This is a genomic window from Flavobacterium sp. FG68 (assembly GCF_057808895.1).
The window spans coordinates 1-56,506 of record NZ_JBMDIY010000001.1 but is presented as its reverse complement, the minus strand read 5'-3'; the positions used below and the strand labels follow the sequence as shown (position 1 = coordinate 56,506).

The window sequence follows — 56,506 nt, the reverse complement described above, 5'->3', positions numbered from 1 at the left end:
AATAACGAGAATTACCAGCCGGGACTTTCCATTGATTGCGTTATTTTTGGGTTTCATGATAATCAATTAAAAGTCTTACTGATAAAAGTTCCGCACAGTGAAAAGTGGTCTTTACCAGGCGGGTTTATTCCGGTAGATCAGGATATTGATACAGCAGCAGTTACTGTTTTAAATGAAAGGACTGGAGTAGAAGGTGTTTTTTTAAGACAGTTTGCAGCATTTGGAAAAATTAAACGAAATGATGACCATTTTGGAAAAGAGGTTCTAAAATATTTAGATATTGATCCCGAAAAAGGTAAATGGCTGACACGTCGTTTCGTAACAATTGGTTATTATGCTTTGGTCGATTTTTTAAAAATTGTCCCAAACCGAATAAATTCTAATGAAATAATTGAATGGATTGATCATAAAGAAGTTCCTGAACTCATTTTAGATCACAAAGAAATCCTTGATAAAGCTCTTGATACATTAAGAACAGAATTAAATTTAATGCCTGTTGGATATAATTTATTGCCGGAAAAATTCACAATGCCGGAACTGCAAAAATTGTATGAAACAATTCTGGACAAAAAACTCGACAGAAGAAATTTTATGCGAAAAATAACCAACATCGGAATTCTGAATAAATTGGATGAAAAGAAAAATAATGTAGCGCACAAAGCTCCAAACTTATATTCTTTTGATAAAGAAAAATACGATGTAGTTTTGAAAAATGGTTTGAATCAAGGTTGGTAAACCAAGGTTTAACTTTAAAATTTACGATTATGGTTTCTTTTGAAGATTTTAGAAAAGCGGCTTTATCCTTTGAAAATGCAGTTGAAGAACCACATTTTGAGAAAACGTCTTTTAGGGTAAACAAGAAAATATTCGCCACTTTTGATGAAAAAAATAATCGAGCCGTTTTAAAATTAAACGAGATCGATCAATCTGTTTTTTGTGCTTCAAGCGAAATGATTTTTTATCCAATTCCAAATAAATGGGGAAAACAAGGCTGGACAATTGTAGAGCTTTCTAAAGTTCGGCCAGAAATGTTTCAAGATGCTTTACAGCTTTCCTACCAAAACGTGGCTCCAAAAAAGAAGAAATAAATCTACCTTACAATTGTTCTAAAAGTCAAATTTACTCTAGGTTTTTGAGTAGTTTTTGTTGGCGGTAAACGATGTAGCCAGTACGTTTGTGTTTCATCTTTCATAACCAATAAACTTCCATGTTGTAAAATCAAAGAAACCGTTTCTTTAGATTCTTTATGTTTGAAAGCAAATTTGCGTTCAGCGCCAAAACTTACAGAACCAATGGCACCATTTTTTTTCAAATCTTTTTCGGCATCGCTGTGCCATGCCATTCCTTCCTCTCCGGAATGATATAAATTTAGCAGGCAAGAATTGAAGGTTTCTCCCGTTTCAGCTTCAATTATTTTCTTTAATTTCAATAATTCTTTCGTCCATGGAAGTGCTTTTTTTGTAGTATTCGAATAGGTATATTCAAATTCCTGATCGCCGTACCAAGCGACTTTTCTTTTGGTCAGAATTAATTTTCCAAAGATTATGGCTTCATCATTTTTCCATTCAATTGTATTCAATAAAATATCTAAATATCGATTAGAATCTTCTCTCGAAAATAATTTTCCGTAATAATTTACAGTTCCATCTTTGGGAAGTAAGTTCGTTGTTTCGTTTATTTCAGGATTAAATAAGTCCATTTTTCCAATTTAAATATTCAGGTTTCATACAATGTCCGCAAGGTCTGAAACCGTTTTGTTTTGCTTCATTTTCAGAAGAAAAGAAAACCCGATTTTCACGTTTCATTCTTTTTCCCGAAGAACATTTCAGCGTTCCGTAAATTTTTAGTTTCCGGTTGCCGCCGAAACAAATCTCCGCATTTTTAATTTTATTCCGAAGATTTGAATCTGAAATTTTATTATGCTGGATCATAATTATATTATTAAAAGTCAATTTCTCGCAAAGTCGCAGAATCGCAAAGTTTGGAACTTATTAATCTTAAAAAAATTAAGTCAGCTAAGTCTTAAAAATATCTCTTTGCGACTTCGCGACTTTGCGAGCAAAAATCAAGAAAGGGCATCATGAAAAATAATTCCCAGCGTATATCTTTCTCCTGAATGAATTTCACTCACACCATGTTTCATATTCACCCGATAATAACCTTTTGTGCCTTTTACAGGTCTAAAATTGGTTGTAAAAACTAAAATATCACCCTTCTTAGGTTTTAAAACAATTGCTTTCGACTGCGCTCTTGGCGTTTGTTGCGTCAATACAAATTCACCTCCCGTAAAATCTTCATCAGGTTCAGAGAGGAAAAGCACAATTTGAATGGGGAAATAAATATCACCATATAAATCCTGATGTAAAGTATTGAATCCGCTTTCTCCATATTTTAAAATTAAAACTGTCGCTTTCAATTGATTATTATCGTGACATTGTTTTAATAATTCTTCATGTTGGTTTGAGAAAACAGTATTGATATTTAAAGCCTTCATCCATGCATTTGCAATTGGTGCTAATTTCGGGTAAATTGAATTTCGTATATTTTGAATTAAATCGGGCAGGGGATAATTGAAATATTTGTATTCGCCTAAACCAAACCGATAACGTTCCATAACTACCGTTTTTCGATATAAATTTGGATTATCATAATCGAATTTTAAATCTTCACATTGTTCGTTATTGAGTACATTCGGAATAATAGCAAAGCCATTTTCGTGCATAGATTCGGTGATGCTTTCCCAATTTTGAGAAGCAATTTTTGATTGTATAGTTCGCATAAATTTTTAAATAAGGATTGAATTTTTGACAAAGCATATCCGTAGAGACGCACAGCAGTGCGTCTACGCAACAATTGTCGATATAGATTGTTCGTCAATTTTGGATGGAATGTATAACGTTAGACGCACTGCTGTGCGTCTCTACACATATATTGGGTGTATTATATTATGTGCGTAAATTATAAATGTGGATTTACCTGCGCACCTTCCCAGCCAATTATAGCCGTTTTTCGGGTATTTCCCCACATATAACCGCCAAAAATTCCCGAAGACTGAATTACGCGGTGACACGGAATTAAAAATGCAACGGGATTATTGCCAATTGCAGTTCCAACAGCGCGGGAAGCATTTGGTTTTTGAATTTGATGTGCAATTGTTCCATAGGTAGAAAGCTGTCCCATCGGAATTTTTAATAAAGTTTCCCAAACTTTCAGCTGAAAATCGGTACCTTTTAAATGCAGTTTAATTTCAGATAATTTACTCCAGTCATTTTGGAAAATAAAAAGTGCATTTTGCTGTGCTAAATCAAGTTTTCGGGAAAAAGCAGCATTCGGAAATTTGTATTTTAAATCATTAAATCCGATAGCTTCATCTTCGGCGAAAGCCATAAAACAAACCCCTTTTTGAGTTGAAGCCACAATGATATTCCCAAATGGACTTTCGGCAAAACTGTAGTTTATTTCCAGATTTTTTCCACCATTTTTATATTCGGCCGGTGTCATTCCTTCAATATTTACAAATAAATCATGAAGTCGGCTGGTGCCTGAAAGCCCCGTTTCGTATGCAGTTTCAGAAATGGTTGCCTGATTTTCTTTGAGTAATTTTTTGGCGTGTTCCAAACTGGTATACTGCAAAAACTTCTTCGGGCTTGTTCCTGCCCAATCGCTGAAAAGCCTCTGAAAGTGAAACGGACTCAAATGCACTTTCTCTGCAACTTCATCAAGATTAGGCTGCTCTTTAAAATTTGCTTTAATATAATCGATGGCATCTGCAATACGATTATAATTGATGTTTTCCTGTGTGTTCATTTTCATTCAATTTTATAAGGCAAATATCGATTGGTTTTTGCAGGTATAAAATCCGAAACTTGCTGAGTTTTTTGCCGCAAAGAGTGCTAAGTTTTTTTAATCTCGCAAAGTCGCGAAGTCGCAAATGTTTTTTCAAAGTATGTCATCCTGAGCGAAGTCGAAGGACCGTAAAGTAACTCTATAAAGATTGATATAAACTTAAAAAATAAAACTTTGCGTCTTTGCGAGATTTATAAACTTACTTATAATTCTTTTGCATTTTGTAATTGATAATTTCGACGCCTTTTATAATGTTTTTTTGTTCTGTTTTTACAAAAAATCCGTTCTTTACAAAAAATCCCTTTGCGGTTATACTTACGTCAGAAGTTATAATTTTTGTATGATGACTTTTAGCTTTAAGTTCTAATTCGTTAAAGATCTTTTGAGCAATTCCTTGTCGTTGAAAGTCTTTGTGAATGAAAAAGAAATCAATATAATTGTTGTCTTTCAAAGTTCCGTAACCAACGATCTGTTCTTCTATAATGGCAAGTAAAACAAATTGTTTTTCGATAACATCAATCCAGCGTTCTGTAATTTTTACTCCAGAAACCCAGGCATTAATTTGATCAGGATTATAATCGTTTTTACAAACAGATTGAATAGTCTGGACAAATAATTCCTGTATTTCATTTAAATCTAAAATGGTAGCTTTTCTAAAATGCATTTTTTAGTTTTAAAATTAATGAGCTGTAGTTTTAGAAAAAACATTAATAACAACAACGCCAATTATAATTAAACTCAATCCAATTATCGCAGGTAAATCTGGAATTTCTTTAAAGAAAACAGTACCAATGATTGTAATTAAAACAATTCCAACTCCAGACCAAATCGCATAAGCAAAACCAACCGGAATTGTTCTGATAGCAAAACTTAAAAAATAAAACGCAGCAAAATAGCCAACAACAGTAATAATGCTTGGTAAAAGCTGTGTGAACTGCTCAGACTTTTTTAATGCCGAAGTTGCAATGATTTCGAAGATAATGGCAATAAATAAAAATAAAAAATTCTTCATAGTTCCGGTTTTTTACAAAGTTAGACTTTATAATGTGAAATGAAGAATCTTAAATTTTATCCAAATATTAAAGAAGGAATTCCTATTCCTATTGCAACGCCATAAATTACATCTGCCCAAATAATTCTTAGAATGTTAAAGACATAAATTAATCCAATTATGGGAAAAGATATTATTGCTAATATGTTTTTATTTTTGATTGCTATTTTTGCTTCTTTAAACACATTTTCGGCATCTTGATTTGATGGAATAGCATGCATGCCTATTGAAACTCCAAGCCAGATTAAAAAATAAGATAATGGATGTTCAATATCAAAAAACTTTATTGGCATATAAGCAGGAAGACATATAAGTAAACATAAAAGGGTGTTTACAAAAAATGGTCCCATAGAGATTAAAAAAGTTGATGTGAAATTGCTTGTGTTCTCATGTATCACGTATCCAGCAGGGTTTCCCACTCTAAAATAACATGCATCAAAAACAGCTACTTTTCTAATTTTACAAAATAACATATGTGCAAATTCATGAACAATGATTCCGGGAAATGACACAATTGAAATTAATTCACCAGGTATAAAAAACATATCTTTTTAATTTTTAATCCAACCGTTTGGAAATTTTTTAATAAACTCTTCTCTAGTTATTACTGTATGGGCAAATAATCTATATTCTATCATATTATAATAGAATTTGGCTTCGGAACTTGTACTGTCTATTGCTTTTGCTTTTTTTAAATATTCGAAGCTTTTAATTTTTGCAGATTCATCATTTTTAGTGGCATAAATGCAAGAATAAGCAGAAGCAACACCTGAATAACATTCTGCAGAAGTGGAGTCAATTTTAAGGACTTCCTGAGATGCGGCAAGAAAACCGTCGTAATCCTTTTTATCAAAAGTCACCCCAATTTTTGCCATATTAATATATAAATCAAGATTGTAATCAGGAGGTATTTTTCCTATGCAGGAATTAAATTTGTTTAAAGCATCTTTGCTTTTGTTTTGTTTAAGAAAATTGAAGCCACTATAAAAATCAGCAAGCGTTTTGAGGTCTTCTACTTCAGGAACTTCTGTACTTGCTTTTTGCATTAAGTTTGATGCATTGGCAAAATCTCCTTTTTCAAAAGAACCAATTGATTCTTGAAATTTATTATAAGCGTCGAAATATTGCCAATTCCAATAAAATGAAAATAGAACAATAGCCATAATACCAATAAAGAACGCTTTTACCCAGGTAGGGAAAACTCGATTATTGACTGCTGTTTCGCAATCATTGCAATGAGGGTATACTCCAATTTTATTTAATTCTATTTCTTCAAAGTCTTTAGAACAAGCAGAACAGATTGTGGGATCATATTTTTTTTCTACTTTTTTCCCACTAAGACTTTTATCGTCGGGGAAATTAGTTTCAAAACAGGAGTTACAAAAATCTTTTTCATCAATTGTAATTGTTTCATTAATTGGTACATTTTTATTATCACAATTAGTACATTCTGTTTTTTTCATTATAAAAGGGATTCAACTATGAATTAATAGATTTATATCTTTTTTTGAATTTGGTGCCGAAGATATAAAAGTTTTTGAATGTTTTATTTCGAAAAACAATTATGAAAGATTAATATATTAACAAAATTTATTTGTTTGAGTTAATAAGTTAGTGATTATTAAAAGTTTTAAGATTTTTAATTAAAAATAAATGTCTGAGTATTAGATCAATTTACTTTAATTCTTCTTTTTTGGTAGAAACACTTATCAATTTATATCCGTTTTCAGTTCTTAAAAATTCAAAATGATCTTGTCCGTGTTCAAGTTTATTTTTTGGATTGATCACAATGTTTTTAACTGGATATATCCAATCTTTTGATTCATTACAATTGTTGAAGTATATTTCGTATTCGCTTGATTCAAAAATAAACTGATTTAATCCGTCAGTAGAAACAAAGTAATCTGTTTTTGGATTTTTGAGTTCCTTAAGTTTAGATTTTAAATAGATATAATTTTGATTGATGAATTTAGTTTTTGATGAGTTTATCCAACCATCTGGTTCTTTCCAATACGAGATTTTATCAAAAGAATGTTTTTCTAAATTGTTTTTGGATAGATCAGAAAGTAACGTGTTCTGCAGCCAATATTTAAATTCTTTATCAAAATTTACAAACGAATAATATTGTCCGTCCACCCCAAGAAAATTTTCTCTTGTTGGATCTTTGTTTGTCTCTTTTGATTTTTCCAAAGAGTAAAAATTTAAATCATCATTGTAAGCAAAATTTTCGATTAAGATTTTATTGCTTGTATCTATTAAGAATTCTTTTCCGCCAGTCCAGAAAAAATGTTCGCCATCAATTACTTTCTTCGCGTCTTTTAATCCTATGAACATTCCATTTATGGCTTTGGTTATATTACTGTATTCTGCAGGAATTACAATTTTTCCGTTGCCATTAAACATTCCCATTTTATCAGTTTTGCGATCTGCAAATCGTATTAAACCTTCATTTTCACAATCGGGACCATTGTCAAAACTATATAAACTGTCACGACCAACTATTTTTCCTGTTTTGGTTAAATAATAGCTTTTCCATTTCCCATCTTTTTCTTCACTAGCGGCAATAATATTTTCAAATTTACGGGCAGTTGTAAAACCAGTAGTAAATTTTGGTGGTATTTTGACAATGCCATTTTTATCTTTAAATCCGATAAGCGTTGTGTCTTTATTGGGAAATGAAAACCAGATATCATTATTTTGAGCGAATGCTGAAAAACTTAGGATTAGGAATATATGTAGGATAATAATTTTTTTCATGAATTTATTTATCGTAAGTGAATTTCTAATTCCTTGTTTTTTGCTTCATCAAAGCAATCAATACACAACATTTTAAAATCGGCTTTAGTTTGAAAAACTTCTGTCCATTCTTCGTCATTATCTAAAAGATATTGTTCACATTCTCCGCACCATGCAATTTGTGGAAGATCTTTTTCGGCTTCTGAATAGAAGAAACCTACTTTTTCTTTTGAGTCTATTGCCATTGCAATGTGAATACACGTGAAAGACATTTCTTTTGAACCATGTATATCACATAAAACTTTTTCGATCATATTTTTAAGAATTTTATTTTGGAGAGTTCTTTAATTTCAAATTTAAACTTAAAATTTTAGATTAAAAATAGAAAACCCGACAGGTTTTAAAAACCTGTCGGATTTGAAATGTTCTTATCTAAAAGCTAAAAAATTATTTATTAGATTTTATGCTTTTTAAAAGAGCCTGATTTATTTCTTCTTGTTTTTTCTTTCTTTCTGCTTCTTCTTTTTCCTTTTTTTCGAGATCTGCTTGTTTTGTTAAAGAAATTTCTTTTTCTTTTTTTAAGTCGTCAAGTTTTTTAGAACTTGTTTCCAGTTCACTTTTTACCTTATTAAGCTTTTCTTCAGTTTTGCTTATTTGTTCTTTAGTTTTCTCTATATTTTTTTGGCTGTCTGCACTATTTTTCGAATTTTCAAGCGCTGTTAATTTATCTTTTTGCACTTTTAAATCAGAATCTAGTTTTGCAGTTTTTTCTTCAAGTTTCTTTTTATTATTTTCTTCACTGGTAATTTTTTTATCTGCTGCTGCATTCTTATTCATTAATTGTCTATTCATTGCTTGCTGACCCCATTGACGGTCTGCTCTGTCGCGTTCACTTGCCCATTTTTGATTTTGGGTATTCATTTGTCTCTCAAAAGATCTACTTTGTTGTAATTGTTGGTTATTATTATATTGTGCAGAAGCGAAAATCGGCAGTAACATTAATACTATTAAAAGAAAATAAGTTCTCATAATTTTTTGGTTTAAGATTAGTTTTTGAAATAATATCCAGTTGCTTTTATCTATAAATTGATTTTAGATATTAAAAAAGAATGCTTGATTTATTTATCTTTCTTTTCTTCCTTTTCCTTTTCTTTTTTAGCTTTTTCTTCTTCTTTTAATTTTTTCTCTTCTTCTTGTTTTTTCTGTAATTCTTCTTTTTCGGTTTTGTATTTTTCTACTTCTTTTTTTAAGTCTTCTACTTTTTTTGAACTAGATTCTATTTTTGTTCTGCTTTCGTTTACTTTTTCTTCAGATTTTTCAATCTCTTTTTGAACGTCAGCATTGTTTTCTGAATTATTTTTAAGATTAGCTAATTGATCTTGATTTGTTTTTAAATCAGCTTCTAGTTTTTCTGTCTTCTTTTCTAATTTTTGTTTGTTTTTTTCTTCCTTAGCTAGCTTATGTTCAGCAGCTTCAATTTTAGAAACTTGATGTGACATCATATTTCTCATTTGCCATTGCTGATTTGAAGCAGCCCTTTCGCTTGCCCATTTTTGATTTTGCATATTCATTTGTGTATGCATACTTCTTGCTTGCGATTGCATATTGCTAAATTGTGCAGAAACAAAAAATGGAAGTAGTAATAATAGTAATAGAATAAAACGTGTTTTCATGATTTAAATTAGGATTTGTTTTTGGTGAATCAAATGTATATTTATATTTAAAAGAAACACGAGAATTCGCCTAATTAATTTAAATTAAAAAGAAAACCCGACAAGGTTTTAAAAACCTGTCGGGGTTGAAATATTTTTAAGAACCCTTTCTCGTAAATTTGAATTCTTCCAGCATTATTTCTAATTCAAGTACTTTTTCAGCTCTAAAATCCTGCTTACTTTTCGCGTCATCTAGTTTATTTTGAGATATAGCTATTTCCTTTTTTAATTTTTCAATATTTTTTTGATAATCAGGATCATTATTGTTCTTCGAAGTATTTTCAAGGTTTTTTAAACTTTCCCGTTTTGGCCTTAGGTCGAGTTCTATTTGCCATGTTTTTTCTGCAAGCTTGATTAGTTTTTGCTCTTCTCTTGCTAATTTTGCTTTTGTTTTTTCTACATCATTTCTTGAAAGAGGTTTAACGGTTTCCAGTTGTGGAAGTTTTGGATTCTGATTCGCTCCAGGAAATAATAAGTCTTGTTTTTGAGGTCCATATTTTGAAGGATCAAAATTTTGCGCAGCTACAAAAAGGGGCAATAGTATGATTGTTAAGGCAATCAGAAGTGTTCTCATAATTTGATTTTGGTTTTCAAAAATATAGTTATATTTTGAAACCACATTATGGCAAAATAAAAAACCCTCACATTTCTGCAAGGGTTTATATAATCTAAAATCTAAACTCAGAAATCTAAAATAGATTAATATCTGTAGTATTCTGGTTTGAATGGACCTTCAACCGGAACACCAATATAAGCAGCCTGATCGTCACGTAAAACTTCTAGTTCAACGCCTAATTTAGCTAAGTGTAAAGCAGCAACTTTTTCATCTAAATGTTTTGGTAACATATAAACTTCATTTTTGTAAGCTGCGCTGTTGTTCCATAATTCGATTTGAGCCAAAGTCTGGTTTGTAAATGAGTTACTCATTACAAAACTTGGGTGACCTGTAGCACAACCAAGGTTTACTAAACGACCTTCAGCCAAGATAATGATATCTTTTCCGTTGATGTTGTATTTGTCAACCTGAGGTTTGATTTCGATTTTTGATGCACCGTGGTTTTTGTTTAACCAAGCCATATCAATTTCGTTATCGAAGTGACCAATGTTACAAACAACAGTTTTATCTTTCATTTGCTCGAAGTGCTCTCCAAGAACGATATCTTTATTTCCTGTAGTTGTAATGATGATATCAGCATTAGCAATTACAGTGTTTAATTTTTTAACTTCATAACCGTCCATTGCAGCTTGTAAAGCACAAATTGGGTCAATTTCAGTAACAGTTACAATAGATCCAGCACCTCTAAAAGAAGCAGCAGTTCCTTTTCCAACATCACCATATCCACAAACGATAACTCTTTTCCCAGCTAACATTAAGTCAGTTGCACGACGTACAGCATCTACAGCAGATTCTTTACATCCGTATTTGTTATCAAATTTAGATTTAGTAACAGAGTCATTAATGTTGATTGCAGGCATTGGTAAAGTTCCAGCTTTTACTCTTTCGTAAAGTCTGTGAACACCAGTTGTAGTTTCTTCAGAAAGACCTTTAATTCCAGGAACTAATTCCGGGAAACGATCAATAACCATATTAGTTAAATCTCCACCATCATCAAGAATCATGTTCAATGGTTTTCTGTCTTCACCAAAGAATAAAGTTTGCTCAATACACCAGTCAAATGATTCTTCGTCAAGACCTTTCCAGGCATAAACCTGAATTCCCGCAGCAGCAATAGCCGCAGCAGCCTGATCCTGAGTAGAGAAAATGTTACAAGAAGACCAAGTAACTTCTGCACCAAGAGCGATTAAAGTTTCGATTAAAACTGCAGTTTGAATCGTCATATGTAAACATCCAGCAATACGAGCACCTTTAAGAGGTTGTTCGTCTTTGTATTCAGCACGAAGCGCCATTAAACCTGGCATTTCAGCCTCAGCTAGTTCAATTTCTTTTCTTCCCCAAGCCGCTAGAGAAATGTCTTTTACCTTGAAAGCCACAAAAGGCGTAGTTGTAGTACTCATTTATAGTATATTTGTATAATTGTAAAATTTTTGCAAATTTACGGAATACCTTTTTATTTTTACTACTTTCTGTAAGATTTGTGAAATCTTTAAAATCTTAATCTCTAGAATGTTAGTTTATGAATCGTTTTTAACCATATAAGTAATGTAAGTTCATTTAAAAAAGATTCTGAAACTATTACCTTTGCTGCGAATTGCTTATATTTACTTAATACATTTTTTGACCCAAAAGTTATATTTTCTTACATGACTTATATGGTTAAAAATAATAACCGTAACGAAAAACACGAATGCCTTTATTTCAAACCATACAATTTAATGAAACGACTAAAATCTTAATTTGGGAAATAACCGAATCCTTAGAAGAGTTATTGAGCAAAGTTGTGTTGAAAGAAAAAACACAAAAGAGACTGGACGGAATGAAATCGCAAATGCATCAGCGCGCTTTTTTAAGTGTTCGCATGCTGATTCAGGAAATGGGCTTTACAGATAAAGATTTGCATTATGACGAATTCGGAAAACCTTATTTTGATTGTCATAATTATATTTCAATTACACACTCATATCATTTTGCGGCCATAATTATATCTCATGAAACTGTAGGAATTGACATGGAATTACAACGTGAAAAAATCCTTCGCATTGCTGATAAATTTGTCGATACTGAATTTGAGTATTTAAATCCAAATGTTTTAGGAGATTACGTTAAAAAACTTACCGTTATCTGGGGCGCAAAAGAAGCAATCTTTAAAATTAGAAACGAAAAAGGAATTAGTTTTAAAGATCATATCAGAGTTGGAGATTTCTCTTTAAATGAATCTCACGTACAGGCAAGCCTTCATTTTGATGATTTAATAAAAGATTTTGATGTGCATTATGAAGAAATCAAATCAGATAATTTCGAAGGGAATTTTACTTTGGTATATGCTTTTGAGAAATAATCACAAAGTTTGGTCATTGCGAGGAACGAAGTAATCTCATTTGCTAAATTAATCATAGTGCGATTGCTTCGTTCCTCGCAATGACTTAAACTTCACTTTCTTTTTTTCGATGCTCAAACATACTTACATATAAAAAAGTGCTCATTTTACGGGCGCGTCTTTTTAATGTTTCCACATTTTCACCTTCAAAATGCTCGTCTAATGTCTGAGCCCAATGATTAAGCCAGATTCCGAATTCATTTGCCGTAATTTTATCACCAAAATGTGCGTCAACTTCATTGTGAACAGCGTGTGGATTTCCTTTGTATTTTCTTACGGCAAACAAATTTGTTTCCCAAAAATCAGTCAGTTTTTCCAGATGCATATCCCAATCCTGAATCATCGTATTAAAATAAAAGCCGATTTCTTTATCGGCTCTTATTTTAGCATAGAACTGATGTACTAAGAAAGAAATATCGGCTCTATTTTCAATTTGCTTTTTCACAGAATAAAGGTATTTAAAAGAATAAACAATACACTTAGAAATGTACTCAAAATTAAAAGGTTAAAAACAACCCTATGTTTCATTTGTGCCAAAATTGAAGTGTTTACAAAGATACAAGCCAATACAATAATGGCCAATTGGATCATTTGACCAATAGAAGTTCCGTGAGAAAGAATATACATTGCTGCAGCCGCACCTAAACAGCTTTGGCCAATTACAGCCATTGTTGCAGAACCAATATAATTTTTATTGAAATTTTCGAATGTTGTTTGATATAGTGTCATGATATTGAGATTTTTACACTACAAAGTTACATCCACTTTACTGCTGTGTTTTATGATTAAAATCATAAAATAGGAATTATTTTATCGGTATACTTTTCGATTAATAATCTTTAATTCGCCTTTTTTTTCCAAAGCTTTAATAGCTCGAATAACAGTTTCAACGCGCAAACCGGTTAAGTCGCCAATTTGTTGTCTGGTAAAATTGATTAAATAACCATTTGCATCTTTTTTAAAATTGAAATAAGCAATTCCGTGATCAATTAATTTCAATACTCTATGTTCTGGTTCATGTGTAGAAATTTCGGCAGCCATAACCGATTTGTAATATAAACGCTGCGCCAGATTTTCGATTATTTTAATGCTTATTACAGGATTTTCTTCCAGTAGTTTCAAAAAAATTGATTTTGGCAGCAGCAGAATCTCGCTGTCTTCAACCGCAATAGAATTAGCAGGATATTTTTGATTTAAAAATAAAGGCGGTTCTCCAAAAGATTGATCTTTATAAAAGATGCCCTGAATAAATTCGCGTCCGTCATCATTGTAATTACTCATTTTAATTTCGCCCGAAATTATCTGATAATAATGCGTTGGCAGGTTTCCTTCTTCAAAAATGATTTCACTTTTTTCAAAAGACTTTTTCAAGGCGCCATATTTTTCTAATAATTCAGTCGCAATCATATTTGTTTTCTTTGGATGTTAACAGAGACTTTACAAATATAATTCATTCAAAATAGTTCTTCTACGTTAAAAACTTTTTACTTTTACTGCCGTTATGGAGCAAAAAATACTCACGATTCACCAACAAATTTTGGATGCTAAGAAAAACGGGCAAAAACTATTGGCTATTCTTTTAGATCCTGATAAAATTGTTTGGGAAAATTTAGATCATTTATTACTTAAAATAAACCAATCACCTGCAACACATATTTTTGTGGGCGGAAGTATTGTTCAAAGTACCATTTTAGAAGATTTAATTACGCAGTTAAAACAAAAAACAAATCTGCCTGTTATAATTTTCCCCGGCGATCCGTCGCAGATTTCTCCACAAGCAGATGCTATTTTGTTCTTGTCTCTATTATCTGGCCGAAATCCGGATTATTTAATTGAATATCAGGTTCAGGCAGCGCCAATTCTCAAAAGAACAAAGCTTGAAGTTATTTCAACGGGATATATTTTAATCGAGAGCGGCAATGAAACCGCAGTTGCGCGCGTTAGTAAAACAGAACCATTAAACCGCGAAAATTTTGATTTAGCTTTGGCAACAGCTCAAGCTGGTGAAATGCTCGGAAACAAATTAATTTATTTAGAAGCAGGAAGCGGTGCAAAAAAAGCAGTGCCCCTGGAAATGATCTCATTAATTGCTCAAAACATAGAAATTCCTGTAATTGTTGGAGGAGGAATTGTAGATTTGCACGGAATTAAAAAGGCATATAATGCCGGTGCAGATTTAGTAGTTATTGGAACTGCTTTTGAAAACGACAGTCATTTTTTTGATTTATAAATAAAATTTAACAGCCACAAATACCGCAAAAATGATTGACTTTTTTCTTAATAGTTATAAAAATACTCCTTTATGGCATATCGCTTTAGAGTTTTTGGTCTTTGTTTTTGGAATTTTAAGTGTTTGGTTTGCTAAAAAAGAAAATATCTGGGTTTATCCAACAGGATTAATTGCCACCGTAATTTCAGTATATCTTTTATATGTTGCCGGTTATATTGGTGATATGATTATCAACGCCTATTTCTCGATTATGAGTATTTATGGCTGGTATGTTTGGGCAAAAGGCGGAACGGTTGAAGATAACCTGCCAATTACAAGAACAAATTTTAATGAAAAAATAATCGGGGTTTTGTTGTTTTTCGTGACCATTTTCGTAGTTTTCGGGATTTATAAATATTTCAATTACGAAATACACAATGACAATTATGTCGATATGATATCGTCTGGAATCTTTTTTGCAGGAATGTGGTATATGGCAAAGAAAAAAATCGAAAACTGGACATTGTGGATTATCGGTGATATTATTGTAGTACCTCTTTATGCTTATCGCGGCTTAGGGATGCTGTCACTTCAATATTTAATTTTTACAATTTTGGCTATTTCAGCTTATTTAGAATGGAAAAAGATCTTAGACAGCAAAAAACAACAATAATAAAAATTGCTTTATTTGGCCCTGAAAGTACAGGTAAAACAACTTTAGCAAAACAGCTTGCAGATTATTATGAAACCGAATGGGTTCCTGAATTTGCGCGCGATTATCTGCAGGAAAAATGGGAAGAAAATCAGCATATTTGTACTGCTGATGATATGATGCCTATTGCTTACGGGCAGACAGCATTAGAAAATGAAAAACTTGCTGCAGCAAATAAATACTTGTTTTGCGATACCAATTTAATGGTTACCAAAGTTTTTTCGGAAGTATATTATGGTTTTTGCGACCCTCTTTTAAATGAAGCTGCACTTGAACATGATTACGATTTATTTTTCCTGACGGATATTGATGTTCCTTGGGAGAAAGATGATATTAGAGATACTCCGGAAGGAAGAGAAACAGTATTCTCTGTCTTTAAACAAACTTTAATAGATACTAAAAAACCTTTTATAACACTTTCAGGCGATAAAGAAAGCCGTTTAGCAAAAGCAACCGCTATTGTGGATGCTTTAAATAATTTTAAAGAAAAAGGACTTTCATCTCAAGATTTTGTTGAAATTTATAATCACGGAATCCCTTTCGAAAATATCTTAAAGCAATTAAAAATATTTAAGAAAGGAATAGCAAAAAGTAATCTGATTAGTCCGGCAACCATAAACAACGGAATCTTAAGTTTGTCTGAAACTGATTTTGAAGAAAAAGCTTCTTTTTTTGATAAGCAGAAAGAAAAATTAAAAATTAAAAAATTTGTTCCCGCATCTGGCGCTGCAACAAGAATGTATAAGTTTTTAAGTGCTTTTTTGAATGATTTTGATATCGAAAAAGAAACTATAAACGCTTATATCAACAGAAAAAACGATAAAGAACTTGCTATTTTTATTATCGGAATGGATAAGTTTCCCTTTTTTGAAACAGTTCATGAAAAGCTTAAAGAACTTTATCCTGATTTTGAGATTTTAGAAAGAGATTATAAAAATTATTATTTTATAAAATTGCTATTGTCTCCGGATTATTACAATTCAGCAAACAAGCCAAAAGCAGTTTTACCTTTCCATTTATATAAAACGCACATTGCAAATCCAATTGAAGAACATTTAAATGAATGTGTGCATTATGCTACATCAAAAAGTGTTTCAAATTTACATTTCACAGTTTCAGAAATTCATCAGGATTTGTTTGAAAAAGCAGTTGATGAGGTTAGAGAGAAAATAGAAAAACCTTCAGGAACAAAAATTAATATAAATTATTCGTATCAAAATAAAAGCACAGATTCTATTAATGTTGATGCGAAAAACAAAATTGTTAGAAGTGCAGATGGCAATCTAGTTTTTAGACCAGGCGGACACGGTGCTTTAATTGAGAATTTAAATAATCTGGATTCAGATATCATTTTTATTAAAAATATCGATAATGTAATTCAAAATCATATTGATCAAATTACATTGTACAAAAAAGCTTTAGGAGGTATTTTAATTGCCGTACAACAAAAAGTATTTGGTTATTTAAGTGCCATTGAAAAGAATGAAATATATGAAAATAATATTCAGGAAATTGTAGATTTTTTAGTGCAAAAGCTAAACATTAAAATGACTAAAGATTTTAATAAATTTACTTTTGAAAATAAAATTGCTAAAATTAAAGATTTATTAGACAGACCTATCAGAGTTTGCGGGATGGTAAAAAATGAAGGAGAACCGGGCGGTGGGCCGTTTTGGGTGATGAATGAAAAAGGAGAAACTTCTCTGCAAATTGTAGAAACTTCTCAAGTTGATTTGGGGAATAAAAAACAGCTTGAAATTTTAGAAGAAGCAACACATTTTAATCCAGTTGATTTAGTTTGTGGAATTAAGAATTATAAAGGCGAAAAATTTGACCTGAAACAATTTGTAGATCAAAAATCAGGATTTATCGTTGAGAAAAGCGTTGAAGGAAAACCGGTAAAAAGTTATGAACTTCCGGGATTATGGAATGGATCAATGGCAAATTGGTTAACTGTTTTTGTGGCAGTTCCGTTAATTACTTTTAATCCGGTGAAAACCGTAAATGATTTACTAAAACCGGCACATCAGCCACAATAATGGATAGCGAGAAAATCATATCAGAGTTAAGTTTTAAAGCCGTTAGAAGCAGTGGTGCGGGCGGACAAAATGTAAATAAAGTTTCATCAAAAGTGGTTTTGTCTTTTGATTTAAATGCATCACAAGCTTTGCCTGAAGATGAAAAGCTGCTTTTACAAACTAATATTGCTGCTCGTTTAACAACCGAAAATATCTTAATTTTAAATTGCGACGAAGACAGAAGTCAGCTTAAAAATAAAGAAATAGTTATAAAACGGTTTTTGGAAATAATTAAAAAGGGATTATATGTTCCGAAGATTCGAAAAGCGACAAAGATTCCAAAATCGGTAATCAAAAAAAGGATTAAAGACAAAAAGAATGTTTCTGAAATAAAAAAATCAAGGAGAAAACCTAACTTGGAGTAAAATCCCAATTTTTTAAATTGCTTCGCCTGTTCGCTATCGCTCGAGTCCAAATTCCAAAGACACTAACTTGAAAAGTGAGTTTTTTGGAATTTGGAATTTCTTTTTTGGAGTTTTAAATATTTTAACACTAAATTTGCATTGTCTCAAAGGGGTGCTCTAAATAACGAGCTGAGATCATACCCAAAGAACCTGAGCGAGTAATGTTGCTAAGGGAAAAAACGACAATTTCAGTGTGAATACTTTGTTTTGTCGTGAAACACATTTATTAATTTAACAAAAGAATAATTCCCCCTTTTATTCGTAATTCTTTACGAATGAAAACTTTTTTTTTAGGTGCTAATGCACAAAGCTACAAAGGTTCTAAGGTTCAAAATGCAGCCAGAACCAAATCTATTTTCTTTATTCTATTCTCTTTATTCTATTCTCTATTCACTTTCGGACAGGAACAAGACTCGACTCAAGTAAATCAGCTTGATAATGTTTTAGTTTCGGCAGTTCGTGTTACGACTAAAACTCCGGTTACGTTTAGTAATATGGACAAAAAGGAAATTAAATTTAGAAATCTTGGACAGGATATTCCTGTTTTAATGAATTACCTTCCATCTGTTGTTACAACTTCTGATGCAGGAGGAGGAATTGGTTATACCGGAATCAGAGTCCGCGGAAGCGATGCTACAAGAGTAAACGTAACCATAAACGGAATTCCGTATAACGACGCTGAAAGTCAGGGGACTTTTTGGGTAAACATGCCCGATTTTGCTTCTTCTGTAGAAAGTTTACAATTACAGCGTGGAGTAGGAACTTCTACAAATGGTTCTGGAGCTTTTGGAGCAAGTTTAAATATGCTGACAGATAGTTACGCATCTAAACCAACTGGAGAAGTCTCAGGCTCGTTTGGAAGTTTTAATTCTCAAAAAGAAACAGTAAAATTCAGCACAGGTCTGCTAAATGATCATTTTGAATTGGCAGGACGTTTGTCAAGAATTAAATCTGATGGTTATGTTGACAGAGCGAGTTCTGACTTGAAATCTTATTTCCTGCAAGGAACTTATGTTGGAAAAACAACTTTAATCAAAGCTTTGGTTTTTGGCGGAACAGAAAAAACATACCAATCCTGGAACGGAATCGATGCTGCAACTTTAAATTCAGACCGTACTTTTAACTCTGCGGGAATGTATACAGATGAAGCAGGAAATGTGCGTTTTTATGACAATGAAACTGATAATTATAAACAAGATCATTATCAGTTACACTGGAGCGAATCTTTCTCTGATAAATGGAGTACTAATTTGGCTTTGCATTATACAAAAGGGCAGGGTTACTATGAAAATTATAAAGAAGATGCCGATATGGCTGAATATAATTTAAATCCTGTTGGAGCTATTACAACAACAGATTTAGTACGTCAAAAATGGTTAGATAATGATTTTTACGGAACTACATTTTCAGCAAAATATAAAGATGAAAAACTAGATGTTATTCTTGGCGGCGGCTGGAACAAATACGAAGGCGATCATTACGGAAAAGTAATTTGGGCAAGAAACGCTTCACAGTCAGAATTGGGAGATCATTATTACGATGATTTTTCTACAAAAACAGATGGAAATATCTTCGCAAAAGCAAATTATCAGTTTACAGAAAAATTAAGCTTTTATGGTGATTTACAATATAGAAGAGTAGAATATAAAGCAGATAGTCCTGAAACTGGGTTAGTTGATGATACTTTCAATTTCTTTAATCCAAAAGCTGGTTTGAATTTCGAAATCAATCAAAAAAACACCTTGTATTTTTCATACGCTCGTGCTAATCGTGAACCAAACAGAACTGATTATGAAGGCGGAAATGTAAAACCGGAAAAACTAAACGATTTTGAATTAGGCTGGAGATTTAATTCAGAGAAATTCCAGTTGAATTCGAATTTCTACTATATGGGTTACAAAGATCAATTAATTTTAACCGGAAGATTAGACGATGTTGGAGCGCCAATTCGGGCCAATACCGAAAAAAGCTACCGTTTAGGATTTGAATTTGATGCAACAATTTCGCTTTCAGAAAAATTTATTCTTAGACCGAATTTCACGCTTAGCAGTAATAAAAATGTGGATCTTGCAGTTGAAGGACAATATTACGGAACAACTAAAATTGCTTATTCTCCAGAAGTTATTGCCGGAAATATAATTGTATACAGTCCAATCAAGAGCTTGCATATTTCTTTATTGCAAAAATATGTGGGTGAACAATACATGAATAATATCGAATTGCCAGAAGCTAAACTGGCTGACTATTTTGTAAACGATTTGAATGTTTCTTATGAAATAAAACCAAAATCAATCTTTAAATCAATTACAATAACAGGTTTGGTAAATAATATTTTAGACAAAAAATATGTTTCAAACGGAGCAATGTGGGATATTTATCCCTATTACTATCCGCAGGCAGGAATTAATTTCTTAGCCGGATTGACATTGAAATTCTAAAAAATAAAAAAGCCTGAAATTAAACTTTCAGGCTTTTTTTATTTCTAGTTGTAAACGTGAATCACAGTTCCGGTTACTTGTACTTTATATTGTTTTAGCGGATATTCTTTTCCTCCAAGTCCGGTAAACAAACTGTAAGAAGTTTTATCACACGAACACACGGCATTTATACCGTCAATTGTCATTGCAGCGCAAGAAGTTAATTCCTGATTGGGACACGCTGCATCAAATGCATTATAGCCACTTCCTGCATTAAAAATAATAATTCCTTTTGCCCCGTAATTAGGAACAATAACACCGTTACTTACAAATTTAAGATTTGAATAAGCCGGCAGGTTCATGTCTACAGACAAATTAACACTGTAATTAGGTATGTAAGGATTTTTATTACTGCGTTCGCTGTCGCTGCATGCGATAAGCACAGAAACGAAAAGAAGTAAGAGCCAGATTTTTTTCATTATTTTAATAAGAATTAGTTAAACAAAAATAATTTATTTAGATTTGATTTTTATATGATTAACATATAATTATGTACTATTAAAAATAATAGTATATTTGTAATACAAAATCCCGTCCCGATGGGATTTTTTCTATTTATGTAAACGATGAAGTTATGAGTAAAGTATCTTATTATACCGCAGAGGGATTAAAAAAATTGAAAGATGAATTAGAGCATTTAAAAAGTGTAATGCGTCCTAAGGCATCTCAAGATATAGCAGAGGCAAGAGACAAAGGCGATTTATCTGAAAACGCCGAATATGATGCTGCAAAAGAGGCGCAGGGTTTATTAGAAATGAGAATTGCTAAATTAGAAGAAGTATATTCTAACGCAAGATTAATCGACGAATCACAATTAGATGTTTCGAAAGTTTTGGTGCTTTCTAATGTAAAAATTAAAAACCAAAGCAACGGAATGGAAATGAAATATACACTTGTTGCAGAAAGTGAAGCAGATTTAAAAACAGGAAAAATTTCTGTAACTTCTCCTATTGGAAAAGGTTTATTAGGAAAATCGGTTGGTGAAGTAGCGGAAATTACGGTACCAAACGGTGTTTTGAAATTTGAAATTCTGGAAATCTCAAGAGACTAAGTCATTGCGAGGAACGAAGCAATCACACTATTAAGATTTTAAAAATAAAACAATGAGCAGCATATTCACAAAAATAGTAAACGGAGAAATTCCTGCATATAAAATTGCTGAAGATGATAATTTTTTAGCGTTTTTAGATGTAAATCCAAATACTAAAGGACACACACTTTGTATTCCAAAACAAGAAATCGATAAGATTTTTGATATGGATGACGAACTGTATTTAGGTTTGATGAAATTTTCTAAAAAAGTAGCGGCTGCACTTGAAAAAACGGTTCCTTGCAAAAGAATCGGAATTGCAGTTGTAGGTTTAGAAGTTCCTCATGCACACGTACATTTGATTCCGTTAAACCATATGGATGAAATGCGTTTTCAAAATAAAGTATCTCTTTCAAAAGATGAATTTGAAGCTTTAGCAAAAGACATTCAGGCAAATCTTTAAACATCTGTCAGACTGAGCGAAGTCGAAGTCCTAAGCTTGGTTGAAAAGGTTTCGACTTCGCTCAACCTGACATAATAAAACCAGAAATAAAAAAAACACCAATTCAAATTATGAGTTGGTGTTTTTTTATTTCTATTTTTTAAAGAGGTTCAACTATTTTATAACTGATTTGAAAAGTAGTCCCTTTTCCAATTTCAGAATGCAAAACCTTAATACTTCCGTTGTGATATTCTTCAACAATTCTTTTCGTTAAAGAAAGTCCTAATCCCCAGCCGCGTTTTTTTGTTGTAAAACCAGGCTCAAAAATAGTCTTGAATTGTTTTTTTTGAATTCCGCTTCCAGAATCTTTCACATGTATTTTTACATGATGTGAATCCTGCTCAATCGAAAGTTCCAAAGTTCCTTTTCCTTTCATGGCGTCAATCGCATTTTTGATCAGGTTTTCAATTGTCCAGCTGTGAAGTGTTGGATTAATTAAAGCAAAAATAAGTTTTTCAGGAGCATGATATGAGAACGAAACCTGTTTAGAAAAACGAGATTGTAAATATTCATAAGTATTTAAAGTTTCGCTGACAATATCATACGGTTCTAAAACAGGAATAGAACCAATTTTAGAAAAACGATCCGTAATGGTTTGTAATCGATCAATATCTTTTTCTATTTCCAATGTTATAGATGGATCAATTTCTTCGGTTTTTAAAATCTCAACCCAGCCAATTAATGAGGAAAGCGGCGTTCCAATTTGATGTGCCGTTTCTTTTGCCATTCCCGCCCACAACTTGTTCTGTGTCGCCATTTTGGTGCTTTTGTAAAAATTATATATTAAAGCAACAAATAAAAATATAATCAGTAATAAGGCAATGGGATAATATTTTAGTTTATTTAGTAATTCTGAATTACCATAATACAAATGTTGATATTTTCCCGGAGCATATTCAAACGTTATGGGTTCATTTTCATTTTTTAAATTTTTCAGGAAATTTTTTAATTTTTTCTTGTCATTAAGAATATCATCAGGAACGTTTTTAGAACTTACAACATTACCATAAAGCATTACTACAGCAGGAATTGAAGTGTTGTTGCTGAAAATTTGAAGCGGAAGATCGACATCGGTATTTTCGTCTGCATTAACGATTGTAATTTGCGCATTCGCAAAAAGGTTCATTTTCAGACGTTCTTCATTTTTAAAAATTTGGAAAAAAGTATAAGTATTCCAAAGAATCAAAGTAATGATTGAAAAGGAAATAATAATGATGACCCAGCGAGTTGTATTTCTACTTTCAGAAAAACGCATAAATTAATTTTTGAGGTATAAATATAACGAAATTAACACATTTTATATTTTGCAGGGCTTTAAAAGTTTTTTTGGTTTTATCTTCTAAAACTATTTCCATGAATTGAACGATTTCTCTACTTTTGTACAACCGAAATGAGGTTCGGTTAAACTAGAAAATTATGATTAGCATCAATCCAAAAGAAATTACAACGCCGCAGCTGCACGCCTATCTGCAAAGTTCGGTAGGGCCGAGACCAATTGCTTTTGCAAGTACAATAAGCGAAAAAGGAATTCCGAATTTGTCGCCATTTAGTTTCTTTAATGTTTTTAGTGCTAATCCGCCAATTCTGGTTTTTTCGCCTTCAAGACGTGTACGCGACAATACAGTAAAACATACTTTAATTAATGCCGAAGCAACAAAGGAAGTTGTTATAAATGTCGTAAATTACGATTTGGTACAGCAGACTTCGTTAGCAAGTACAGAATATGGAGAAGGTGTAAACGAATTTATTAAAGCAGGTTTAACACAGATTCCGTCAGATTTGGTAAAACCATACCGCGTAAAAGAATCTCCGGTTCAGTTTGAATGCAAGATAACGCAGATTATTCCGTTAGGAACAGAAGGAGGAGCAGGGAACCTGATTTTATGTGAAGTAGTAAAAATGCATATTCACGAATCAATTTTAGATGAAAACGGAGCAATCGATCAGCATAAAATAGATTTGGTTTCAAGACTTGGGGGAAATTGGTATTCAAGATCGAATCAAGGACTTTTTGAAGTACCAAAACCGCTGACAACTTTAGGTGTTGGTGTTGACGTAATACCTAATTTTATCAAGGAAAGTCCTGTGTTTAATGGGAATGACCTCGGAAAATTAGGAAATATCGAAGCCTTGCCTACAAGCGAAGAAGTTAGTATATTTGTGAAGGAAAATTTTTCTGTGAAAGGAGTTTTAAGCTCAGATGATCAGGAAAAGGTGCACTTAGAAGCCAAAAAATATCTGAATAATGATGATATAGAATCGGCTTGGAAAGTGCTTTTAGCTAAAAAATAAGAATAGAAACAATAATTAATTATAGACGAAGATGGAAGTTATAGGAAAAGTAAAAGTGGTTAATCCTGAACAGCAAGTTAGTGCTTCATTCAAAAAAAGAGAATTAGTAGTTACTACAGATGAGCAGTATCCACAACACATTTTAATCGAATTTACACAAGATAAATGCGATTTATTGAGCAGCTATAAACAAGGAGAGGCAGTAAAAGTTTCTATCAATTTAAGAGGAAGAGAATGGGTTAATCCACAAGGAGAAACTAGATATTTCAATAGTATTCAAGGTTGGAGAATCGAAAGAATGGCACCAGAAGGACCTGCACAAACACCGTCAGTTCCTGCTGCAGAAGCTTTTGCTCCAGCTACAAATTTAAACGAAGACGAACCAGACGATTTACCGTTCTAAGAAAGTTTAAATTTCAAAACATAAATTCCAAATTCCAATTCATTAGCATGAATTTGGGATTTGGAATTTTTTGTATAAAGTTTAAGCACAAGCTTTGTCATTTCAACCGAAGGGAGAAATATAAGATTGCTGAAGTTTGGAATTTGGAATTTCAGTATTGAAATTTCAATTTATTGGATTTTGGAATTTAAAAATTGATTATTTAAAAAGATGTATTTCCTATTTGACAGATTATATTTTCCACCCGTTTCAGAAGCCGATGATGAAGGCATTCTGGCCGTTGGCGGTGATTTGAGTCCGGAACGATTAAAACTGGCGTACAACAACGGAATATTTCCGTGGTTTAACGAAGGCGAATCGATTCTTTGGTGGGCTCCGGATCCGCGTATGGTTTTGTTTCTGGATGAGTTAATTGTCTCTAAAAGTATGCGTAACATTCTGAACAGGAATATATTTACGGTTACTTTTAATACACGTTTTAAAGAAGTAATTTTAAACTGTCAAAAAATATTGCGAGACGGTCAGGACGGAACCTGGATCTCTGATGAAATGATCGAATCTTATTGCGAACTTAATAAACAAGGAATTGCAAAATCTGTTGAGGTTTGGCAGGATGAAGTTTTAGTAGGCGGTTTATACGGAATAGATTTGGGACATGTTTTTTGTGGCGAAAGTATGTTTTCTAAAGTATCAAATGCCTCTAAAGTCGGATTTATATATTTGGTAAATCATTTAAAAAAAGAGAATTATAAATTATTAGATTGTCAGGTTTATAATCCGCATTTAGATAGTTTAGGATGTCGCGAAATTGATCGTGACGAATTTATGTCCATTTTAAAAAGCAAATAAAAATGAGTGCAGTTCATGTTGTAAAAGAAATTTATATTTATCCGATAAAAAGCTTAGCAGGAATTAGTGTTCAATCTGCTCTGGCTGAAGAAATGGGATTTGAAAATGACCGAAGATGGATGTTAATCGATGCTGAAAATCAAATGATAACGCAAAGAGAACATCGCATTATGAGTCAGTTTTATCCACAAATTTCAGATGGAAAAATCAGTATTACTTTTAAGGATCAAAAACATGAATTTTCTATCAACGAACATTTACAAAATTCTCTGGAAGTCGATGTTTGGGAAGATAAAAGCGAAGTTGTTGAGGTAAATCACGAAACTTCAAAATGGTTTAGTCAGCATTTAGGTTTTGAATGTAAATTGGTCAAAATCATAAAAATTGGAGACCGTAAACATGAAAGTTCAAAACTAAAAGAAACTTTTAATGTAAGTCTGGCCGACGGGTATCCATATTTATTAATTGGATCAAAAAGCCTGGATTTTTTAAATGACAAACTCGATGAAAAAATTACAGTAAAAAGGTTTCGCCCCAATATTGTAATCAGCAGTCAAAACGAACATGAAGAAGACAATTTTAATACTTTTAAGATTGGAGAAGTTCAATTTAAAAATGTAAAACCTTGCGGAAGGTGCATTATGGTTAATAATGATCCGGAAAATGGCAAATTAAAAAAAGAGCCTTTAAAAACCTTAAGCAAATACAGAAATGTAAATAATTCCGTTTTGTTCGGAACCAATATCGTGAGTCTGAATTCTGGGAATATTAAAGTTGGAGATGCGCTTGTTTTCTAGAAATTCAGTTTTGTAAAATTCCAGTTCAGCGTATTAAAAAGAACCAATTCGTTTTTTAAAACTGGTAATTCTAAAATTAATTTAAGCGTTTCGTGTGCCATCATATTTCCAATAATTCCGGGTAAAGTCCCCAAAACACCGTTTAAATCACAATTCGGAATATCTTTCGGATCAGGCATTTCTGGAAATAAATCCCGCAGGTTTTTACTTCCGTTATGATTGAAAACTGCAATTTGTCCTTCAAATTTTAAAATACTTCCGTAAACTAAAGGTTTGTTTAATTCAACGCAAGTGTCGTTTACTAAATAACGTGTCGTAAAATTATCTGACCCATCCACAATAATATCATATTGCTGTATAATTTTTGATGCATTTTGAGAAGTTAATTTTTCCTGAATGGCCTCGACTTCAATTAAGGGATTCAGTTTTGAAACTACATCTTTAGCCACAATTGCTTTAAATTGCCCAATTTCATTTTCGGTATATAAAATCTGTCTGTGCAGATTATGAATTTCGATCGTATCAAAATCCATGATTCCAATAAAACCAACTCCCGCAGTTGCAATATATTGTAAAATCGGACAGCCTAAACCACCTGCGCCAATTACTAAAACTCTAGCTTTTTTTAGTTTTTCCTGACCTTCATCGCCAATTTCTGGAAGTATGGTTTGTCTGTTGTAACGGAGGAATTCTTTGATAATACTCATTTTGTAAATTTTAGATTGTTGATTTTAGATTTTAGATAGTAGTGCGAAAAAATCTGAAATCTAAACTCTGAAATCTGAAATAAAACTTTTGTCCCAATCTTTCCAAACGGGTTCATAACCTGCATTTTTTATGATTTTTGAAATTTCTTCTGCCGAACGTTCATCGCTGATTTCGAATTGTTCCAAAGACTGCGGATCAACTACATAACCACCTGGATTTGTTTTAGATCCCGCACTCATACTGGTAACTCCAATTGGAATTATATTGTTCCTGAATTTTTCATTTTCTCTGGTTGAAATTGAAATTTCTAAATCTTCATTCCACAAACGATAAGCGCAGATTAATTGTGTCAAATCTTTATCATCCATAATAAAATTGGGTTCGATAATTCCTTCGGCGGGGCGGAGGCGTGGAAAGGAAACAGAATATTTTGTCTGCCAATATTTTTTTTGAAGATAATCTAAATGCAAAGCGTTGAAAAAGCTGTCGGTTCGCCAGTCTTCTAAACCTAATAAAACGCCTAAACCTATTTTATGAATTCCTGCAGTGCCAATTCTATCAGGAGTTTCAAGCCTATAATCAAAATTTGATTTCTTCCCTTTTGTATGATATTTTTTGTAAACTTCCTGATGATACGTTTCCTGATAAACCAAAACCGAGTATACTCCGGCGTTATGCAAACGTTTATAATCTTCTGTAGAAAGCGGCTGTACTTCAACTGAAATAATCGAAAATTCTTCTCGAATTAAAGCAATTGCATTTAAGAAATAATTGATATTAACGGTATAATTTGCTTCGCCTGTAACCAATAAAACGTGATCAAAACCTGTATTTTTTAAGGCTTCAACTTCGAGTTTTATTTCAGCATCAGAAAGTGTTTTTCGTTTGATTTTATTGTCTAAACTAAAACCGCAGTAGGTACAGATGTTTTGACATTCGTTGCTTAAATACAACGGCGCATACATTTGGATCGTTTTCCCAAAACGTTTTTTGGTGATTTCATGGCATTTCTGCGCCATTTCTTCTAAATAATTTTGAGCAATAGGGGAGATCAAAATCAAAAAATCATCGAGATTGAGTTTGGTTTTAGCCAAAGTTCGTTCGACATCTTTTGATGTAGTTTGGTATATTTTCGATTGAATAGTATCCCAATTATATTGCTCAAAAATTGATTTGAATGTGTTCATTTTTTATTTTGTTTCCCGCAGATTTTGCAGATCGTACAGATTAAATTTTATTAACTACACGATGGATATTTTCAAGAATATTAGAACAGTTGAAATTGACTAATAATCCGAGTTTTTTATTAGTCAATTTTAAATAAGTATTTAATTGTTTAAAGTGAATAGATTTTATCTCTTCAACTGATTTTAATTCTATAATCACTTTGTCTTCTACTAAAATATCCAGTCTGAACATTATATCTAGATAAATATCATCATATCTAACTGGTAAATCAATTTGTTTAATGACTGTTAATCCATCTTTCTTTAATTGATAATAAAGGGCACTTTCGTACACGGACTCTAATAATCCAGGCCCAAGTGTGTTATAAACTTTAAAAATTGCTCCTCTGACTTTATATGAAATTTCATTTTCTGACATAAATATTATTTGATTTTTTTTGAATCAAATTTAATGAAAATTCTTACTTTTATTTCTCTCGCAGATTTTGGAGATTGAACAGATTATCTTTTTCTATACTTATAATATATTTTAATTGAATAAATCTGCTTAATCTCCAAAATCTGCGAGAGAATAAATTAGTCATAAAGAAATGAAGTCAAAGGACTTGAAGCCACAGCATAATTTTGCTGATTAGCAATTCGAGCTTCAAAGGCTTTTCTTCCTGCTATAACAGCTTCTTTGAAAGCTTCGGCCATTAATTTTGGATTTCCGGCAACGGCAATTGCGGTATTAACCAAAACAGCATCGGCACCAATTTCCATTGCTTTTGCAGCGTCAGATGGAGCCCCAATTCCGGCGTCTACAATAACAGGAACATTGCTTTGTTCAATTATAATTTTTAGAAAATCAATTGTTTTTAAACCTTTATTACTTCCAATTGGAGACCCCAAAGGCATTACCGCAGTTGTTCCCGCACTTTCTAAATGTTTGCACAAAACAGGATCAGCGTGAATGTAAGGAAGAACAAAAAAACCTAGTTTAGCCAATTCTTCCGTAGCCTTTAAAGTTTCAATAGGATCTGGCATTAAATACTTTGGATCTGGATGAATTTCTAGTTTTATCCAATTTGTTTCTAAAGCTTCGCGAGCTAATTGAGCCGCAAAAACAGCCTCTTTTGCATTTCTTGCTCCGGAAGTATTTGGTAATAAATTGATATTTGGATGTTGTAAATGCGAAAGAATAGCATCGGTTTCAGTTTCTAAATCAATGCGTTTTAAAGCAACGGTTACCAATTCACTTTCTGAAGCTAAAATCGCTTCTTCCATTTCTTTATTTGAACCAAATTTCCCAGTTCCTAAAAACAAACGGGATTTGAAGCTTTTGTCCCCAATATTAAACAATGACGTTTGCATGTAATTTTTCCTTTAATTGTTTAATTAGTATTTTTTTCTCTGCACTTTCTGTGATGATTCCAGAAACAGCAATTCCGTGAATTCCGGTTTCCATTAACGGACTCACATCTTTTAATGTAATACCTCCAATAGCATAAACAGGAACCTCGATTTTATCCTTTTTCATTTTTTGGAGAATCTCGAAATATCCTGATAAGCCTAAAATTGGACTTAGTTTTTCTTTTGTAATCGTAAATCGAAAAGGGCCTAAACCAATATAATCACAGCCATTTTTGACATGATTTTGAATGTCTTCAAAAGTATTAGCCGTTCCACCAATAATTTTTGTTGCTCCTAAAATGGCTCTCGCTTCATCGATTTTCATATCGGTTAATCCTAAATGAACGCCATCTGCAGCAATCTGCTCAGCGAGATGCAGGTCATCATTTATAATAAAATTAGCCAGATACTCTTCGCATAAAGGTTTTACTTTCTCTGCTAAAGCAAATGTTTCTTTACTGGTTTGATTTTTAAAACGCATTTGTACCCATTTACAGCCAGCATCCAGAGCCTGATGAATATTGTACAATTGTTCTTTGCCGGTTTCGCCTTGTGAAATGTATTGCAGCTTGTTATACATAGTGATATCCAATTAATGTTGAACTTGAACTCAGGTAGTTTTCGATATATATTTTAGCATTTTTGCAGGCTTCTGTTGTATTTTGATTTAAGGCCAAATTGGAAGCAATTGCAGAAGAAAGCACACAGCCGGAACCGTGTTTTTCAAAGCATTTTTTATTAGTTGGAAGCAAATCCAAAACTTCATTTTCAAGAAATAAAAGATCAGTTCCTATTGCTGATTCGTTATGTCCGCCTTTTAATAAAATATTGGTTGGAATCTCATTTTGCGGCCGAAGATTCTTTGAAATAAACCCAGGAAATAAAATCTCAATTTCATTGTAATTCGGCGTAATCAAATCAATTTTAGACAAGATTTTATGTAAATCAGAATAATCTTTAATCGCCATAAATTCAAATTTTGTTGTCGATCGAAGAACCGGATCCCAGACAATTTTAGTGGAAGGAGACAGCATTTTTATAGTCGAAACAATTCGGTTTAAATCATACAAAGAAGAAACAATTCCAATTTTAACAGCACTGATTTTATAATTTAGAAATAACGTTTCGATAGAACGGATAACAAAACTCAAATCAGTCCACTGTATTTCATAAAATTTATTTTCGGTTTGAATCGTATTGGTTGTTGTAATAGCAAAACCAGTTACTTTATGCTGTTCAAATGTTTTAATATCTGCCAAAATACCAGCTCCACCAGACGGATCTAAACCTGCTATTGTAAGTACGAAAGGACGATTTGCTGACATAATTTAAATTGTTTTATCGGGTTTTCGTTATTCCAAATTGTTCCTAAAAGAGCGATATCATCAAATCCATTTTCCATTGTTTTTTGAATGTTGTGAGGATCAATTCCGCCTAAAGCAATCACTTTTGTTTTATAATTTGTTCTAGATTTTAATGCTTCAAAAAGATCAGTTTTTGGGGCATAATTTTCCTTTGAAATACTTTTAAAAACCGGACTTAGAAAAGCGTAATCAAAATCATTTTCTAAAGAATTAAAATCTTCAATTGAATGTGTTGATGTAGAAAAACTATACCTGCAAGGTTTTGGAAACCTTGCAGGAAAATCATGAATGCGGTTTCTTTCTTTTTTAGAAAAATGAATTCTGATAATTCCAAAATCCTCTGCCAATAAATGATGACTGTGCAAAGCAATTCGATCTCTAAATTCCAACTTAATTTGATGAATAAACTGCGCCATTTCCAACTCAGAAAAATCAGGTTTCCGAATATGAAGCAAAGGAAATCCTTCTTCAAATAAAGAATGAATTATCCTGATTTCATCTGCAATAGCAAAAGGATTAGAAATAACAATCATATCTTTTCTCTTTCTTCTATTTTCTAAAACTCTAAATATAAATCTCTTTCCCTTGCTCAATAAACTCCTCTGATTTCTCTTTCATTCCTTGTTCTGCGGCAGCAACATCTCTAATTTCCTGAGATATTTTCATAGAACAGAATTTTGGGCCGCACATAGAACAGAAATGCGCCACTTTTGCACCGTCTGCTGGAAGCGTTTCATCGTGAAATTCTCTTGCGGTATCTGGATCTAAAGCTAGATTAAACTGATCTTCCCAACGGAATTCAAAACGGGCTTTGCTCAATGCATTATCTCGATATTGTGCTCCTGGATGACCTTTTGCCAAATCGGCAGCATGAGCCGAAATTTTATAAGTGATCACACCATCTTTTACGTCTTTTTTGTTTGGTAAACCAAGATGTTCTTTTGGTGTTACATAACACAACATAGCGCAGCCATACCAGCCAATCATTGCCGCTCCAATTGCCGATGTGATATGATCGTAACCCGGTGCAATATCTGTCGTTAAAGGCCCTAAAGTATAAAATGGGGCTTCATGACAATGCTCTAATTGTTTGTCCATATTTTCTTTAATCATGTGCATTGGTACATGTCCCGGACCTTCAATGAAAACCTGAACATCGTGTTTCCATGCAATTTTGGTTAATTCGCCTAAAGTTTCTAATTCTGCAAATTGTGCAGCATCATTGGCATCGGCAATGGAGCCCGGACGTAAACCATCTCCTAAAGAAAAAGCTACATCATATTGTTTCATGATTTCGCAGATTTCTTCAAAGTGCGTGTACAAGAAGTTTTCTTTATGATGAAATAAACACCATTTTGCCATAATGGAGCCACCGCGCGAAACGATTCCTGTGACACGATTTGCAGTTAAATGAATGTATCGAAGTAAAACCCCTGCGTGAATTGTAAAATAAGAAACACCTTGTTCTGCCTGCTCGATTAAAGTATCACGGAAAATTTCCCAAGTTAAATCTTCGGCAATTCCTTTTACTTTTTCCAAAGCCTGATAAATTGGAACGGTACCAATTGGAACTGGTGAATTTCGAATAATCCATTCTCTGGTTTCGTGAATATTTTTTCCTGTGGACAAATCCATAATGGTGTCAGCGCCCCAGCGGCAAGCCCATACAGCTTTTTCTACTTCTTCTTCAATGCTTGAAGTCACAGCACTGTTACCAATATTGGCATTAATTTTCACCAAGAAATTACGACCCACAATCATAGGTTCGCTTTCAGGATGGTTGATATTGTTTGGGATTATAGCTCTTCCGCAAGCCACTTCTGCGCGAACGAATTCCGGAGTGATTTTACTTTTTGGTGTATTGGCTCCAAAACTATGACCGCCGTGCTGGCATTGCATAGCTTTCGTTTGTTCGTTTAAAAGCTCAATACGCTGATTTTCGCGAATCGCAATATATTCCATTTCCGGAGTAATTATTCCTTTTTTGGCGTAATACAATTGCGTTACGTTTGCGCCTTTTTTAGCACGTTTTGGCTGATGCAAATATTCAAAACGAAGATGATTCAGGTTTTCATCTTTCAATCGGCTTTGACCATAATCTGATGTGATTTCGCCTAGAATTTCAACATCATTTCGATTAAGAATCCAACTTTCGCGTAAGCGTGGTAAACCTTTTCGAATATCAATTTCAATATTTGGATCTGTGTATGGACCAGAAGTATCATAAACAGTTACTGGAGGATTTTTTTCGATCCCACCGTTTGAAAGTTTCGTGTCGCTAAGATGAATCTCACGCATCGCTACTTTTATCGGGTGAATTTCGCCATCAATGTAAACTTTTTTAGAATTCGGAAATGGGGTTCTGGATATTTGTTCTTCTGTTGTCATCGTGTTTTTTGTTTCAGGTTTGAAGTTTAAAGTTTCAAGTTGATATGGATTATGTTTTTTAACGCATTTGTTTCTGTAGAGTCTACGTCCAGTATATAATTGGAATTTGAAATTTTTATATTGGAATTTCAGCCTCCCTGCGTGGCAGAAATAATCAAAATTTCGTCAGTTTCTTGTACAAGGAATTCGTTCCATTTGGTTTTTGGAACAACGGTATTATTAATAGCAACGGCAATTCCGTTTTGTTTGTGCGGAATTTCGAGATCGAGCAATGATTGAACGCTTAGCGATTCAGCATTGAAATGTTTGGTTTGTTGATTGATTTTTAGTTCCATTCCTTCTGAGTTTAGAGTTTTTTACAGATACACTATGGTGCATCTTTACTCTAGGAATGGCTACAAGAACGCATAAAAATATGCATGCAGAAGTCATCTTACTTTTCCCTACGCTAGTATGAACTAGATCAGGTTCAGAGGGTAAAATCTCAGCCTACAAGTTGTAGACACCCCTAAAGTGTGAAGCAAATATATGTAATTTTTGTTTAAAAGTTTCAGGTTTCAAGTTTCAGGTTCAAAAAAACTGAAAACTGTCACTGAAAACTGCGACTAACGACTGGAAACTATTTTTTTCTCGTCCAGCAGTCTTTGATATGATCATTTACCATTCCGGTTGCCTGCATGTGAGCGTAAATAACGGTTGAGCCTACGAATTTGAATCCGCGTTTTTTTAAATCTTTGCTGATTGCATCTGAAAGAGGAGTAGTTGCCGGAACGTCTTTTAAAGTTTTGGGATTATTGTCGATAGGTTTTCCATCGGTGAATTTCCATATATACTCTGAAAAACTTCCAAATTCTTCCTGAACTTTCATAAAAGCCTGAGCGTTTGAAATAGTTGCTTTAACTTTAAGTTTATTTCGGATGATTCCGGTATTCTGCAATAATTCTTCAATTTTATCTTCAGAATAATTGGCAATTTTTTTATAATCGAAATGATCGAAGGCATTTCTGAAATTCTCTCTTTTATTTAAAATGGTAATCCAGCTTAATCCAGCCTGAAAAGTTTCTAAAATTAAAAACTCAAATAAAGATGCATCATCATAAACAGGAACTCCCCATTCTTCGTCATGATATTTTTTGTATAAATCACTGGCTGAGCACCAGCCGCATCTTACTTGATCTTCGTTTTTCATTATTTTCCTATTTGCCAGCTATATCCTTTTACTCCCGGAATATAAGCAGAACGACCAATTATGATCAATTCATTATGGATTTTTTTGTCGTACTTAATGCCAATTGTTGTTCCTGATGTATATAATTTATTAGCTTTAAAAGTAATTTTCATAAGACCATCTTTGAATTTACCATCTGAAACTTTTTCAATAAACCAGGTCGACCGCCATTTTATGGCTATTTCATCTTCAGAAGTTTTTGTAATACTTTTTACAAGTTTTACGGCTTCTTTAGGGATTTCAAAATTTTCAGTTAATTGTTTCTGATTTAAAGTCTGTCCAATTTTACTGAGAGAAAGTATTTTTTTTAGATTGCCAAATGTTACCAAAGATTTGTTTTCTTCTTCATTCCAGCTTATGTTAGCGTTTTCTGTCTCAACTTGTTGATTTTGAATTTGTGGTCTGCTTTGGCTTTCCTTTTTTGATGAAAAATGATTTCGTTTGTTAGTTGCAGAATTATGAGCAAGATCTTTAGATATCCCGATAGTTTTTAATGGTGTTTTTTTGAATGTTTTTGCAGAAGCCGGATTTAATTTATCGACAGGATAAATTGTTTTTCGTTTCGGCTGCTTTTTTTCATCGTTGCCACAGCCCATCAAAAAACAGGTAATTGAAAGAAATAGCGTGGCAATTGTCTTTTTCATAACTACAAGTTAGCTTTAATCTTTGATAGTAAGATCTTGTTCCAAATATTTTTTTATCAAATGATGTCCAAGGTAAATTAAAGGAGTTAATACAACCGCAACCGAAAGTTTGAAAATGTAACCTGTTAGCCCAGAAGTGATAAAAGTTTTAAAATCGATTTTTCCGGGAAGCCAGAAAGCAATTCCCAGTACAATAAAAGAGTCAAATAATTGAGAAATTACAGTAGAACCAGTTGCTCGTAACCATATTTTCTTTTCTCCGGTTCTTTTTTTGAAAAACCAAAAAATCCAAACATCGATTAACTGTGATACCATAAAAGCAACAATACTTCCGAAGATAATCCACATACTTTGTCCAAAAACGGCATGAAACTGCTCATCATTAACTGGACTGATTCCTTTTGCTGCTGGAATTACAATCGCCATAAATAAGATTAAAAATGCATAAGAAATTAAACAAGCAGTTATAAAAGAGAGTTTTTTTACTCCTTTTTCGCCAAAGTATTCATTAATCAAATCAGTAGTTAGAAAAACAATCGGCCAGGGTAAAATCCCTATACTCATTACAAAAGGACCAATCTGAATTAATTTTCCTCCAATAAGTTCAGCCACAACGGCATTGGTTATAAATATTCCTGATAGAACTACAAAAACAATTTCTTTTCGGGTTTTAAACATGTTATTTTGGTTATAATGATTCAAATTTAAACTATTTCTTCAAATGTTCGAAATGGATTAATGAGTTCGTTTGAAGTTTGCTTTTGATTGGTTAATTTTGAGTTGCTGCTTATTTTTTTTGGAAACTATTTAAGCAGAAAATTATTAATGCATTTTATTATGAAAACACAAATAGATTTAAATAATCCGTTACTTCAGGAATGGTCTGGTGCTTATGGCGGAGTTCCGGATTTTACAAAATATAAAATCTCTGATTTTAAACCCGCAATTGAGTTTGCTATTCAGGAAAAATTAGAGGAGATTGATGCAATTGCAAACAATGTTGAAGAACCTACTTTTGATAATACAATTGTTGCTTTAGAGCTTTCTGGCGAAAAACTGGACAGAATTCATGCCGTTTACGGAATTTACAGATCCAATTTAAGCAGTCCTGAATTTAATGTGGTTGATACAGAAATGTCTCCAAAATTGGCAGAGATTAGTGATAAACTATATCAAAACGATAAGCTGTTTCTAAGAATTGAAAAACTATATAAAAGTGCCGAAAGTAAAAATTTAAATGCTGAACAACAGCGTTTGCTTTGGCTTTATTATACCGATTTTGTTCGAGAAGGGGCGGAGTTAAATGAAGAAGATAAAAAGGAAGTAGCCAAAATTAATCAGGAACTTGCCGGGCTTTTTACTCTTTTCAGCCAAAAATTATTAGCAGAAGAAAATGATCAGTTTTTAGAATTAAAATCTGAAAATGATTTGGATGGTTTGCCTGAGGAATTTAAAAACGCAGCCATTGCTGAAGCGAAAGAAAGAAAGCTGAATAGTTTAGCTAGTATTGGCAACACAAGATCTTCAATAGAACCGTTTTTGACTTTTTCAAATCGAAGAGATTTACGAGAAAAAGCATTTGATATTTTTGTAAAACGTGGTGATAACAAGAATCAAAATGATACTAATGAAACGCTGGTTTCAATTTTACAATTACGTGCGAAGAAAGCCAAAATATTAGGCTTTAAGAATTTTGCTGAGTGGAGTTTGTCTAATAAAATGGCTAAAGACCCACAGAAGACTTTAGATTTAATGGAATCGGTATGGAAGCCAGCTGTTGAAAAAGTAAAAAATGATGTTGCTGCAATGCAGGAAATGGTAAATAACGAAGGCGGAAATTTTAAAATTCAACCTTGGGATTATCGTTATTATGCAGAAAAAGTGCGCAAAGCAAAATATGATTTAGACCAAAATGAGATAAAACAATATCTTCAGTTAGAAAATTTACGTGAAGCCATGTTTTGGGTTGCGGGTGAATTATTTAATTTAGGATTTAAACAATTATTTGATGTTCCGGTTTATCATCCTGATGTTCGCGTTTGGGAAGTGAATAATAAGAATACAGGTAAATTAATCGGATTGTGGTATTTTGATCCTTATGCACGTGTTGGCAAGCGTTCTGGAGCGTGGATGAATTCGCATAGAGATCAGCAGAAAATAAAACAAAGTATACTGCCTATAGTATCGAATAACTGCAATTTTATAAAAGGAAATAGTGATGATCCTGTATTGATTTCGTGGGATGATGCGACAACTTTATTCCATGAATTTGGGCACGCTTTGCACGGTTTATGTTCAAATGTTACTTATCCTAGTTTGTCAGGAACTTCGGTTGCGAGAGATTATGTTGAGTTTCCTTCGCAATTACTGGAACATTGGCTGGCAACTCCAGAAGTGCTGAATAAGTTTGCACTTCATTATAAAACAAATCAGCCATTGTCTGAATCTTTGGTAGAAAGAATAGAAAAAGCGGCGAATTTTAATGAAGGTTTTGCAACTGTCGAAACGATTTCGAGTTCTTTTGTAGATATGAAACTGCATTTAACAACTGAAACTGTAGATCCACATCAATTTGAGAAAGATGTTTTGGCAGAAATTAATATGCCGTCAGAGATTGTAATGCGACATAGAATTCCGCAATTTGCCCATATTTTTTCAAGTGACGGATATGCAGCGGGATATTACAGTTATTTATGGGCCGACGTAATAAATGCAGACGCTTATGAAGCTTTTCTGGAAGCTGATGGGCCTTATGATAAAAAAGTTGCCGAACGTCTTTATGACATTGTTTTAAGTGTTGGGAATAGTGTAGATAATGAAAGTATGTATGAGCATTTTAGAGGACATGCTCCAAAATCTGACGCTTTGATGCGTGCGAGAAATTTTCCAGTTGAGAGCTAAAAACTGAAAATAAAAAAACCCGAATAAATTAATATTCGGGCTTTTTATATTGAAATAATAATATATTAACCTAAAGTAACTCTTTTGAAACCTGTAATTTCAACGTTGTATCCTTTAACGTAATCACCAACTTTTTTACTATCATCTTTGATAAAGTTTTGATCTAACAAAGCTTTCTCTTGATCTAATGTAGTGTTGTCAGAGATAAAACGCTGTACTTTTCCTGGGATAATTTTGTCCCAAATTTGCTCTGGTTTACCTTCAGCTTTTAATTCAGCTTTAGCATCTTCTTCAGCTTGTTTTAAAACTTCTGGAGTTAATTGAGAGTAAGAAATGTATTTAGGAACATTTTTTAAAGTTTTTCCTAAACGTTTTGCTTCTTCATTATCTTTTTCGATTACAGCAATACGAGCAGCAAGTTCAGATTCAACGAAAGCAGGATCAAAATCTTTGTAAGATAATGTATCAGCTCCCATAGAAGCAACTTGCATAGAAACATCTTTAGTTAAAACGTCAGCGTTAGGAATTGCAGCAGAAATTGCAGTTAATGCAGCAATTTTGTTAACGTGAACATAAGATCCAACAAAAGCACCTTCTAAAATTTCAAAACCACCGATTTCGATTTTTTCACCGATAACACCAGTTTGCTCGATTAATTTTTCAGCAACAGTAATTCCGTTGAAATCTGAAGCTAAGAATTCTTCTTTAGAAGAGAAGTTAATAGCTCTTTCTACTAAATCTTTAGCTAAAGTTACGAAAGCCTCATTTTTACCTACGAAATCAGTTTCGCAGTTTAAAGTGATGATCGCTCCTTTAGTGTTGTCAGCATTAACAAAAGAAACAGCAGCTCCTTCAGAAGACTCACGGTCAGAACGGTTAGCAGCAACTTTTTGTCCTTTTTCTCTAAGGACTTGTATAGCTTTATCGAAATCTCCATCAGCTTCAACTAAAGCTTTTTTACAGTCCATCATTCCGGCACCTGTAGATTGTCTTAATTTATTTACGTCTGCAGCAGTAATTGTTGCCATAATATTTTGAATTTTAATGTTAAAAGTAAAAATTCCATCTTTTAAATTCTAAACTCCAATTTTATTAAATTATCAACATAACGTTTTTAATTTGTGGTTTGGATTTTAGAATTTAAAATTTGGAATTTAAATTTGATTTATTCTTCAGTTGCAGGAGCAGCTTCAGCCTCAGCAGCAGGAGCAGCTTCTTCAGCTACTTCAACTTCTTTTTCAGAACCTCTGTCAGAAAGACCTTCGATAACTGCAGTAGTCACTAAAGATAAAATTTTGTCAATTGATTTAGAAGCATCATCATTTGCAGGAATAACGTAATCAACCTCTCTTGGGTCAGAATTCGTATCAACCATTGCGAAAACTGGAATGTTTAATTTTTGTGCTTCTTTTATTGCGATGTGTTCAGCTTTGATATCTACTACGAACAATGCTGCAGGTAGTCTAGACATATCAGCGATTGAACCTAAGTTTTTCTCTAATTTAGCACGTAGACGATCAACTTGCAAACGCTCTTTTTTAGATAACGTCATGAAAGTACCATCTTTCTTCATTTTATCAATAGAAGACATTTTTTTAACTGCCTTTCTGATAGTTACGAAGTTAGTTAGCATTCCACCAGGCCATCTTTCAGTGATGTAAGGCATGTTTGCAGCCTTTGCTTTATCAGCAACGATGTCTTTAGCTTGTTTTTTGGTAGCTACGAATAAAATTTTTCTACCTGATGCAGCGATTTTTTTCAAAGCTTCGTTAGCTTCTTCAATTTTAGCTGCAGTTTTATATAGATTGATAATGTGAATACCATTACGCTCCATATAAATGTAAGGAGCCATGTTTGGATCCCATTTTCTAGTCATGTGTCCGAAGTGAACACCTGCTTCTAGTAATTCTTTTACTTCTATTTTGTTTGCCATTTTTGTACTAGTTTACGTTCTGTTGATTAGCAATGTATAAATGGCGATTTCTCTGGCTTTATACATTTAGATGCTAAACTATATCCTACCTCGATAGGAGAGCAACAATAACTGTGTTTTTTAATTTCAATAAATAATTGATAATGTCTTGTCCCATCTGAACAAGACAGGTAATATTAACGTTTAGAGAATTGGAATCTCTTACGAGCTTTCTTCTGACCGAATTTCTTACGTTCAACCATTCTAGGGTCTCTTGTTAATAAACCTTCTGGTTTTAGGATAGCTCTGTTTTCGATGTTCACTTCACACATTACACGTGCTAATGCCATTCTTACAGCTTCTGCCTGACCAGTTGAACCACCTCCGTAAACGTTTACTTTTACATCAAAGTTACTAGCATTTTCTGTCATAGATAATGGTTGTAATACTTTGTATTGTAAAGTTGCAGTTGGAAAGTAAGTTGCGAATTCTTTTTTGTTTACAGTGATTTTACCTGTTCCTTCAGAAACATATACACGTGCAACAGCGGTTTTTCTTCTACCGATTTTGTGAATAACTCCCATTACTTAAGATCGTTTAGGTTAACAGTTCTAGGTTTTTGAGCTCCGTGAGTATGCTCAGCACCTACAACAACATTTAGATTTCTAAAAAGTTCAGCTCCTAATTTGTTTTTAGGTAACATTCCTTTTACAGCTTTTTCTACTAATAATGCAGGGTTTTTAGATTGCAATACTTTAGCAGTTAAAGTTCTTTGTCCTCCTGGGTAACCTGTATGACGCATGTAAATTTTGTCATTCATTTTTGTACCTGTAAGGTTAATTTTTTCTGAGTTGATAACAATTACGTTATCTCCACAGTCAACGTGCGGTGTGTAACTTGGCTTGTACTTACCTCTTAAGATCATCGCAACCTTTGAAGCAAGACGACCTAAGTTATGACCTTCTGCATCAACAACAATCCACTCTTTAGTTACAGTGGCTTTGCTAGCTGAAATTGTCTTGTAGCTTAATGCGTCCATAATATTATTTTAATTAAACATTCCATCCCCAATAAAGGGGATGCAAAAGTACAATTAATTATTTTAAAACCAAATACCTGAAAAGAATATTTTATATCCTGAAAATCAGGCTTTCAGTTTTTATTTTTAAAACCATAAAAAAACCGTCCTCACAATAACGCGAGGACGGTTCAAAATTAACCTTATTTTTAACTAAACAATAAATATATTGGCGATATCGACCACTTGTTGTGTCGTTAACGGTTCATCATAAGCTTCTGATCCTGCGGCAGCACCAAATGCTGAGGCTGTATTGAAGCCTGCTTGCATCGTTACTCCTTCGCCATCATAAACAGCCTGCGTTGCTGCCGGCATTCCGGCACCTCTTTCAGCATTAGAGATCCAGCCTTTTAAACCTCGCAGTCTTCTAACTTCAGAAGCGTGTCTGGCTTCAACTGAGTGAATTTGTAATGCTGCTGTCAGTAAATCTGGTGTAGATATTAAGTTAGCGGCCTGACCTTTATAGGCTCTTACACCTGTATCTTCAAAGGCTTGTGCCAATGCCAAAAAGGTAGGATAATCATTAAAAGGATCAAATGCTCCGCCTACAGTAAAGTCAAAAGTAGGCTTTGGAACAAAATTAGCACTCATTGTTCCGCCAAGTCCCGCAATTAAAAACGAAACATGATCTGCTTCGTGCGCAGCGATTTGCTGAAAAACTTTTAAATCGCGTCCGCCGTTTTCAGAAGCCGGAATAACCCCTGAATCTAATGCCATGGCGTAAAATTCGTTTTCCAGATATTCCAGAGTCAATGCAAACTGCAAAGCTCCAATTGGTGTCGCTGGTGTTGCCGTTATGTCTTTTGCAAAAGCTTTATTAGTAAAAGCAGCTAATCCAAAAGGAATTGATGCCATTGCCAGGTTTTTTCCGATATTCCCAAACTGCGTAAAACTGTCTCTTCTGGAACCAGTGCTTTTCATTAAGCTGTCATCAGTAAAGGTTTCTATAAATTTTAAAATATTCATAATTTCTAATTTTTAGCTAGTTAAGATTAAGGTAAATAGTTTGCCGTGAATTTTGTGGTAATAAATCCTGCAGCAACTGGTAGGATTTTTGACGGATCTTTTGCAACGTCTAATCCGGTTGAAGTGCTTATAATATCATCTCCGGCAAAATCTTTTGAATTCGGGTTGATCAAACTTCTAATGGCAGAAGCGTGTCTGGCTTCTACAGAAACAATTTTTCCGGCTAATAATAAATAATCAGGGCTTTTAATAAGTCTGCCTGCTCCATTATAAGCAGCAACACCAGTATCTTCAAGTGCTTTTGCGGTAGCTAAAACTTCGGTACGGCTATTAAAATTTAAAGCACCATAACTAAAGGCTAAAGAAGGAAGTAATTGAGAACCAGGATCTGGAAGCGCTCCGGTTAAAGCGGCTTTAAAAAAATCTCTGTGAACTACTTCGTGATGGTAAAGATCTGTAAGGACCTGACGTTCTGTGTCATTAAATACAGTATTAAAGTTGGAGGCATTTACCACTTTAGTGTAAAAATCGGCTTCTAACTGCTCTAAGGCGTACGCATAAGTTAGAACACCAAAGTCTCCTGAGCCTAAGTCAAAAACACCATTTTTGACTCCAGGTAAGGAATTATCCTCCATATTGTCATCGTTATCATTGTCGCTGCAACCAGCTAAAACCAAACCTGCGGTAACTAATGTTAGTCCACTGAGCTTCAGAAAGCTCCTTCTGCTATCCAGGGAAGGGTTGACTTCCTGAATTTTAACTTCGTTTTTCATAATCTAGGCTTTTATTAAGTTAATAACATTCTATTAAGTTTATTAACGAAATTTTTAGACATGCGGTTTCAGAAATTTCTTCTTTTTTAGAATTATTTCGAATAGATACTATTATTTCAAATAGTGGTAGGGGTTTTTTGTTTTATTTTCGGTAATTCTACTATATTTGTATTAATTACATAAACTTTTATTAGATGAAAGCTAAAGCAACTCTAAAACAAATTGCGAAGGAACTAGGTGTTTCTGTGTCTACAGTGTCTAAAGCACTAAACGACAGCCCGGAAATAAGTGAGCAGACGAAGGTGAAGATTAAAGAGTATGCCAAACTCAAAAATTATAAACCGAATGTTATTGGTCTGAACTTGAAGAATCGAAAAACCAAAACAATTGGTGTAATTATACCTAATATATTAAACTCCTTTTTTGCAAAGGTTTTTAGCGGCATCGAAAAGGTTGCCGATAAAAAAGGATATAATGTAATTACGTGTATTTCGAACGAATCTTTAGAGAAAGAAATTCATACGCTTGAAATGTTAAGCAACGGAACTATCGACGGATTTATTCTTTCGGTTTCTGAAGAAGCACAAAAGCTGCAAGATTACAATCACTTTTCGGCTATTATTAATGACGGAACGCCAATTGTAATGTTTGACAGAATTGCTGATGAAGTAGAATGTGATAAAGTTGTAGTAGATGATTTTGATTCGGCTTTAAACTCAACGCAGCATTTAATTAATTTAGGCTGTAAAAATATCGCCTTAATTTCTTCTGTAGATAATTTAAGTGTTGGAAAATTAAGAGCTGATGGCTATTTAAAAGCTTTAAAAGACAATAATATTCCGGTAAACGAAAAAATTATTCTTCGTACCGATTCTGAAGATGATATGAAAGCTAAGATTGACGCTATTTTTGACAATAAAGTTGATGCGATTTTTGCTTTAGATGAAAATGATTCAGTTGCGGCTTTAAGAGTAAGTTTGAAAAAAGGATACAAAGTTCCGGAAGATATTTCGATAATTGGTTTTGCTGATGGAATCTTGGCTTCAAGACGTTTGTCTCCAAGTTTAACAACAGTAAGCCAGCACGGAATTGAAATTGGTGAAGTTGCTGCCAAAAAACTAATCGAAAGACTGGAAGAACCAGAAGGTGAAACTTCTGATTACGAAACGATCATCATCAAAACAAAATTGAAAGAAAGAGAGTCTACAAGAAAGGCTTAATTGTAAAAAATATAATCCATAAAAAAAGGACTGTTCGAAAGAACAGTCCTTTTTTTATGTTTAGTGTCATTTCGACGAAGGAGAAATCTCCGCAAGTAACTCCGCAATGAGGATCCAATCTTTGTCGAGCTTCTCGCGAAGATTTCTCCTTCCTCGCAATGACAAGATTGTGTTGATTGTTCTTGATTCATAAATCTAAAATCAACAATCAAAAATCTAAAATGGCATTAATGCGCTTCTAGCCAATCTTTACCCAAACCTAATTCGACTTCTAAAGGAACCGCCATTTTGAAAGCATTTTCCATTTCGTGTTTAATCATTGGCTGGATTTTTTCTAATTCGTCGTTGTGCACATCAAACACAAGCTCATCATGAACTTGCAGCAGCATTCTGGATTTCCAGTTTTCGTCTTGTAATTTTTTATGAATGTTAATCATGGCAATTTTAATCACATCGGCAGCACTTCCTTGAATTGGTGCATTTACAGCATTTCGTTCGGCAGCACTTCTCACAACGGCATTCGCAGAATTAATATCTTTTAAATAACGGCGACGACCTAAAATAGTTTGTACATAACCGTTTTCACGCGCAAAATCAACCTGATCCTGCATATATGATTTTAATCTCGGATACGTTTTGTAATAAGCATCAATCAAAGCTGCACTTTCACCGCGAGATAATGAAGTCTGATTACTTAATCCGAAAGCAGAAACACCATATATAATTCCAAAGTTTACCGTTTTAGCATTACTTCTTTGTTCGCGTGAAACTTCTTCAAGCGCTACATCAAAAACTTTTGCTGCGGTTGCTCTGTGAATATCTTCACCGTTTTGGAACGCTGCAATCATATTTTCTTCACCGCTTAAAGCAGCAATAATTCTTAATTCAATTTGCGAGTAATCGGCAGAGATTAAAGTGTGGTTTTCATCGCGCGCCACGAAAGCTTTACGAATCTGACGTCCTCTTTCCGTACGAATCGGAATGTTTTGTAAATTCGGATTATTAGAACTCAAACGTCCAGTTGCGGCAACAGTCTGCATATAATCGGTATGAACTCGTAATGTTTTTTTATCAACTTGTTCCGGCAAAGCCAAAATATAAGTGCTTTGTAATTTCACCATTTGACGCCAGTCCAAAATTTGTTTTACAATAGGATTGTCGTTTGCTAAATAAGTCAAAACTTCCTCTCCGGTTGCATATTGACCCGTTTTGGTTTTCTTTTGCTTTGCTCCGCCAATTTTAAGTTTATCAAATAAAATATCTCCTAATTGTTTTGGAGACGCAAGATTAAATTTCTCGCCCGCAGTTTCGTAAATTTGTTCTTCTAAAGATTTGATTTCAATCTCCATCTCTCCAGACATTTGTTTTAAGAAATCAACATCAAGGCGAATTCCTTCTGTTTCCATCGCAGCTAAAACACTTACTAACGGAATCTCGATTTCATCAAACAGCTTTTTAGTTTCTGTTTTGTCTAATTCTGTAGTAAAGATTTCTTTTAATTGTAAAGTAACATCAGCATCTTCTGCAGCATATTCTTTAATATCTTCTAAAGGAACATCGCGCATCGAAAGCTGATTTTTTCCTTTTTTACCAATTAAGGTTTCAATTGATTTTGGTGAGTATTTTAAGTACGTTTCGGCCAAAATATCCATATTATGACGCATATCCGGATTAATCAAATAATGCGCAATCATGGTATCAAAAAGTTTTCCTTTTACCGTAACTCCGTAATTAGCAAGAATTTTTAAATCGTATTTTAAGTTCTGTCCAATTTTTTCGATGTTTTCATTTTCAAAAAACGGAACAAATTTGTCTACTAAAGCTTTTGCTTCTTCCTGACTTTCCGGAAACGGAACATAAAATGCTTTTCCTTTTTCGTAAGAGAAAGACATTCCCACAAGTTCTGCATGCAACGCATCGATTCCTGTAGTTTCGGTATCAAAACAAACTGAAGTCTGCTTTTGTAAATTCTGTAAAAGCATTTTAATACCCAAATCGCCCTGAATGATTTGGTAAAAATGCTCAGTATTTTCTAAAGTATTGTAAAATGAATTTCTTGCAGCTTCTGCACTTTCATCAAGAGTAATTCCGCCTCCGCCAAAAAGATCAAATTGGTCTTCGTTCTTTGGCTGTGGTTTTTTGTATAATTTAGGATCGGCTGCCGGAGCACTATTTGCTAATTCATTTCCGCCACCCACTTTAAATAAGTTATCAAACTGTTCCGCCATTCTTCTAAATTCCAGTTCCTGAAAAATAGCATCTGTTTTTTCAATATCAGGGCGAGAAAGTTCGTAATCATCTTCATTAAAAACAACATCGCAATCGCAGATAATCGTTGCCAGTTTTTTAGACAAAATACCTTTATCTTTATTCGCTTCGATATTCTCCTTCATTTTTCCTTTTAGTAAATGTGTATTGTCTAAAAGGTTTTCCATTGTACCAAATTCTTTTAGGAACTTTTTAGCGGTAACTTCACCAACTCCAGGCAATCCCGGAATATTATCCACGGCGTCGCCCATCATTCCTAGAAAGTCTATAACTTGTTCAGGTCTTTCGATTTCAAATTTTGCCAAAACTTCGGGAATTCCCCAAATTTCGATTCCGTTACCCATACGGGCAGGCTTGTACATGAAAATATTTTCAGAAACCAATTGCGCAAAATCCTTATCCGGCGTTACCATGAAAACCTTATAATTTTGTTTTTCGGCTTGTTTGGCAATAGTTCCAATTAAATCATCGGCTTCACAACCTTCGATTTCAATAATCGGGATATGCATGGCTCTTAATAATTCCTGAATATAGGGAACTGCAATTTTAATCGCCTCAGGCGTTTCATCACGATTGGCTTTATATTCTACGAACATTTCCGTTCTTACATGACTTCCGCCTTTGTCAAAAGCAACAGCAAGATGATCTGGTTTTTCTCTTTTAATAACATCTAAAAGTGAGTTCATAAAACCCATAATTGCAGATGTGTCCATTCCTTTTGAGTTTATTCTCGGGTTTTTTATAAAGGCATAATAGCCGCGAAAAATTAATGCATAAGCATCTAGAAGAAAAAGGCGTTTTTGAGTTGACATATAAAAATTATTAGTCTGTAAAAATAAACAATTGGGTCCTCAAAAATTAGACTAACGAGTTTTTTTTTCCACCATATAAGTTATATAAGTTCATTTTAGCAAAGACGTACCCGTAGAGGCACACTGCAGTGCGTCTCCGCATTTTAATACATAACGATTAGTTGCGTCCTATATATTAAATGAACTTATATAACTTATATGGTGGAAAAACGAGCAAAGCGTTAATGTCAAGTTAATTTTTTTTATTCAGGGATTTCTTCATTTTGTCTTCATGTTATGGGGGTAATTTTGATCTGTAAAATAAAAGGTAATTAATTTAAATCTTAGAAATCATGAGAAATTTATTGATGGTATTAACAGCAGTTTTAGGAACAAGCGCAATGGTTCATGCGTTTCCTGCAAAAGATGGTAAAACAGTTCCTGCAAAAGAAGTAAAAGCAACAAAACACCCGAAAAGCAAAACTGATAAAAAAACAAAATCAGTAAAAAGTGAAGCTCCAAAAGCAGAAACAGCAAAAACAAAAAAATAAACAAAAAGATAATTTAGAAAAAAAGGTTGGTTAATTTAAAAATTTAAAATCATGAAAAAATTAATTTTATTAGCGGTAGCAGTTTTAGGAACAACTGCAATGGTAAATGCTCAAACAACTCCAGCTCAGGCAGCGCCTGCAAAAGAAGTTAAAGCGACAAAACACCATCATAAAGGAAACAAAAAGGCAAAAGCTCAAGCTCCAAAAGACGAAGCTGCAACCGTGAAAAAATAAGAATTACTCTCGTTTTGTTTTCGAAGCATTGTAACGGAGGCAAAACAGGAATAATGATTATGATGAATGCGATTGAAGAAAGCTGATGAAGAAATTTGTCAGCTTTTTTTATTCGTTAATTTTTTAATAACACGTAACCGGACTTTTGATAATTGATTAATTTTAGTTGCGTTTAAATGCCTTTTTTATGAATGTTTTAATTGTTGAAGATAATAAAGAACTTGCAGTAGAGGTTTATGACTTTTTGTGCAATGCGGGTTATATTTGTAAAATTGCCAATAGCTGTGCCGATGCTCTTGAAGAATTTGCAAGCAATGATTATGATGCGATGCTGCTTGATCTTGGTCTGCCGGACGGAGATGGTTTTGAGGTTTTACAAACTATTCGAAAAACAAAATCAAAAATTGCGGTAATTGTGCTGACGGCGCGTGGAGAATTAGACGACAGGATTAACGGGCTTCATCTTGGTGCCGATGATTATTTGACTAAACCTTTCGCATTGACCGAATTAGCAGCAAGATTATTTGCTGTAATTCGCAGGATTCATGGTTTTACTTTAAACAATTTAAGTATTCACGGATTTTTACTGCAGCTTCAGGATTATAAAGTGAGTTTTAATGATGTGCCTTTAAGTTTGACTAAAAAAGAATTTGATATTTTTCAATATTTAGTTCTGAATAAAAACCGGGTAATTACAAGACTGCAATTGACAGAACATATTTGGGGCGATATTCTGGAGGTAAACTCCGATTCTAATTTTATAGACGTACACGTTCGTAACCTTCGAAAAAAATTAGACAAACATACTTCGATTGATTGGTTTGAAACCGTTAGAAATGTTGGTTATCGTATTAATGAATAAATAGATTTTTGTGAAGATAAAACATCAATTGGCCATATTTAATGCACTAACAAGATTGTTGGTGATTTTGGTTTTATGGCTCATGCTTCCTATTTTGGTCGAAAATGTGGTTTACAGACATATTAATAATGGATTAATCGAAAAGAAACAGAAATTCATTGATCATTTAAATCAACAGGAAATTAATGATTTTATCGAAAATGCAGATGATTCGACGGAAACCTATTCGCAGTTTTCTACACTTCACAGCGAATTTTTGGTTCTTTCCAGAGTTCCTATAAAACCGCATCAAAAGAAAACTTCTTTCAGTAATGAATATAGAATTATTGAAGGTGAAGAAAATGAATACCGAATTCTGCAGCATCATTTTAGTTATCAAAATGAAGAATATCAACTCGAAATTGGGAGCAGTTTAAGCGAAGTAAAAGACTTGACTTTTATTATAAAGCTTTTTATAATTGTAGTTTTGGTCGTTATTCTTTTGGTTACTTTTTTGGCCGATACTTTTTATATCGAATATTTACTGAAACCTTTTTATAAAATTATCGATACTAAAATAAGGCGGGTCAATGAACCGGAGGTTTTTGATCATACACCCATAAATGCAAAATCGAGAGATTTTAGGGAATTAGATTTGGTTTTAAACCAAATGATGAATCGTATTGCAGAACTTTTTAAAAAAGAAAAACAGTTTATTTCTAATGTTTCGCACGAGCTTTTAACTCCAATTGCTTTATTGAAAAACAAGCTGGAAAATTTATTGCAAAATGATTCTTTAGATGATAATGCGGTGGATAAAATCGCAGGTTCATTGAAAACGCTTGATATGCTGAAAAAAATCATCAATAATTTACTGCTGATTTCCCGAATTGAAAACAATCAATACGAAGCCAATGAAAATATCAGTTTTCAGGAAATAATAAAGGATTTGCAGGAAGATTTGCAGGATCGTATTGATGATAAAGGAATTGCCTTCGTTAAAAAAATGGACCATGATTTTGTTTTTAGAGGAAACAAAACTTTAATTCATATTTTAATCTATAATTTAGTAACGAATGCCATAAAGTATAATAAGCCGGACGGAAGTATTATTGTTTCTGATGGGTTTTTGCAAAATCAATATTTTATTTCCATTACTGATTCTGGTATTGGTCTAAACGAATCGCAAATCGAAAATATTTTCAACCGCTTTGCCAGAGTAAGCTCAGATCAGGAAGGGCAGGGGTTAGGCCTTGCCATTGCTAAGAGTATTGCTGTTTTTCATCATATAGAAATTAAAGTTAATTCTCTTATAAACGAAGGAACGACATTTACTTTATTGTTTCCGGAGATGCAAAAACACAATTAAAAGTTAATTTTTTCAGATTGGTTCAATCTTCATTTTGTCTTCATTTAGTGATTCTATCTTTGAGCTATAAATAAAGAAGTAGTAATCACAAAAATCAACAATCATGAAAAAATTAATTTTATTAGCGGTAGCAGTTTTAGGAACAACTGCAATGGTAAATGCTCAAACAACTCCAGTAAAAGAAACTCCAGCAAAAGAAGCAAAAGCTGCTAAAAAAGAGAAAAAAGCTGATAAAAAAGCTAAAAAAGCAGAAGCTAAGCCAGAAGCGGCAAAAGCTCAAAAATAATGCGATAAAGGTTTATTGAATAAACTTTGTTGTAGACTAAAGGTTTTAAATAATTTGGTTGCAAAAGCTGATAGAGAAATCTATCGGCTTTTGCTATTATTTGAGTTAAATTTTTGATAATAAAAAGCGATAGAATATTCATTCTTTGTTACTTTGCTTAAAACTGTAAATAAATGATCCTTCGTTTTGTAATTCTATGTGCTCTTTTTCTATTTATTGAGTTCTATTCGTATCAAGCCTTTCGTACTTTAATCAAATTAAGATGGGTATTGATCAGCTATCAAATTATTAGTGTACTGCTTTTAGTTTTCATAATATATTCTTTTACGCAATTTGACCGTTCTGTTGGGCAGACCAAACAAACCATGTTTACAATGGGATTAATGTTATTGGTTTATGTTCCTAAAATTGTGCTTACACTTGTAATGTTTGGAGAAGATATTTTTAGAATCGGAGCCAGTATATTAAACTATTGCATGTATAATGCGCCTAGAAAAGAAATGATGCCGGACAGACGTAAGTTTGTCAGTCAGATTGCTTTAGGATTAGCTGCGGTTCCTTTTTTATCTTTGATTTACGGAATTTTCGAAGGGAAATATAATTTTAAAGTATTCAAACAGACTATATTTTTTCCGGATCTTCCAGATGAATTTGATGGTTTTAAAATAACACAGATTTCTGATGTTCACAGCGGAAGTTTTGATAATCCTGATAAAATTAATTATGCAATTGATTTGATTAATGAACAGGAATCTGATATGATTTTGTTTACTGGAGATATTGTAAATACTCACGCAAAAGAAATGCATCCGTGGCTGGAAACTTTCAGCAGAATTAAAGATTACAAGTACGGAAAATATGCTGTTTTAGGAAATCATGATTATGGCGAATATGTGACTTGGCCTTCTGAAAAAGAAAAAGATGAGAACTTTGCAGAAATCAAAAATCTTTATGGTAAAATAGGTTTTGATTTGATGTTAAATGAAAATAAATACATTCAAAAAGGTGCAGATAAAATTGCTTTAGTTGGTGTTGAAAACTGGGGACAGAATTTTAAGAAGGCCGGAGATTTGAAAAAAGCTTCGCAAGGACTTCAGGAAACTGATTTTAAAGTTTTAATGAGCCACGATCCAAGCCATTGGGAATATGAAGTGAAAAAAGATCCTAAAAACTTTCATCTAACTTTATCTGGTCATACGCACGGAATGCAGTTTGGAATTGAAATTCCGGGATATTTTAAATGGAGTCTGGCGCAATACATTTATAAACAATGGGCAGGACTTTATGAAGAAGCCGGAAGATATGTTTATGTGAACCGCGGATTTGGTTTTCATGCTTATCCTGGACGAGTTGGAATTATGCCTGAAATCACGGTTATTGAACTAAAAAAAGGTAAGAATGTGGCTTAATTCGTTAAAAATGCTACATTTGTATTAATTATATCTTTTTAATAGATTAAAAGAATTAAATTTTTGGTTTTATGTCAAAATTTGGAGAACTTATAAATGCTCAGGTTCCAGTGTTAATTGACTTCTACACAGATTGGAACGAATCATCAGTATTGATGCATCCGGTAATAAAGGATGTTGCGGCTGCGCTTGGAGACAAAGCGAAGGTAATTAAAATTGATGTTGATAAAAATCAGGAACTGGCCGAAGCATTACGAATTAAAGGACTTCCGACTTTAATGATTTATAAAGAAGGACAAATGATCTGGAGACAATCTGGAGAACTTGATGCAAATACACTTATCGGAATTGTTCAGGATCAATTCGACGTATAAAATACTTCAGAAATAAGATATTGTTCGGGTTTTCTAATGAATAATATCAAACTTATATCCATTCTCTTTTAAAAAATGCAGCGTTTTTGGTAAAGCAAATTTTAAATTTGGCGATGCTTTTATGCTGTCATGGAATACAATTACGCTTCCCGATTTTACATTTTTAGTAACGTTTTCAAGGCATTTTTCAGGAGTTATACTTTGGTCGAAATCCGCACTTAAAACATCCCACATTATTATTTTATAGCCAAGTTTGCGTAAAATCTTTGATTGCGCTTTTTTAATTTTCCCGTAAGGCGGACGAAATATTAAATTGTTCGGTTTTATTTCTTCTTCTAAAATCTTAGCGCAGTTATTTACATTTTCGATATACTCATTCGTATGTATTTTCCAGCCATTTACGTGGTTCATTGTATGGTTTCCAATACAATGTCCATCTGTGATTAATTTTTCGAATAAAGATAAATTGGCTTTAATATTTTTTCCAATACAGAAGAAAGTAGCTTTTGCATCAAACTTTTTAAGTTCAGATAAAACCCAGTCTGTAATCTCTGGGGTTGGGCCGTCATCAAACGTTAAGTATATTTTCTTTTCGTTGTTTGGAATATCCCAACAATATTTAGAAAACACCTTTTTAATAAATGAATTAGTTTTTACCCAATAAAAGCTCATTTTGATTTTATTTATATCTACGTAAAAATAAAAAATGCAGCGCTTTTTATCAAGAAGCACTGCATTTTTTTAATCAATATATTTTTCGTATATTATTATTCTTTTTCGCGTCCAAAACGTTCAAAAACATTTACATACGTATTAAATACTGTTTTATGTTTTTCGTAGAAAGCTTTGTCTTTATTTTCTCTCATAACATGAAGTAAACTTCTGTAACGCTCAATATCTGTAATAATATCCATTGCTAAATCAGTTTGGTCAGTTGGAGGCAGAGTAGCGTAATAGTTTAGATTTTCTTTGTATTTATTTACTAGTTTATCTAATAAATCATGCGCTTTAGCTGTTTCTCCTACTTTATAATATCCGCCTGCAAATGGCTCCACTAAAGAATAATAACCAAATTTATCCAATGGCATTTTTGTCATTGCTAAATTAATTACGTTTTTAGCTTTGTCAATTTTACCTTCGGCAATAAGTTCGTCTACTAAACGAGACAAGTTAGTACGGTATGTGATACTGTTTCTTCTGGTTTCAGGATCGTGATAGATTTTTTCGCTTTCGCTGTTACCCCAGTCCCATTTCATTACGATATCATACATTTTATCGGCATCAATTTGTCCCATATCCATTGGCCCGCCATCTTTAGAAGGCACGTTTCTAACAGGAACTAATTTATAAACCATACCGTCTAATTGCAGATAGTCTTTTAACCATAAATAATCTTCATCATCAAAAGCACCTCCGCTAAAATAAATTGGACGTTTCCAGTTATTATTAGCTAAAATATCCAGCATCATTAATCTGTTTTTGTAAAGAGCACTTCCTTTAATGTCAATATCCATATAAGGAACAATTGAATCATTATATTTAGGATTTACAACTTTGTTTTTAAGAATGATGTTTTTGTCAACATTCACTCTAATTTTATTTGTTGGATAAAAGTGAATTGTCTGTCCGTTTTGTAAACCTACAGTTGACTTTGGATTTTTAATAAAATCAAGGAAATCTTTGATGTTCCAGCGTGTTTCAATCTTCGGAATATGAGCTACATAATCTAACTTATCCCCAACATATTGATCATGTGTAAATGATATTGGTAAAGGATCAGATTCATATGATTTTGCTTTCATTTGGTCGATATACCAATCTGTCATGAAAAGACTTGTATTTACAATCTTAACATCGGTTCTAAAATGCTCAATTTCCTGAGCATACCAAAGCGGGAATGTATCGTTGTCACCAATAGTAAATAAAATAGCATCCTTATCACACGAACTTAAATATGCTTTTGCCATTGCAACAGCAGTATATCTGTTTGATCTGTCGTGATCATCCCAGTTTTGAGAAGCCATTAAAACCGGCGCAGCCAATAAACTTACTGCAATAATAGCTGGCCCGGCAATTTTTGGAGCGATATATTTCTGAATACTTTCATATAAAGAATAAACTCCAAAACCAATCCAGATGGCAAAGACATAGAAAGATCCAACCAGTGCATAATCTCTTTCACGAGGTTCAAAAGGTCTTTCGTTCAAATAGATTTTTAAGGCAATTCCGGTAAATAAAAATAAAGCTAAAAGCACATAAAAACTTTTAAGGTCTTTATTAGCATGATACATTATTCCAATTAATCCTAAAATGAAAGGAAGGAAATAGTAAACATTACGTCCTTTGTTGTTTAAAACATCAGATGGTAATTTATCCTGAGAACCCAAATGAACAGAGTCCAGCGCTTTGATTCCGCTAATCCAGTTTCCGTCTAAATTGTCGTATTTCCCCTGAACATCGCTTTGACGTCCAACAAAATTCCACATTAAATATCTCCAGTACATATATCCAAATTGGTATTCGAACATAAAACTGAAATTATCACCAGTAGTTGGTTTTTCGATGATAAGATATTCTCCGTAGCTTTTTAAGAACTTAACATAACCTTCGTTGTCAATTTGCTTTTGAGCATAAGCATTTCTGAATTCAGATATTGTTTTTTCTACTTCATTACGAAGCTGTCCAGTTGCTTTGTTGTATTCTTCTTCGGTTAATTGACTTGCATCAATTCCATATTTCCCTAAATCATCCTCATAATTATAGTCTGGATTGATTCGGAATTTAGGAGGATTTGTAAAGCTAATGTAGTTTTGAATGTGTCCGGTTTCGGTACTCCACATTCTTGGCAGAATTGCTTTTTGATTGTCGTCGCTGTTTTGTTCTGCGTTTTTATAATTGTTGGTAATAATATATTTACCAGTTTTATTGTCTCTTTCGTAGTTAGGTTTTTTGTCTAAATAGGGAGTGTTAGCATCAAGACCGGCGAAAACTTCGGTATATTGAGGGCCATAAAATAATGGATTTACACCGTATTGTTCACGATTGTAGTAGGCTAAAACCTCGGCAGCATCTGATGGTTTGTTTTCGTTAATTACCGTATTGGCATTTGCACGAACAGGAAGCATCATCCAGGTAGAGAAACCAATTAATATAAATAAAGTACAAAGGATAATAGTATTGTAAAAAATCAATCCTTTTTGTTTAGTGAATTTTAATCCGAAATAGAAAAAAGCAATTAATAATAAAGTCACAAAAATAGTTCCGGAATTAAAAGGTAATCCCAAACTGTTTACCATGAAAATTTCAGTTTTACCGAAAAAAGCCATCGTTAAAGGCAAAAGTAATTTGAAGATAAACAACAAAATTCCTATTACAACTACATTGGCAATAAGGAAATTTTTAATGGTAACTTTTTCGTAATGCTTAAAATAATATAAGAATCCAATTGACGGAATCGTTAATAACGCCATAAAGTGAACTCCAAAAGATAGACCAACAACCAAAGAAATGATTAATAACCATTTATTCCCTTTTGGTTTGTCCATATCTTGTTCCCAGCGTAATCCAAGCCAGAATAGTAATGCAATTAATAAAGACGCCATTGCATAAACTTCGGCCTCGACAGCATTAAACCAAAAACTGTCAGAGAAAGTATAAGCTAAAGCTCCAACAAAAGAACTTCCTAAAATTACAATAGAATTATTTTGATCGATTTCGGCAAAACGCGCTACGATTTTCTTTAAAATCATAGAAGAAGACCAAAACATGAATAAAATTGTAAAGGCACTAGAAAAAACAGACATCATATTTACCATTACGGCTACATGCTGAGCATCAATAGCAAACATGGCAAAGAAAGCTCCCATCATTTGGAATAAAGGTGCTCCCGGCGGGTGGCCAACTTCTAGTTTAGCTGCTGTGGCAATATATTCGCCGCAATCCCAAAAGCTCATTGTAGGTTCGACAGTTAATGTGTAGGTAATTAAAGCGATTGCAAATGCAAACCAACCAATAATTGTATTCCATTTATTGAAATTGAATTGTGCCATATTTAGGTGTTATAATTTTGTATGTTTTTCAATCCTACAAAGAAAATGTTTTTTTATGTAAAGAAACGAGCATTAACAAAAAATTCTATAATAACTATTTGTAAATATTAATGTGTTGTGTATAAGTAACTTTGAAAAATTTGAACGGCTTTAAAATGAAAAAGAATGAAAAAAAATATTTTTTTTGACAAAAAAGTTTGCGCAAACTAAATAAAACCTTAAATTTGCACTCGCTTAACAGCACTGCTGGTCTATGGTGTAATGGTAACACAACTGTTTTTGGTGCAGTCTTTCTAGGTTCGAGTCCTAGTAGACCAACGTAAAAAGCCTCTCAAATCGAGAGGCTTTTTTTTATGCAAAAAAGTTTGCTTAAAAATTTGCACAATTTAAATAAAGGTTTAATTTTGCACCCGCTTAACAGCATTGCTGGTCTATGGTGTAATGGTAACACAACTGTTTTTGGTGCAGTCTTTCTAGGT

63 protein-coding genes, 1 tRNA gene and 1 riboswitch (1 of these 65 cut by a window edge) are annotated in these 56,506 nt (G+C 33.1%); of the genes, 24 read left to right on the top strand and 40 right to left on the bottom strand.

Annotated elements, in window-relative coordinates:
- Window positions 1-735 carry the 3' portion of an NUDIX hydrolase gene (locus ACODSB_RS00320; RefSeq protein ID WP_488935599.1) on the top strand. It extends 21 nt beyond the left edge of the window, so the window shows 735 of its 756 coding nt (coding positions 22-756); its start codon lies off the left edge, out of view; its stop codon occupies window positions 733-735.
- 29 nt (window positions 736-764) lie between these two features.
- On the top strand, window positions 765-1,088 hold the full coding sequence (locus ACODSB_RS00315; RefSeq protein WP_488935598.1) for an MmcQ/YjbR family DNA-binding protein: 324 nt from the start codon (window positions 765-767) through the stop codon (window positions 1,086-1,088).
- Between the two features lie 2 nt (window positions 1,089-1,090).
- Here the strand turns inward: ACODSB_RS00315 and ACODSB_RS00310 are convergent, their stop codons facing one another.
- The 14 genes from ACODSB_RS00310 to ahcY form a co-directional block, all read right to left on the bottom strand.
- On the bottom strand, window positions 1,091-1,699 hold the full coding sequence (locus ACODSB_RS00310; RefSeq protein ID WP_488935597.1) for an alpha-ketoglutarate-dependent dioxygenase AlkB family protein: 609 nt from the start codon (window positions 1,697-1,699) through the stop codon (window positions 1,091-1,093).
- A complete protein-coding gene (locus tag ACODSB_RS00305) occupies window positions 1,686-1,931 on the bottom strand; it encodes an Ada metal-binding domain-containing protein (protein WP_488935596.1) in 246 nt (81 codons plus the stop codon). Before ACODSB_RS00305 ends, ACODSB_RS00310 begins: the two co-directional genes overlap by 14 nt.
- Window positions 1,932-2,065: 134 nt before the next feature.
- Window positions 2,066-2,779, bottom strand: a complete 714-nt coding sequence (locus ACODSB_RS00300) for a 2OG-Fe(II) oxygenase (RefSeq protein WP_488935595.1) — start codon at window positions 2,777-2,779, stop codon at window positions 2,066-2,068.
- A gap of 179 nt (window positions 2,780-2,958) precedes the next feature.
- Window positions 2,959-3,807 (bottom strand): bifunctional helix-turn-helix domain-containing protein/methylated-DNA--[protein]-cysteine S-methyltransferase, encoded by an 849-nt coding sequence (locus ACODSB_RS00295; protein ID WP_488935594.1) that lies wholly within the window; start codon window positions 3,805-3,807, stop codon window positions 2,959-2,961.
- A 238-nt stretch (window positions 3,808-4,045) separates the two neighbouring features.
- The gene (locus ACODSB_RS00290) at window positions 4,046-4,510 is read right to left on the bottom strand and encodes a GNAT family N-acetyltransferase (RefSeq protein WP_256636870.1); all 465 of its coding nucleotides are present in this window, start codon (window positions 4,508-4,510) and stop codon (window positions 4,046-4,048) included.
- A gap of 15 nt (window positions 4,511-4,525) precedes the next feature.
- Window positions 4,526-4,858, bottom strand: coding sequence for a DMT family transporter (locus ACODSB_RS00285; RefSeq protein WP_488935593.1), 333 nt, complete (start codon window positions 4,856-4,858; stop codon window positions 4,526-4,528).
- 56 nt (window positions 4,859-4,914) lie between these two features.
- Window positions 4,915-5,442 (bottom strand): metalloprotease family protein, encoded by a 528-nt coding sequence (locus ACODSB_RS00280; RefSeq protein WP_053472589.1) that lies wholly within the window; start codon window positions 5,440-5,442, stop codon window positions 4,915-4,917.
- A gap of 6 nt (window positions 5,443-5,448) precedes the next feature.
- A complete protein-coding gene (locus tag ACODSB_RS00275) occupies window positions 5,449-6,360 on the bottom strand; it encodes a hypothetical protein (RefSeq protein ID WP_488935592.1) in 912 nt (303 codons plus the stop codon).
- 211 nt (window positions 6,361-6,571) lie between these two features.
- The gene (locus ACODSB_RS00270; protein ID WP_488935591.1) at window positions 6,572-7,654 is read right to left on the bottom strand and encodes a hypothetical protein; all 1,083 of its coding nucleotides are present in this window, start codon (window positions 7,652-7,654) and stop codon (window positions 6,572-6,574) included.
- Window positions 7,655-7,662: 8 nt separating this feature from the next.
- Entirely contained in the window at window positions 7,663-7,947 is a 285-nt protein-coding gene (locus tag ACODSB_RS00265; protein ID WP_488935590.1) for a hypothetical protein, read from the bottom strand.
- A 133-nt stretch (window positions 7,948-8,080) separates the two neighbouring features.
- The gene (locus tag ACODSB_RS00260) at window positions 8,081-8,662 is read right to left on the bottom strand and encodes a hypothetical protein (RefSeq protein WP_488935589.1); all 582 of its coding nucleotides are present in this window, start codon (window positions 8,660-8,662) and stop codon (window positions 8,081-8,083) included.
- Window positions 8,663-8,751: 89 nt separating this feature from the next.
- Window positions 8,752-9,306, bottom strand: coding sequence for a hypothetical protein (locus ACODSB_RS00255; RefSeq protein ID WP_488935588.1), 555 nt, complete (start codon window positions 9,304-9,306; stop codon window positions 8,752-8,754).
- Window positions 9,307-9,442: 136 nt separating this feature from the next.
- The gene (locus ACODSB_RS00250) at window positions 9,443-9,964 is read right to left on the bottom strand and encodes a hypothetical protein (protein ID WP_488935587.1); all 522 of its coding nucleotides are present in this window, start codon (window positions 9,962-9,964) and stop codon (window positions 9,443-9,445) included.
- A gap of 80 nt (window positions 9,965-10,044) precedes the next feature.
- Window positions 10,045-11,361, bottom strand: coding sequence for an adenosylhomocysteinase (gene ahcY, locus ACODSB_RS00245; protein WP_053472596.1), 1,317 nt, complete (start codon window positions 11,359-11,361; stop codon window positions 10,045-10,047).
- 290 nt (window positions 11,362-11,651) lie between these two features.
- Here ahcY and ACODSB_RS00240 point away from each other — a divergent pair, with 290 nt between their 5' ends.
- Window positions 11,652-12,302 carry a 4'-phosphopantetheinyl transferase family protein gene (locus ACODSB_RS00240; protein WP_488935586.1) on the top strand — a complete coding sequence of 217 codons (651 nt, stop codon included), beginning with the start codon at window positions 11,652-11,654 and terminating at the stop codon, window positions 12,300-12,302.
- An 85-nt stretch (window positions 12,303-12,387) separates the two neighbouring features.
- On the opposite strand, the gene ACODSB_RS00235 is transcribed toward ACODSB_RS00240, so the two are convergent.
- The 3 genes from ACODSB_RS00235 to ACODSB_RS00225 form a co-directional block, all read right to left on the bottom strand.
- Window positions 12,388-12,786: a group III truncated hemoglobin gene (locus ACODSB_RS00235; RefSeq protein WP_256636880.1), complete on the bottom strand. Its 399-nt coding sequence runs from the start codon at window positions 12,784-12,786 to the stop codon at window positions 12,388-12,390.
- Window positions 12,783-13,070 carry a hypothetical protein gene (locus ACODSB_RS00230; protein WP_256636881.1) on the bottom strand — a complete coding sequence of 96 codons (288 nt, stop codon included), beginning with the start codon at window positions 13,068-13,070 and terminating at the stop codon, window positions 12,783-12,785. Before ACODSB_RS00230 ends, ACODSB_RS00235 begins: the two co-directional genes overlap by 4 nt.
- An 81-nt stretch (window positions 13,071-13,151) precedes the next feature.
- A complete protein-coding gene (locus ACODSB_RS00225) occupies window positions 13,152-13,748 on the bottom strand; it encodes a Crp/Fnr family transcriptional regulator (RefSeq protein ID WP_488935585.1) in 597 nt (198 codons plus the stop codon).
- A gap of 94 nt (window positions 13,749-13,842) precedes the next feature.
- On the opposite strand from ACODSB_RS00225, the gene ACODSB_RS00220 reads away from it, so the two are divergent.
- The 5 genes from ACODSB_RS00220 to ACODSB_RS00200 all read left to right on the top strand — a co-directional run bounded on the left by ACODSB_RS00220 (window position 13,843) and on the right by ACODSB_RS00200 (window position 20,182).
- A complete protein-coding gene (locus ACODSB_RS00220) occupies window positions 13,843-14,571 on the top strand; it encodes a phosphoglycerol geranylgeranyltransferase (RefSeq protein ID WP_488935584.1) in 729 nt (242 codons plus the stop codon).
- A gap of 31 nt (window positions 14,572-14,602) precedes the next feature.
- A complete protein-coding gene (gene pnuC / locus ACODSB_RS00215; RefSeq protein ID WP_180856348.1) occupies window positions 14,603-15,223 on the top strand; it encodes a nicotinamide riboside transporter PnuC in 621 nt (206 codons plus the stop codon).
- Window positions 15,187-17,301, top strand: coding sequence for a DUF4301 family protein (locus ACODSB_RS00210; protein WP_488935583.1), 2,115 nt, complete (start codon window positions 15,187-15,189; stop codon window positions 17,299-17,301). The genes pnuC and ACODSB_RS00210 overlap by 37 nt, the downstream gene beginning before the upstream one ends.
- Window positions 17,301-17,705: an alternative ribosome rescue aminoacyl-tRNA hydrolase ArfB gene (arfB, locus tag ACODSB_RS00205; RefSeq protein WP_488935582.1), complete on the top strand. Its 405-nt coding sequence runs from the start codon at window positions 17,301-17,303 to the stop codon at window positions 17,703-17,705. The genes ACODSB_RS00210 and arfB overlap by 1 nt, the downstream gene beginning before the upstream one ends.
- A 314-nt stretch (window positions 17,706-18,019) precedes the next feature.
- Window positions 18,020-20,182 carry a TonB-dependent receptor gene (locus ACODSB_RS00200; RefSeq protein ID WP_488935581.1) on the top strand — a complete coding sequence of 721 codons (2,163 nt, stop codon included), beginning with the start codon at window positions 18,020-18,022 and terminating at the stop codon, window positions 20,180-20,182.
- A gap of 44 nt (window positions 20,183-20,226) precedes the next feature.
- Here ACODSB_RS00200 and ACODSB_RS00195 read toward each other — a convergent pair whose 3' ends face one another.
- The gene (locus ACODSB_RS00195; protein ID WP_053472607.1) at window positions 20,227-20,640 is read right to left on the bottom strand and encodes a Rieske (2Fe-2S) protein; all 414 of its coding nucleotides are present in this window, start codon (window positions 20,638-20,640) and stop codon (window positions 20,227-20,229) included.
- Window positions 20,641-20,795: 155 nt separating this feature from the next.
- Between ACODSB_RS00195 and greA the strand changes: the two genes are divergently transcribed.
- Entirely contained in the window at window positions 20,796-21,272 is a 477-nt protein-coding gene (gene greA, locus ACODSB_RS00190) for a transcription elongation factor GreA (RefSeq protein ID WP_053472608.1), read from the top strand.
- A 52-nt stretch (window positions 21,273-21,324) separates the two neighbouring features.
- The gene (locus tag ACODSB_RS00185; RefSeq protein ID WP_488935580.1) at window positions 21,325-21,714 is read left to right on the top strand and encodes an HIT family protein; all 390 of its coding nucleotides are present in this window, start codon (window positions 21,325-21,327) and stop codon (window positions 21,712-21,714) included.
- A 139-nt stretch (window positions 21,715-21,853) separates the two neighbouring features.
- On the opposite strand, the gene ACODSB_RS00180 is transcribed toward ACODSB_RS00185, so the two are convergent.
- Window positions 21,854-23,008, bottom strand: a complete 1,155-nt coding sequence (locus ACODSB_RS00180) for a sensor histidine kinase (RefSeq protein WP_256636889.1) — start codon at window positions 23,006-23,008, stop codon at window positions 21,854-21,856.
- 161 nt (window positions 23,009-23,169) lie between these two features.
- Here ACODSB_RS00180 and ACODSB_RS00175 point away from each other — a divergent pair, with 161 nt between their 5' ends.
- From ACODSB_RS00175 to ACODSB_RS00160, 4 genes are all read left to right on the top strand, one after another.
- Window positions 23,170-24,045 (top strand): flavin reductase family protein, encoded by an 876-nt coding sequence (locus ACODSB_RS00175; protein ID WP_053472611.1) that lies wholly within the window; start codon window positions 23,170-23,172, stop codon window positions 24,043-24,045.
- Between the two features lie 31 nt (window positions 24,046-24,076).
- Window positions 24,077-24,448, top strand: coding sequence for a DUF3127 domain-containing protein (locus ACODSB_RS00170; RefSeq protein WP_012023670.1), 372 nt, complete (start codon window positions 24,077-24,079; stop codon window positions 24,446-24,448).
- Between the two features lie 210 nt (window positions 24,449-24,658).
- Window positions 24,659-25,297 carry a leucyl/phenylalanyl-tRNA--protein transferase gene (gene aat / locus ACODSB_RS00165; protein WP_053472612.1) on the top strand — a complete coding sequence of 213 codons (639 nt, stop codon included), beginning with the start codon at window positions 24,659-24,661 and terminating at the stop codon, window positions 25,295-25,297.
- Window positions 25,298-25,299: 2 nt separating this feature from the next.
- A complete protein-coding gene (locus ACODSB_RS00160; RefSeq protein ID WP_488935579.1) occupies window positions 25,300-26,094 on the top strand; it encodes an MOSC domain-containing protein in 795 nt (264 codons plus the stop codon).
- Here ACODSB_RS00160 and ACODSB_RS00155 read toward each other — a convergent pair.
- The 12 genes from ACODSB_RS00155 to ACODSB_RS00100 all read right to left on the bottom strand — a co-directional run bounded on the left by ACODSB_RS00155 (window position 26,091) and on the right by ACODSB_RS00100 (window position 35,683).
- Window positions 26,091-26,801 (bottom strand): HesA/MoeB/ThiF family protein, encoded by a 711-nt coding sequence (locus ACODSB_RS00155; protein WP_488935578.1) that lies wholly within the window; start codon window positions 26,799-26,801, stop codon window positions 26,091-26,093. The genes ACODSB_RS00160 and ACODSB_RS00155 overlap by 4 nt on opposite strands.
- 60 nt (window positions 26,802-26,861) lie before the next feature.
- Complete coding sequence (thiH, locus tag ACODSB_RS00150; RefSeq protein ID WP_488935577.1) at window positions 26,862-27,989, bottom strand: 2-iminoacetate synthase ThiH; 1,128 nt, start codon at window positions 27,987-27,989, stop codon at window positions 26,862-26,864.
- Window positions 27,990-28,029: 40 nt separating this feature from the next.
- The gene (locus ACODSB_RS00145) at window positions 28,030-28,407 is read right to left on the bottom strand and encodes a GxxExxY protein (protein ID WP_488935576.1); all 378 of its coding nucleotides are present in this window, start codon (window positions 28,405-28,407) and stop codon (window positions 28,030-28,032) included.
- A gap of 158 nt (window positions 28,408-28,565) precedes the next feature.
- On the bottom strand, window positions 28,566-29,342 hold the full coding sequence (locus tag ACODSB_RS00140; RefSeq protein WP_488935575.1) for a thiazole synthase: 777 nt from the start codon (window positions 29,340-29,342) through the stop codon (window positions 28,566-28,568).
- The gene (locus ACODSB_RS00135; RefSeq protein WP_488935574.1) at window positions 29,323-29,961 is read right to left on the bottom strand and encodes a thiamine phosphate synthase; all 639 of its coding nucleotides are present in this window, start codon (window positions 29,959-29,961) and stop codon (window positions 29,323-29,325) included. Before ACODSB_RS00135 ends, ACODSB_RS00140 begins: the two co-directional genes overlap by 20 nt.
- Entirely contained in the window at window positions 29,954-30,706 is a 753-nt protein-coding gene (locus ACODSB_RS00130; RefSeq protein ID WP_488935573.1) for a hydroxymethylpyrimidine/phosphomethylpyrimidine kinase, read from the bottom strand. Before ACODSB_RS00130 ends, ACODSB_RS00135 begins: the two co-directional genes overlap by 8 nt.
- A complete protein-coding gene (locus ACODSB_RS00125) occupies window positions 30,673-31,278 on the bottom strand; it encodes a thiamine phosphate synthase (protein ID WP_488935572.1) in 606 nt (201 codons plus the stop codon). Before ACODSB_RS00125 ends, ACODSB_RS00130 begins: the two co-directional genes overlap by 34 nt.
- Before the next feature lie 31 nt (window positions 31,279-31,309).
- Window positions 31,310-33,133 (bottom strand): phosphomethylpyrimidine synthase ThiC, encoded by a 1,824-nt coding sequence (thiC, locus tag ACODSB_RS00120; protein WP_488935571.1) that lies wholly within the window; start codon window positions 33,131-33,133, stop codon window positions 31,310-31,312.
- Between the two features lie 128 nt (window positions 33,134-33,261).
- Window positions 33,262-33,468, bottom strand: coding sequence for a sulfur carrier protein ThiS (gene thiS, locus ACODSB_RS00115; protein ID WP_053472622.1), 207 nt, complete (start codon window positions 33,466-33,468; stop codon window positions 33,262-33,264).
- An 88-nt stretch (window positions 33,469-33,556) separates the two neighbouring features.
- Window positions 33,557-33,653: riboswitch (TPP riboswitch) on the bottom strand.
- 99 nt (window positions 33,654-33,752) lie between these two features.
- Window positions 33,753-34,322 (bottom strand): DNA-3-methyladenine glycosylase I, encoded by a 570-nt coding sequence (locus tag ACODSB_RS00110; RefSeq protein WP_488935570.1) that lies wholly within the window; start codon window positions 34,320-34,322, stop codon window positions 33,753-33,755.
- Window positions 34,322-35,005: a hypothetical protein gene (locus ACODSB_RS00105; protein WP_488935569.1), complete on the bottom strand. Its 684-nt coding sequence runs from the start codon at window positions 35,003-35,005 to the stop codon at window positions 34,322-34,324. The genes ACODSB_RS00110 and ACODSB_RS00105 overlap by 1 nt, the downstream gene beginning before the upstream one ends.
- A gap of 15 nt (window positions 35,006-35,020) precedes the next feature.
- The gene (locus tag ACODSB_RS00100) at window positions 35,021-35,683 is read right to left on the bottom strand and encodes a queuosine precursor transporter (RefSeq protein WP_488935568.1); all 663 of its coding nucleotides are present in this window, start codon (window positions 35,681-35,683) and stop codon (window positions 35,021-35,023) included.
- 159 nt (window positions 35,684-35,842) lie between these two features.
- On the opposite strand from ACODSB_RS00100, the gene ACODSB_RS00095 reads away from it, so the two are divergent.
- On the top strand, window positions 35,843-37,906 hold the full coding sequence (locus ACODSB_RS00095; RefSeq protein ID WP_488935567.1) for a M3 family metallopeptidase: 2,064 nt from the start codon (window positions 35,843-35,845) through the stop codon (window positions 37,904-37,906).
- Window positions 37,907-37,971: 65 nt separating this feature from the next.
- On the opposite strand, the gene tsf is transcribed toward ACODSB_RS00095, so the two are convergent.
- The 6 genes from tsf to ACODSB_RS00065 form a co-directional block, all read right to left on the bottom strand.
- Window positions 37,972-38,934 (bottom strand): translation elongation factor Ts, encoded by a 963-nt coding sequence (gene tsf / locus ACODSB_RS00090; RefSeq protein ID WP_488935566.1) that lies wholly within the window; start codon window positions 38,932-38,934, stop codon window positions 37,972-37,974.
- Between the two features lie 137 nt (window positions 38,935-39,071).
- Complete coding sequence (gene rpsB, locus ACODSB_RS00085; protein WP_017497948.1) at window positions 39,072-39,839, bottom strand: 30S ribosomal protein S2; 768 nt, start codon at window positions 39,837-39,839, stop codon at window positions 39,072-39,074.
- A gap of 176 nt (window positions 39,840-40,015) precedes the next feature.
- Window positions 40,016-40,402, bottom strand: coding sequence for a 30S ribosomal protein S9 (gene rpsI / locus ACODSB_RS00080; protein WP_017497947.1), 387 nt, complete (start codon window positions 40,400-40,402; stop codon window positions 40,016-40,018).
- On the bottom strand, window positions 40,402-40,857 hold the full coding sequence (gene rplM, locus ACODSB_RS00075; protein WP_026983738.1) for a 50S ribosomal protein L13: 456 nt from the start codon (window positions 40,855-40,857) through the stop codon (window positions 40,402-40,404). Before rplM ends, rpsI begins: the two co-directional genes overlap by 1 nt.
- Before the next feature lie 192 nt (window positions 40,858-41,049).
- On the bottom strand, window positions 41,050-41,862 hold the full coding sequence (locus ACODSB_RS00070) for a ferritin-like domain-containing protein (RefSeq protein ID WP_053472628.1): 813 nt from the start codon (window positions 41,860-41,862) through the stop codon (window positions 41,050-41,052).
- A gap of 26 nt (window positions 41,863-41,888) precedes the next feature.
- Window positions 41,889-42,635 carry a ferritin-like domain-containing protein gene (locus tag ACODSB_RS00065; RefSeq protein ID WP_053472629.1) on the bottom strand — a complete coding sequence of 249 codons (747 nt, stop codon included), beginning with the start codon at window positions 42,633-42,635 and terminating at the stop codon, window positions 41,889-41,891.
- A gap of 194 nt (window positions 42,636-42,829) precedes the next feature.
- On the opposite strand from ACODSB_RS00065, the gene ACODSB_RS00060 reads away from it, so the two are divergent.
- Window positions 42,830-43,855: a LacI family DNA-binding transcriptional regulator gene (locus ACODSB_RS00060; protein WP_488935565.1), complete on the top strand. Its 1,026-nt coding sequence runs from the start codon at window positions 42,830-42,832 to the stop codon at window positions 43,853-43,855.
- A gap of 227 nt (window positions 43,856-44,082) precedes the next feature.
- On the opposite strand, the gene polA is transcribed toward ACODSB_RS00060, so the two are convergent.
- Complete coding sequence (polA, locus tag ACODSB_RS00055) at window positions 44,083-46,935, bottom strand: DNA polymerase I (protein ID WP_488935564.1); 2,853 nt, start codon at window positions 46,933-46,935, stop codon at window positions 44,083-44,085.
- A 332-nt stretch (window positions 46,936-47,267) separates the two neighbouring features.
- On the opposite strand from polA, the gene ACODSB_RS00050 reads away from it, so the two are divergent.
- The 7 genes from ACODSB_RS00050 (at window position 47,268) to ACODSB_RS00020 (ending at window position 51,978) form a co-directional block, all read left to right on the top strand.
- A complete protein-coding gene (locus ACODSB_RS00050) occupies window positions 47,268-47,465 on the top strand; it encodes a hypothetical protein (protein WP_488935563.1) in 198 nt (65 codons plus the stop codon).
- A gap of 51 nt (window positions 47,466-47,516) precedes the next feature.
- Window positions 47,517-47,699, top strand: coding sequence for a hypothetical protein (locus ACODSB_RS00045; RefSeq protein WP_488935562.1), 183 nt, complete (start codon window positions 47,517-47,519; stop codon window positions 47,697-47,699).
- 187 nt (window positions 47,700-47,886) lie between these two features.
- Entirely contained in the window at window positions 47,887-48,561 is a 675-nt protein-coding gene (locus tag ACODSB_RS00040; protein ID WP_488935561.1) for a response regulator transcription factor, read from the top strand.
- 10 nt (window positions 48,562-48,571) lie between these two features.
- On the top strand, window positions 48,572-49,909 hold the full coding sequence (locus ACODSB_RS00035; RefSeq protein WP_488935560.1) for a sensor histidine kinase: 1,338 nt from the start codon (window positions 48,572-48,574) through the stop codon (window positions 49,907-49,909).
- 103 nt (window positions 49,910-50,012) lie between these two features.
- Window positions 50,013-50,195 (top strand): hypothetical protein, encoded by a 183-nt coding sequence (locus tag ACODSB_RS00030; RefSeq protein ID WP_180856371.1) that lies wholly within the window; start codon window positions 50,013-50,015, stop codon window positions 50,193-50,195.
- A gap of 173 nt (window positions 50,196-50,368) precedes the next feature.
- Complete coding sequence (locus tag ACODSB_RS00025; RefSeq protein ID WP_309840920.1) at window positions 50,369-51,604, top strand: metallophosphoesterase; 1,236 nt, start codon at window positions 50,369-50,371, stop codon at window positions 51,602-51,604.
- Window positions 51,605-51,675: 71 nt separating this feature from the next.
- Window positions 51,676-51,978 (top strand): thioredoxin family protein, encoded by a 303-nt coding sequence (locus ACODSB_RS00020; protein ID WP_053474396.1) that lies wholly within the window; start codon window positions 51,676-51,678, stop codon window positions 51,976-51,978.
- A 33-nt stretch (window positions 51,979-52,011) separates the two neighbouring features.
- Here the strand turns inward: ACODSB_RS00020 and ACODSB_RS00015 are convergent, their stop codons facing one another.
- A complete protein-coding gene (locus tag ACODSB_RS00015; protein WP_053474395.1) occupies window positions 52,012-52,650 on the bottom strand; it encodes a polysaccharide deacetylase family protein in 639 nt (212 codons plus the stop codon).
- A 95-nt stretch (window positions 52,651-52,745) separates the two neighbouring features.
- Window positions 52,746-56,027: a glycosyltransferase family 117 protein gene (locus ACODSB_RS00010; protein WP_488935559.1), complete on the bottom strand. Its 3,282-nt coding sequence runs from the start codon at window positions 56,025-56,027 to the stop codon at window positions 52,746-52,748.
- Window positions 56,028-56,274: 247 nt separating this feature from the next.
- On the opposite strand from ACODSB_RS00010, the gene ACODSB_RS00005 reads away from it, so the two are divergent.
- Window positions 56,275-56,345, top strand: a tRNA-Gln gene (locus ACODSB_RS00005).
- Window positions 56,346-56,506 lie beyond the last annotated feature (161 nt).

Bases quoted from the DNA above. Each gene is read 5' to 3' on its own strand.
- greA (WP_053472608.1), top strand. From the start codon at position 20,796: ATGAGTAAAGTATCTTATTATACCGCAGAGGGATTAAAAAAATTGAAA.
- thiS (WP_053472622.1), bottom strand. From the start codon at position 33,468: ATGGAACTAAAAATCAATCAACAAACCAAACATTTCAATGCTGAATCG.
- ACODSB_RS00280 (WP_053472589.1), bottom strand. From the start codon at position 5,442: ATGTTTTTTATACCTGGTGAATTAATTTCAATTGTGTCATTTCCCGGA.
- ACODSB_RS00135 (WP_488935574.1), bottom strand. From the start codon at position 29,961: ATGTATAACAAGCTGCAATACATTTCACAAGGCGAAACCGGCAAAGAA.
- ACODSB_RS00050 (WP_488935563.1), top strand. From the start codon at position 47,268: ATGAGAAATTTATTGATGGTATTAACAGCAGTTTTAGGAACAAGCGCA.
- ACODSB_RS00140 (WP_488935575.1), bottom strand. From the start codon at position 29,342: ATGCAAACGTCATTGTTTAATATTGGGGACAAAAGCTTCAAATCCCGT.
- thiH (WP_488935577.1), bottom strand. From the start codon at position 27,989: ATGAACACATTCAAATCAATTTTTGAGCAATATAATTGGGATACTATT.
- ACODSB_RS00160 (WP_488935579.1), top strand. From the start codon at position 25,300: ATGAGTGCAGTTCATGTTGTAAAAGAAATTTATATTTATCCGATAAAA.
- ACODSB_RS00095 (WP_488935567.1), top strand. From the start codon at position 35,843: ATGAAAACACAAATAGATTTAAATAATCCGTTACTTCAGGAATGGTCT.
- ACODSB_RS00290 (WP_256636870.1), bottom strand. From the start codon at position 4,510: ATGCATTTTAGAAAAGCTACCATTTTAGATTTAAATGAAATACAGGAA.
- ACODSB_RS00305 (WP_488935596.1), bottom strand. From the start codon at position 1,931: ATGATCCAGCATAATAAAATTTCAGATTCAAATCTTCGGAATAAAATT.
- ACODSB_RS00025 (WP_309840920.1), top strand. From the start codon at position 50,369: ATGATCCTTCGTTTTGTAATTCTATGTGCTCTTTTTCTATTTATTGAG.
- aat (WP_053472612.1), top strand. From the start codon at position 24,659: ATGTATTTCCTATTTGACAGATTATATTTTCCACCCGTTTCAGAAGCC.
- ACODSB_RS00110 (WP_488935570.1), bottom strand. From the start codon at position 34,322: ATGAAAAACGAAGATCAAGTAAGATGCGGCTGGTGCTCAGCCAGTGAT.
- ACODSB_RS00125 (WP_488935572.1), bottom strand. From the start codon at position 31,278: ATGATTGTTATTTCTAATCCTTTTGCTATTGCAGATGAAATCAGGATA.
- ACODSB_RS00240 (WP_488935586.1), top strand. From the start codon at position 11,652: ATGCCTTTATTTCAAACCATACAATTTAATGAAACGACTAAAATCTTA.
- ACODSB_RS00170 (WP_012023670.1), top strand. From the start codon at position 24,077: ATGGAAGTTATAGGAAAAGTAAAAGTGGTTAATCCTGAACAGCAAGTT.
- ACODSB_RS00220 (WP_488935584.1), top strand. From the start codon at position 13,843: ATGGAGCAAAAAATACTCACGATTCACCAACAAATTTTGGATGCTAAG.
- ACODSB_RS00300 (WP_488935595.1), bottom strand. From the start codon at position 2,779: ATGCGAACTATACAATCAAAAATTGCTTCTCAAAATTGGGAAAGCATC.
- ACODSB_RS00210 (WP_488935583.1), top strand. From the start codon at position 15,187: ATGGAAAAAGATCTTAGACAGCAAAAAACAACAATAATAAAAATTGCT.
- rpsB (WP_017497948.1), bottom strand. From the start codon at position 39,839: ATGGCAAACAAAATAGAAGTAAAAGAATTACTAGAAGCAGGTGTTCAC.
- ACODSB_RS00275 (WP_488935592.1), bottom strand. From the start codon at position 6,360: ATGAAAAAAACAGAATGTACTAATTGTGATAATAAAAATGTACCAATT.
- tsf (WP_488935566.1), bottom strand. From the start codon at position 38,934: ATGGCAACAATTACTGCTGCAGACGTAAATAAATTAAGACAATCTACA.
- ACODSB_RS00070 (WP_053472628.1), bottom strand. From the start codon at position 41,862: ATGAATATTTTAAAATTTATAGAAACCTTTACTGATGACAGCTTAATG.
- ACODSB_RS00310 (WP_488935597.1), bottom strand. From the start codon at position 1,699: ATGGACTTATTTAATCCTGAAATAAACGAAACAACGAACTTACTTCCC.
- ACODSB_RS00285 (WP_488935593.1), bottom strand. From the start codon at position 4,858: ATGAAGAATTTTTTATTTTTATTTATTGCCATTATCTTCGAAATCATT.
- ACODSB_RS00130 (WP_488935573.1), bottom strand. From the start codon at position 30,706: ATGTCAGCAAATCGTCCTTTCGTACTTACAATAGCAGGTTTAGATCCG.
- ACODSB_RS00015 (WP_053474395.1), bottom strand. From the start codon at position 52,650: ATGAGCTTTTATTGGGTAAAAACTAATTCATTTATTAAAAAGGTGTTT.
- ACODSB_RS00175 (WP_053472611.1), top strand. From the start codon at position 23,170: ATGATTAGCATCAATCCAAAAGAAATTACAACGCCGCAGCTGCACGCC.
- ACODSB_RS00030 (WP_180856371.1), top strand. From the start codon at position 50,013: ATGAAAAAATTAATTTTATTAGCGGTAGCAGTTTTAGGAACAACTGCA.
- ACODSB_RS00295 (WP_488935594.1), bottom strand. From the start codon at position 3,807: ATGAACACACAGGAAAACATCAATTATAATCGTATTGCAGATGCCATC.
- ACODSB_RS00195 (WP_053472607.1), bottom strand. From the start codon at position 20,640: ATGAAAAAAATCTGGCTCTTACTTCTTTTCGTTTCTGTGCTTATCGCA.
- ACODSB_RS00105 (WP_488935569.1), bottom strand. From the start codon at position 35,005: ATGAAAAAGACAATTGCCACGCTATTTCTTTCAATTACCTGTTTTTTG.
- ACODSB_RS00260 (WP_488935589.1), bottom strand. From the start codon at position 8,662: ATGAGAACTTATTTTCTTTTAATAGTATTAATGTTACTGCCGATTTTC.
- ACODSB_RS00060 (WP_488935565.1), top strand. From the start codon at position 42,830: ATGAAAGCTAAAGCAACTCTAAAACAAATTGCGAAGGAACTAGGTGTT.
- polA (WP_488935564.1), bottom strand. From the start codon at position 46,935: ATGTCAACTCAAAAACGCCTTTTTCTTCTAGATGCTTATGCATTAATT.
- thiC (WP_488935571.1), bottom strand. From the start codon at position 33,133: ATGACAACAGAAGAACAAATATCCAGAACCCCATTTCCGAATTCTAAA.
- ACODSB_RS00255 (WP_488935588.1), bottom strand. From the start codon at position 9,306: ATGAAAACACGTTTTATTCTATTACTATTATTACTACTTCCATTTTTT.
- ACODSB_RS00145 (WP_488935576.1), bottom strand. From the start codon at position 28,407: ATGTCAGAAAATGAAATTTCATATAAAGTCAGAGGAGCAATTTTTAAA.
- ACODSB_RS00045 (WP_488935562.1), top strand. From the start codon at position 47,517: ATGAAAAAATTAATTTTATTAGCGGTAGCAGTTTTAGGAACAACTGCA.
- ACODSB_RS00230 (WP_256636881.1), bottom strand. From the start codon at position 13,070: ATGACACTATATCAAACAACATTCGAAAATTTCAATAAAAATTATATT.
- ACODSB_RS00065 (WP_053472629.1), bottom strand. From the start codon at position 42,635: ATGAAAAACGAAGTTAAAATTCAGGAAGTCAACCCTTCCCTGGATAGC.
- ACODSB_RS00270 (WP_488935591.1), bottom strand. From the start codon at position 7,654: ATGAAAAAAATTATTATCCTACATATATTCCTAATCCTAAGTTTTTCA.
- ACODSB_RS00010 (WP_488935559.1), bottom strand. From the start codon at position 56,027: ATGGCACAATTCAATTTCAATAAATGGAATACAATTATTGGTTGGTTT.
- ACODSB_RS00180 (WP_256636889.1), bottom strand. From the start codon at position 23,008: ATGCGTTTTTCTGAAAGTAGAAATACAACTCGCTGGGTCATCATTATT.
- rpsI (WP_017497947.1), bottom strand. From the start codon at position 40,402: ATGGGAGTTATTCACAAAATCGGTAGAAGAAAAACCGCTGTTGCACGT.
- ACODSB_RS00265 (WP_488935590.1), bottom strand. From the start codon at position 7,947: ATGATCGAAAAAGTTTTATGTGATATACATGGTTCAAAAGAAATGTCT.
- ACODSB_RS00155 (WP_488935578.1), bottom strand. From the start codon at position 26,801: ATGAGTATTATCAAAGAATTCCTCCGTTACAACAGACAAACCATACTT.
- ACODSB_RS00040 (WP_488935561.1), top strand. From the start codon at position 47,887: ATGAATGTTTTAATTGTTGAAGATAATAAAGAACTTGCAGTAGAGGTT.
- rplM (WP_026983738.1), bottom strand. From the start codon at position 40,857: ATGGACGCATTAAGCTACAAGACAATTTCAGCTAGCAAAGCCACTGTA.
- ACODSB_RS00315 (WP_488935598.1), top strand. From the start codon at position 765: ATGGTTTCTTTTGAAGATTTTAGAAAAGCGGCTTTATCCTTTGAAAAT.
- ACODSB_RS00225 (WP_488935585.1), bottom strand. From the start codon at position 13,748: ATGATTGCGACTGAATTATTAGAAAAATATGGCGCCTTGAAAAAGTCT.
- pnuC (WP_180856348.1), top strand. From the start codon at position 14,603: ATGATTGACTTTTTTCTTAATAGTTATAAAAATACTCCTTTATGGCAT.
- ACODSB_RS00100 (WP_488935568.1), bottom strand. From the start codon at position 35,683: ATGTTTAAAACCCGAAAAGAAATTGTTTTTGTAGTTCTATCAGGAATA.
- ACODSB_RS00200 (WP_488935581.1), top strand. From the start codon at position 18,020: ATGAAAACTTTTTTTTTAGGTGCTAATGCACAAAGCTACAAAGGTTCT.
- ahcY (WP_053472596.1), bottom strand. From the start codon at position 11,361: ATGAGTACTACAACTACGCCTTTTGTGGCTTTCAAGGTAAAAGACATT.
- ACODSB_RS00185 (WP_488935580.1), top strand. From the start codon at position 21,325: ATGAGCAGCATATTCACAAAAATAGTAAACGGAGAAATTCCTGCATAT.
- arfB (WP_488935582.1), top strand. From the start codon at position 17,301: ATGGATAGCGAGAAAATCATATCAGAGTTAAGTTTTAAAGCCGTTAGA.
- ACODSB_RS00020 (WP_053474396.1), top strand. From the start codon at position 51,676: ATGTCAAAATTTGGAGAACTTATAAATGCTCAGGTTCCAGTGTTAATT.